57 protein-coding genes (2 of these 57 only partly in view) are annotated in these 55225 nt (G+C 71.1%); 30 read left to right on the top strand and 27 right to left on the bottom strand.

Annotated elements, in window-relative coordinates; all coding sequences use genetic code 11:
• Positions 1–242: the end of a glycoside hydrolase family 3 C-terminal domain-containing protein gene (locus ABGB10_RS06290; protein WP_347659895.1), read on the top strand. It extends 2743 nt beyond the left edge of the window; the window shows 242 of its 2985 coding nt (coding positions 2744–2985); the start codon falls outside the window, past its left edge; its stop codon occupies positions 240–242.
• A gap of 53 nt (positions 243–295) precedes the next feature.
• On the opposite strand, the gene ABGB10_RS06285 is transcribed toward ABGB10_RS06290, so the two are convergent.
• Genes ABGB10_RS06285 through ABGB10_RS06275 form a run of 3 tightly spaced genes read right to left on the bottom strand, consistent with a single transcriptional unit; the run spans position 296 to position 3809 of the window.
• Complete coding sequence (locus tag ABGB10_RS06285) at positions 296–2392, bottom strand: CotH kinase family protein (RefSeq protein ID WP_347660149.1); 2097 nt, start codon at positions 2390–2392, stop codon at positions 296–298.
• Positions 2389–3210 carry a polyphosphate polymerase domain-containing protein gene (locus ABGB10_RS06280; protein WP_347659894.1) on the bottom strand — a complete coding sequence of 274 codons (822 nt, stop codon included), beginning with the start codon at positions 3208–3210 and terminating at the stop codon, positions 2389–2391. The genes ABGB10_RS06285 and ABGB10_RS06280 overlap by 4 nt, the downstream gene beginning before the upstream one ends.
• Positions 3207–3809, bottom strand: coding sequence for a DUF4956 domain-containing protein (locus ABGB10_RS06275; RefSeq protein WP_347659893.1), 603 nt, complete (start codon positions 3807–3809; stop codon positions 3207–3209). Before ABGB10_RS06275 ends, ABGB10_RS06280 begins: the two co-directional genes overlap by 4 nt.
• 881 nt (positions 3810–4690) lie before the next feature.
• Here ABGB10_RS06275 and ABGB10_RS06270 point away from each other — a divergent pair.
• On the top strand, positions 4691–7390 hold the full coding sequence (locus ABGB10_RS06270) for an RICIN domain-containing protein (RefSeq protein ID WP_347659892.1): 2700 nt from the start codon (positions 4691–4693) through the stop codon (positions 7388–7390).
• Positions 7391–7434: 44 nt separating this feature from the next.
• Here ABGB10_RS06270 and ABGB10_RS06265 read toward each other — a convergent pair whose 3' ends face one another.
• The 4 genes from ABGB10_RS06265 to ABGB10_RS06250 all read right to left on the bottom strand — a co-directional run bounded on the left by ABGB10_RS06265 (position 7435) and on the right by ABGB10_RS06250 (position 10472).
• A complete protein-coding gene (locus ABGB10_RS06265) occupies positions 7435–8646 on the bottom strand; it encodes a DUF1996 domain-containing protein (protein ID WP_347659891.1) in 1212 nt (403 codons plus the stop codon).
• 191 nt (positions 8647–8837) lie between these two features.
• A complete protein-coding gene (locus ABGB10_RS06260; protein WP_145785213.1) occupies positions 8838–9059 on the bottom strand; it encodes a hypothetical protein in 222 nt (73 codons plus the stop codon).
• 66 nt (positions 9060–9125) lie between these two features.
• Complete coding sequence (locus ABGB10_RS06255) at positions 9126–10031, bottom strand: ion transporter (protein ID WP_347659890.1); 906 nt, start codon at positions 10029–10031, stop codon at positions 9126–9128.
• Positions 10032–10175: 144 nt separating this feature from the next.
• Positions 10176–10472 (bottom strand): amphi-Trp domain-containing protein, encoded by a 297-nt coding sequence (locus ABGB10_RS06250; protein ID WP_347659889.1) that lies wholly within the window; start codon positions 10470–10472, stop codon positions 10176–10178.
• A 146-nt stretch (positions 10473–10618) separates the two neighbouring features.
• On the opposite strand from ABGB10_RS06250, the gene ABGB10_RS06245 reads away from it, so the two are divergent.
• On the top strand, positions 10619–10915 hold the full coding sequence (locus ABGB10_RS06245; protein ID WP_347659888.1) for a DUF6582 domain-containing protein: 297 nt from the start codon (positions 10619–10621) through the stop codon (positions 10913–10915).
• Positions 10916–11145: 230 nt separating this feature from the next.
• Here ABGB10_RS06245 and ABGB10_RS06240 read toward each other — a convergent pair whose 3' ends face one another.
• On the bottom strand, positions 11146–11574 hold the full coding sequence (locus ABGB10_RS06240) for a VOC family protein (RefSeq protein WP_347659887.1): 429 nt from the start codon (positions 11572–11574) through the stop codon (positions 11146–11148).
• Between the two features lie 195 nt (positions 11575–11769).
• On the opposite strand from ABGB10_RS06240, the gene ABGB10_RS06235 reads away from it, so the two are divergent.
• Complete coding sequence (locus tag ABGB10_RS06235; RefSeq protein ID WP_347659886.1) at positions 11770–12096, top strand: hypothetical protein; 327 nt, start codon at positions 11770–11772, stop codon at positions 12094–12096.
• A gap of 110 nt (positions 12097–12206) precedes the next feature.
• Positions 12207–14039 (top strand): glycoside hydrolase family 15 protein, encoded by a 1833-nt coding sequence (locus ABGB10_RS06230; RefSeq protein WP_347659885.1) that lies wholly within the window; start codon positions 12207–12209, stop codon positions 14037–14039.
• Positions 14040–14048: 9 nt separating this feature from the next.
• On the opposite strand, the gene ABGB10_RS06225 is transcribed toward ABGB10_RS06230, so the two are convergent.
• Positions 14049–14864: a DUF72 domain-containing protein gene (locus tag ABGB10_RS06225; RefSeq protein ID WP_347660148.1), complete on the bottom strand. Its 816-nt coding sequence runs from the start codon at positions 14862–14864 to the stop codon at positions 14049–14051.
• A gap of 128 nt (positions 14865–14992) precedes the next feature.
• Between ABGB10_RS06225 and ABGB10_RS06220 the strand changes: the two genes are divergently transcribed.
• The 4 genes from ABGB10_RS06220 to ABGB10_RS06205 all read left to right on the top strand — a co-directional run bounded on the left by ABGB10_RS06220 (position 14993) and on the right by ABGB10_RS06205 (position 20095).
• Complete coding sequence (locus ABGB10_RS06220; RefSeq protein WP_347659884.1) at positions 14993–15172, top strand: hypothetical protein; 180 nt, start codon at positions 14993–14995, stop codon at positions 15170–15172.
• A gap of 59 nt (positions 15173–15231) precedes the next feature.
• On the top strand, positions 15232–15981 hold the full coding sequence (locus tag ABGB10_RS06215) for a Clp protease N-terminal domain-containing protein (RefSeq protein ID WP_347659883.1): 750 nt from the start codon (positions 15232–15234) through the stop codon (positions 15979–15981).
• A gap of 294 nt (positions 15982–16275) precedes the next feature.
• Positions 16276–19599 carry an ALF repeat-containing protein gene (locus tag ABGB10_RS06210; protein WP_347659882.1) on the top strand — a complete coding sequence of 1108 codons (3324 nt, stop codon included), beginning with the start codon at positions 16276–16278 and terminating at the stop codon, positions 19597–19599.
• A gap of 34 nt (positions 19600–19633) precedes the next feature.
• Positions 19634–20095 (top strand): hypothetical protein, encoded by a 462-nt coding sequence (locus ABGB10_RS06205; protein WP_347659881.1) that lies wholly within the window; start codon positions 19634–19636, stop codon positions 20093–20095.
• A gap of 9 nt (positions 20096–20104) precedes the next feature.
• Here ABGB10_RS06205 and ABGB10_RS06200 read toward each other — a convergent pair whose 3' ends face one another.
• From ABGB10_RS06200 to ABGB10_RS06185, 4 genes are all read right to left on the bottom strand, one after another.
• A complete protein-coding gene (locus tag ABGB10_RS06200) occupies positions 20105–20623 on the bottom strand; it encodes a hypothetical protein (protein WP_347659880.1) in 519 nt (172 codons plus the stop codon).
• Positions 20624–20733: 110 nt separating this feature from the next.
• Positions 20734–21153, bottom strand: a complete 420-nt coding sequence (locus ABGB10_RS06195) for a PIN domain nuclease (RefSeq protein WP_347659879.1) — start codon at positions 21151–21153, stop codon at positions 20734–20736.
• Positions 21153–21407 carry a type II toxin-antitoxin system VapB family antitoxin gene (locus ABGB10_RS06190; protein WP_347659878.1) on the bottom strand — a complete coding sequence of 85 codons (255 nt, stop codon included), beginning with the start codon at positions 21405–21407 and terminating at the stop codon, positions 21153–21155. Before ABGB10_RS06190 ends, ABGB10_RS06195 begins: the two co-directional genes overlap by 1 nt.
• Before the next feature lie 63 nt (positions 21408–21470).
• Complete coding sequence (locus ABGB10_RS06185) at positions 21471–21665, bottom strand: DNA repair protein (RefSeq protein ID WP_347659877.1); 195 nt, start codon at positions 21663–21665, stop codon at positions 21471–21473.
• A 171-nt stretch (positions 21666–21836) separates the two neighbouring features.
• On the opposite strand from ABGB10_RS06185, the gene ABGB10_RS06180 reads away from it, so the two are divergent.
• Positions 21837–22499 (top strand): GNAT family N-acetyltransferase, encoded by a 663-nt coding sequence (locus tag ABGB10_RS06180; RefSeq protein ID WP_347659876.1) that lies wholly within the window; start codon positions 21837–21839, stop codon positions 22497–22499.
• Between the two features lie 298 nt (positions 22500–22797).
• Here the strand turns inward: ABGB10_RS06180 and ABGB10_RS06175 are convergent, their stop codons facing one another.
• Positions 22798–24252, bottom strand: coding sequence for a glycoside hydrolase family 3 N-terminal domain-containing protein (locus ABGB10_RS06175; RefSeq protein ID WP_347659875.1), 1455 nt, complete (start codon positions 24250–24252; stop codon positions 22798–22800).
• 168 nt (positions 24253–24420) lie between these two features.
• On the opposite strand from ABGB10_RS06175, the gene ABGB10_RS06170 reads away from it, so the two are divergent.
• A complete protein-coding gene (locus ABGB10_RS06170; protein ID WP_347659874.1) occupies positions 24421–25596 on the top strand; it encodes an ROK family transcriptional regulator in 1176 nt (391 codons plus the stop codon).
• A gap of 108 nt (positions 25597–25704) precedes the next feature.
• On the opposite strand, the gene ABGB10_RS06165 is transcribed toward ABGB10_RS06170, so the two are convergent.
• Both ABGB10_RS06165 and ABGB10_RS06160 read right to left on the bottom strand, forming a co-directional pair.
• On the bottom strand, positions 25705–26715 hold the full coding sequence (locus ABGB10_RS06165; RefSeq protein WP_347659873.1) for an ABC transporter permease subunit: 1011 nt from the start codon (positions 26713–26715) through the stop codon (positions 25705–25707).
• A complete protein-coding gene (locus ABGB10_RS06160) occupies positions 26712–27719 on the bottom strand; it encodes an ATP-binding cassette domain-containing protein (RefSeq protein WP_347659872.1) in 1008 nt (335 codons plus the stop codon). The genes ABGB10_RS06165 and ABGB10_RS06160 overlap by 4 nt, the downstream gene beginning before the upstream one ends.
• Before the next feature lie 131 nt (positions 27720–27850).
• Between ABGB10_RS06160 and ABGB10_RS06155 the strand changes: the two genes are divergently transcribed.
• Together ABGB10_RS06155 and ABGB10_RS06150 are read left to right on the top strand one after the other, a co-directional pair.
• Complete coding sequence (locus ABGB10_RS06155; RefSeq protein WP_347659871.1) at positions 27851–28693, top strand: ABC transporter ATP-binding protein; 843 nt, start codon at positions 27851–27853, stop codon at positions 28691–28693.
• Between the two features lie 24 nt (positions 28694–28717).
• Positions 28718–29614, top strand: a complete 897-nt coding sequence (locus tag ABGB10_RS06150) for a ribokinase (RefSeq protein ID WP_347659870.1) — start codon at positions 28718–28720, stop codon at positions 29612–29614.
• 39 nt (positions 29615–29653) lie between these two features.
• Here the strand turns inward: ABGB10_RS06150 and ftrA are convergent, their stop codons facing one another.
• Complete coding sequence (gene ftrA, locus ABGB10_RS06145) at positions 29654–30682, bottom strand: transcriptional regulator FtrA (RefSeq protein ID WP_347659869.1); 1029 nt, start codon at positions 30680–30682, stop codon at positions 29654–29656.
• Between the two features lie 70 nt (positions 30683–30752).
• On the opposite strand from ftrA, the gene ABGB10_RS06140 reads away from it, so the two are divergent.
• The gene (locus ABGB10_RS06140) at positions 30753–31211 is read left to right on the top strand and encodes a rhodanese-like domain-containing protein (RefSeq protein WP_347659868.1); all 459 of its coding nucleotides are present in this window, start codon (positions 30753–30755) and stop codon (positions 31209–31211) included.
• A 24-nt stretch (positions 31212–31235) separates the two neighbouring features.
• Here the strand turns inward: ABGB10_RS06140 and ABGB10_RS06135 are convergent, their stop codons facing one another.
• From ABGB10_RS06135 to ABGB10_RS06120, 4 genes are all read right to left on the bottom strand, one after another.
• Positions 31236–31964 carry a hypothetical protein gene (locus ABGB10_RS06135; RefSeq protein ID WP_347659867.1) on the bottom strand — a complete coding sequence of 243 codons (729 nt, stop codon included), beginning with the start codon at positions 31962–31964 and terminating at the stop codon, positions 31236–31238.
• Positions 31965–32010: 46 nt separating this feature from the next.
• Positions 32011–32274: a hypothetical protein gene (locus ABGB10_RS06130; RefSeq protein WP_347659866.1), complete on the bottom strand. Its 264-nt coding sequence runs from the start codon at positions 32272–32274 to the stop codon at positions 32011–32013.
• Complete coding sequence (locus tag ABGB10_RS06125) at positions 32271–32753, bottom strand: DUF6232 family protein (RefSeq protein WP_347659865.1); 483 nt, start codon at positions 32751–32753, stop codon at positions 32271–32273. Before ABGB10_RS06125 ends, ABGB10_RS06130 begins: the two co-directional genes overlap by 4 nt.
• 408 nt (positions 32754–33161) lie before the next feature.
• The gene (locus ABGB10_RS06120; protein ID WP_347659864.1) at positions 33162–33641 is read right to left on the bottom strand and encodes a DUF6232 family protein; all 480 of its coding nucleotides are present in this window, start codon (positions 33639–33641) and stop codon (positions 33162–33164) included.
• Positions 33642–33739: 98 nt separating this feature from the next.
• On the opposite strand from ABGB10_RS06120, the gene ABGB10_RS06115 reads away from it, so the two are divergent.
• Positions 33740–34513 carry an enoyl-CoA hydratase-related protein gene (locus tag ABGB10_RS06115; protein ID WP_347659863.1) on the top strand — a complete coding sequence of 258 codons (774 nt, stop codon included), beginning with the start codon at positions 33740–33742 and terminating at the stop codon, positions 34511–34513.
• A gap of 89 nt (positions 34514–34602) precedes the next feature.
• Entirely contained in the window at positions 34603–36225 is a 1623-nt protein-coding gene (locus ABGB10_RS06110; protein ID WP_347659862.1) for an acetolactate synthase, read from the top strand.
• A 47-nt stretch (positions 36226–36272) separates the two neighbouring features.
• Here ABGB10_RS06110 and ABGB10_RS06105 read toward each other — a convergent pair whose 3' ends face one another.
• From ABGB10_RS06105 to ABGB10_RS06095, 3 genes are read right to left on the bottom strand one after another with little or no spacing between them, the layout of a single operon-like run.
• Complete coding sequence (locus ABGB10_RS06105; protein WP_347659861.1) at positions 36273–36689, bottom strand: PLD nuclease N-terminal domain-containing protein; 417 nt, start codon at positions 36687–36689, stop codon at positions 36273–36275.
• A gap of 36 nt (positions 36690–36725) precedes the next feature.
• Positions 36726–37022 (bottom strand): DUF202 domain-containing protein, encoded by a 297-nt coding sequence (locus ABGB10_RS06100; RefSeq protein ID WP_347659860.1) that lies wholly within the window; start codon positions 37020–37022, stop codon positions 36726–36728.
• Positions 37019–37411, bottom strand: a complete 393-nt coding sequence (locus ABGB10_RS06095; protein ID WP_347659859.1) for a DUF202 domain-containing protein — start codon at positions 37409–37411, stop codon at positions 37019–37021. The genes ABGB10_RS06100 and ABGB10_RS06095 overlap by 4 nt, the downstream gene beginning before the upstream one ends.
• Positions 37412–37453: 42 nt before the next feature.
• Here ABGB10_RS06095 and ABGB10_RS06090 point away from each other — a divergent pair, with 42 nt between their 5' ends.
• The 4 genes from ABGB10_RS06090 (at position 37454) to ABGB10_RS06075 (ending at position 40602) form a co-directional block, all read left to right on the top strand.
• Complete coding sequence (locus ABGB10_RS06090) at positions 37454–38251, top strand: GNAT family N-acetyltransferase (RefSeq protein WP_347659858.1); 798 nt, start codon at positions 37454–37456, stop codon at positions 38249–38251.
• The gene (locus tag ABGB10_RS06085; RefSeq protein ID WP_347659857.1) at positions 38248–38661 is read left to right on the top strand and encodes a hypothetical protein; all 414 of its coding nucleotides are present in this window, start codon (positions 38248–38250) and stop codon (positions 38659–38661) included. Before ABGB10_RS06090 ends, ABGB10_RS06085 begins: the two co-directional genes overlap by 4 nt.
• A 187-nt stretch (positions 38662–38848) precedes the next feature.
• Complete coding sequence (locus ABGB10_RS06080; protein WP_347659856.1) at positions 38849–39628, top strand: electron transfer flavoprotein subunit beta/FixA family protein; 780 nt, start codon at positions 38849–38851, stop codon at positions 39626–39628.
• A 14-nt stretch (positions 39629–39642) separates the two neighbouring features.
• Entirely contained in the window at positions 39643–40602 is a 960-nt protein-coding gene (locus ABGB10_RS06075) for an electron transfer flavoprotein subunit alpha/FixB family protein (protein ID WP_269680745.1), read from the top strand.
• A gap of 95 nt (positions 40603–40697) precedes the next feature.
• Here the strand turns inward: ABGB10_RS06075 and ABGB10_RS06070 are convergent, their stop codons facing one another.
• Together ABGB10_RS06070 and ABGB10_RS06065 are read right to left on the bottom strand one after the other, a co-directional pair.
• Entirely contained in the window at positions 40698–41588 is an 891-nt protein-coding gene (locus ABGB10_RS06070; protein WP_347659855.1) for an anti-sigma factor, read from the bottom strand.
• Positions 41542–42144 (bottom strand): sigma-70 family RNA polymerase sigma factor, encoded by a 603-nt coding sequence (locus tag ABGB10_RS06065; protein WP_347659854.1) that lies wholly within the window; start codon positions 42142–42144, stop codon positions 41542–41544. Before ABGB10_RS06065 ends, ABGB10_RS06070 begins: the two co-directional genes overlap by 47 nt.
• 230 nt (positions 42145–42374) lie before the next feature.
• On the opposite strand from ABGB10_RS06065, the gene ABGB10_RS06060 reads away from it, so the two are divergent.
• From ABGB10_RS06060 to ABGB10_RS06030, 7 genes are all read left to right on the top strand, one after another.
• On the top strand, positions 42375–43205 hold the full coding sequence (locus ABGB10_RS06060; protein ID WP_347659853.1) for a DUF4397 domain-containing protein: 831 nt from the start codon (positions 42375–42377) through the stop codon (positions 43203–43205).
• The gene (locus ABGB10_RS06055; RefSeq protein WP_347659852.1) at positions 43202–43855 is read left to right on the top strand and encodes a class F sortase; all 654 of its coding nucleotides are present in this window, start codon (positions 43202–43204) and stop codon (positions 43853–43855) included. Before ABGB10_RS06060 ends, ABGB10_RS06055 begins: the two co-directional genes overlap by 4 nt.
• A gap of 103 nt (positions 43856–43958) precedes the next feature.
• Positions 43959–45134, top strand: a complete 1176-nt coding sequence (locus tag ABGB10_RS06050) for a cysteine desulfurase family protein (protein WP_347659851.1) — start codon at positions 43959–43961, stop codon at positions 45132–45134.
• Positions 45135–45202: 68 nt separating this feature from the next.
• Positions 45203–46276 (top strand): tRNA 2-thiouridine(34) synthase MnmA, encoded by a 1074-nt coding sequence (mnmA, locus tag ABGB10_RS06045; protein ID WP_347659850.1) that lies wholly within the window; start codon positions 45203–45205, stop codon positions 46274–46276.
• A 37-nt stretch (positions 46277–46313) separates the two neighbouring features.
• Complete coding sequence (locus tag ABGB10_RS06040) at positions 46314–47318, top strand: methionine synthase (RefSeq protein ID WP_347659849.1); 1005 nt, start codon at positions 46314–46316, stop codon at positions 47316–47318.
• Between the two features lie 36 nt (positions 47319–47354).
• Positions 47355–47720: a VOC family protein gene (locus ABGB10_RS06035; RefSeq protein WP_347659848.1), complete on the top strand. Its 366-nt coding sequence runs from the start codon at positions 47355–47357 to the stop codon at positions 47718–47720.
• A 27-nt stretch (positions 47721–47747) separates the two neighbouring features.
• A complete protein-coding gene (locus tag ABGB10_RS06030) occupies positions 47748–48761 on the top strand; it encodes an ADP-ribosylglycohydrolase family protein (RefSeq protein WP_347659847.1) in 1014 nt (337 codons plus the stop codon).
• A gap of 175 nt (positions 48762–48936) precedes the next feature.
• On the opposite strand, the gene ABGB10_RS06025 is transcribed toward ABGB10_RS06030, so the two are convergent.
• The gene (locus ABGB10_RS06025) at positions 48937–49473 is read right to left on the bottom strand and encodes a type II toxin-antitoxin system PemK/MazF family toxin (RefSeq protein WP_347659846.1); all 537 of its coding nucleotides are present in this window, start codon (positions 49471–49473) and stop codon (positions 48937–48939) included.
• Between the two features lie 333 nt (positions 49474–49806).
• Here ABGB10_RS06025 and ligA point away from each other — a divergent pair, with 333 nt between their 5' ends.
• The 3 genes from ligA to gatC form a co-directional block, all read left to right on the top strand.
• On the top strand, positions 49807–51942 hold the full coding sequence (gene ligA, locus ABGB10_RS06020; RefSeq protein ID WP_347659845.1) for an NAD-dependent DNA ligase LigA: 2136 nt from the start codon (positions 49807–49809) through the stop codon (positions 51940–51942).
• Positions 51943–52110: 168 nt separating this feature from the next.
• On the top strand, positions 52111–54792 hold the full coding sequence (locus tag ABGB10_RS06015; protein ID WP_347659844.1) for an EAL domain-containing protein: 2682 nt from the start codon (positions 52111–52113) through the stop codon (positions 54790–54792).
• A gap of 156 nt (positions 54793–54948) precedes the next feature.
• Positions 54949–55225: the 5' portion of an Asp-tRNA(Asn)/Glu-tRNA(Gln) amidotransferase subunit GatC gene (gene gatC / locus ABGB10_RS06010; protein ID WP_347659843.1), read on the top strand. Its footprint extends 29 nt past the window's final position; the window shows 277 of its 306 coding nt (coding positions 1–277); it begins with the start codon at positions 54949–54951; its stop codon lies beyond the right edge, outside the window.

Here is a 55225-nt window from a genome sequence, read left to right as displayed (position 1 = left end):
TGCGTCCCGGCGCGCATACCTTCACCGCGAAGGTCGCCAGGGCCGGCGCGGGTGCCGGCACCATCCAGATCCGGTTGGGGTCGCCCACCGGCCGGCTGCTCGGCACGGCCACCGTGCCCAGCACCGGCGACGACTACCGGTACGTGAGCACCGGCACCGAGTTGGCCCGAGCTGTCGGCACCCATGACGTGTACCTGGTGTTCGACTCCCCGCTGCGGTTGGCGGAATTCACCATCAGGTGACCGGAGGTCCGGGGCCGGTTCGACAGTCGACTCGGCCCCGGGCCCCTGGTTGGTCAGCTCGCCGTGCAGCTCAGCGTCGGTGTGCTGGGCGCGCCCGAGGACGAACCGAGGAACCCGAACGTGGTGCTCGCGCCGGCCGCGAGTGCGCCGTTGTAGGCGACATTGCGGGCGGTGACCGCGGATCCCTGGCTCGTGACGGTCGCGTTCCATGCCTGGGTGACGTTCTGGCCGCCGGCGAAGGTCCACGTCACGGTCCAGTTACTGATCGCCGAGGTCCCCGCGGTGACCCGTACCTCGCCCTGGAAGCCGCCGGTCCACTGGCTGGTCACCGCGTACGTCGCGGTGCAGCCGGTGGTGGGCGGCGGCGTGGTGGGCGGGGGCGTGGTGGGTGGCGGCGTGGTGGGCGGAGGTGTGGTGACGGAACCACCCCAGCCGGCGGTGGAGTCCAGCCAGGCGGCGCGTCGCAGCATCCAGTCCCGCATGACCTGGACCTGCCCCTGCCAGGTGGGCGAGGTCGGGGTGCGGAAGAAGCTGACCGTCGGCGACGTCAGGTTGGGCCAGCGTTGGAAGTTGCGCTGGGCCGCGTTGGTCAGCGGTGTCGCGAGAGCGTTGATCCGGGTCTGGAGCGCGGCGTCGGAGAGCAGGCCGCGTCGCAGCGTCTGCCAGCGTGACCGGGCCTGGTTGACGAACGCGGGGTCGCGCAGCAACTGGGCGAACCAGTCGTTGGCCGACGGCTGCCGGGTCTGCTGGTGCTGCCAGCCCGACACCTGGTCGTTGGCGAAGAATCCACCGACGCCGAAGCTCAGGTCGAAGTCCCACAGCGGACCCGCGAAGATCTTGCTGTCCCGGTCCTTGTAGAAGTGCGAGCTGCGGACGTAGGCGTCCATCTCCCGGCTCAGCTCGTTGACGATCATGAGGTCGACGAAGGAGTCGACGTCGATGTACTTGCGGTATCCGGTGGTCGGGTCGGCGAAGTTCGACGAGTGCAGCACGTCGTTGAACTCCTGGAGGTGACCGCGCAACCAGTCGCGTTGCTGCGGTTGCAGGGGCGACGGATCGGCAACCTCAAGGTAGTTCCAGCAGGTCGCCGCCGGTCCGGTGCACGGCAACGTCGGCTCCTCGGCCGCCATCCACTCGAACTTCCAGATGTACCCGCCCTGGATCTTCGGCAGGGTCACGTCGTCGGAGTCCAACTGCTTGAGGTCGAGGCGGTCCTTGGAGTTCTTGATCGTTTCCATGAACATGTAGACGCCCATGTAGTCGCTGGCACCTACCGGTCCGGTGTCCGTGTTCAGGTAGAACTCGGCGAACGCGTAGCGCGGAGCCGGCAGCCCCATCTCGCGCCCGAGGTCGTAGACGAGCGCCTCGCGGATCAGCGCCTTGTCGGGGAACGGGCCGCGCAACACCCAGTCCGAGTCGGCGGGCATGCCCAGCACCGGGTGGTCGGCGTCGTCATCCTCGTTGTCCCAGAACTCGACCCGGAACGGCGTCTTCTCGAACGTCGCGGACGAGTTGCCGCGCAGCCGGAATCCCGCCCGGGTGCTGAGCGTCGGGGCGGCCGAAAGTGACGTGGTGCCGCCGCTCGTCGGTTCGAAGATCATGGTGGTGGCGTCGAGGTACTCGCGGTCGGGCCGGCCCGCACCGTACGAGTCGATCAGCACCACCGGCAGGTCGTGGGCGGTGGTGACGTTCTGCGCGGCGTACATGGCGGTGCCGGGTGCACCCGTTGGCGTCTGGCCGACGAACGCCTGTGCCCGCAACTGGGTGGTGCGGGTGAAGCGCAGCGCCGAGCCCGCGTAGAGCGACGACTGGGCGGTGGGCGGCTGCCCATCGGTGGTGTAGCGGATCTGGGCGCCGCTGACCGTGCTGCCCAGCGTCACCGCCAGCTCCCCCTGGAAGGTGCCGCTGGGCACGGAGAAGGTGATGTCGCCGACCAGATCGTCTGCCGCGGTCGGTGCGGCGCCGGGATCGGCGGCCTCGGTGCCGGCGAGGAGTTCGCGGACGGGTTCGGCGACCTGGGTTGCGGCGACGGGCTCGGCGCCGGCCTGTGGCGAATGCACCACGAGGAGGCCTGCGGCGAAAACGGTGGCGGCGACGATCCCGGCGGCACGAAGGGCCACCACCGGAAGACCGGTGTTGCGGGTGGTCATGCGCACGATGCCTCCTGTTCTGATCGGGTGGGAACGGTCAACTCCGGGAGCGCCGCAGGCGGGTTGGCGCGGAAGTGGCGGCGTAGCGTCCGTCGCCATGGCACGTCGGGAAGGTCCAGCCGGAGGGCCGCGAGCCCGGTCGCGTACTTCGAGATGCGTACGGGCCGGGACCCGCGCTGCCACAGGGTGCGGTCGACAAGCGAGGGAGCCGAGCTGGTCTTGGTCTCGACGACGGCGATGCCGGGCAGTCGCAGTGTGCGGTCACCGTCCTGCCAGGTGAGGCCGGTGTCGATGGTGACTCGGCTCGCGGTCGCCGGCAGCAGCAGAGTGGAGCGACGGTAGCTGGTGACCAGCACCGGCTCGAGCGGGCTGGCCGCGAGGTCGGACAGGATCGACTCGCGGTCGAGTACACCGTTCACGAACCCGCGTCCGGACCGGACGGTGCGGCGGTCCTCGACGAGATACGGCAGTCGGTGCTTGGTGACCCGTCCACGTGCTCCGCTGATCTTCACTTCCAGCCAGCACTGGGCCGAGTCGAGGTAGGTCCGGGTCCGTACCTTGAAGCGCCTGCGCCGCCGGTACGCGGCGCAGTGGTAGCTGGCCAGACAGGGCGTGTCGAAGTACACCGACTCGTAGCGGAAGGTGCGCTCACCATCGATGTCCAGCACCCGGGCGTACGGGACGAACTGGTCCAGCAGGTGCGGCAGCTCGTCCACCGCGATCACGTACTTGCGGTCCACCCTGCTCTGCAGCGCCGCTCGGTCGATCACCTCGGCGAGTGCGATCGGTGCCAGCCCCGCCAGCGGTGGCGCGGTCACCGGACCGCTCCGATTCGTACCCGCTTGCTGGTGCCGGCCGCCGTGCTGCGCCGGGCGACCGAGTACCGAACGTCGACCACGGTGGTCTCGTTGACCATGTCGAGCCGCTGGACGATGGCGTTGTGCACCCGGGCGTTGAGCAGTTGCTCCAACTGGGCGACGAGAGCGACCTGATCGGTGACCGCGGAGTCGAGCACCATGATCTGGTGCCGGTAGTGCCGGAGCAGCCGCCGGTGGTCACCGACGAACATGACCGCGACGATGAGCGCCATCAGGCCCGCGCTGAGCCAGACCGAGGTGGTGCTGAGCGCGCCGAGAATGCCCAGTGCGAGAGCGGAGAAGTAGTACGCGACCTCGTGCTGGTCGAGCTCCGTCGATCGGAGTCGGATGATGGAGAGCACCCCGAACAGCGCCAGCCCCAGCCCGAGCCCGGCGCCGACGTCGCTGGCGCTCAGCGCGCTCGCCACCGCGAGGACGCCGACGTTGACCCCCAGATAGGCGACGACCAGGTCGCGCCGGCGGTGCCGCGGGAAGTAGAGCCCGAACACGAGCAGCGCCACCGCGCAGATGTCGATCGCGAACAGGACGAGCTGCGACATCGCTGGGGTTCCTCCTGGTCAGCCGCCGGAACGGACCGACGTTGGGCCGCCGTCGCTGCGTGGCGACCTGCGGAAGGTGGCCGGACCTCCGGGTTACTTTTCGGTAAACTTTCGGTATTTCGCTGGTGACTGTAAGCAGAACATCAACGTAAGTCAATGTGTGATCCATGCGGCGCTCCCGGCCCCCGGGCTGCCTGGCGAGGGTTCGGTGCGGCTGACGTGGGCGGTGCCGAGGGCGGTGCCTTGACTTGTTGGGTCGCCGAAACTTTCGGAACCTTTCGGCGTCGCGGCGTCTCGATTGATCGGGGCCCGGGGCGGGTTGACCGTCGGCGAGGTCCGGGGTGGCCGCTGACTCTCTCGTGCCGGCCGGCGTTGGCGGGGCTCAGCAACCGCGGTGCCTGTGGAGCTGATGCCGCAGACGAATCAGGCGAGAGGGCCCATGGCAGTGGTGTCGCGACGCACCGCGCGCGGTGACGCACCGCGCGCGAGGACGCACCGTGCGCCGGGACGCCTGTCGGTGATGCCGTAAGCGATTCAGCTCCAAAGGAGGGTCGCGCCACCCGCGCTCCCGGTGCCGACGGCGCCGGCTGGCGAGCCCCGCCTCGTCGCTACGGATTCGTCGGACGACGTGAGCAGGGGTACGCGGTCGGTGTGGCCGATCTGCCCGGTAGGAGGTCATTTCTGCATAGACGCCTTCCAATTGACGGTTGCATTCGTCAGACGTGTGACCTACGCTCCCAGTAAGAATTTCGGGGCGGTTAACAAAGAGTGCGGTCGGGGCGACGGAAGTCCCCACCGGCCCTTAGTGGCGTCGCTGTTCCGTACTCGTCGCTCGATACGCGCTTTGGGCACCACATCGACGACCAGTGGGAGGAACAGACGTGAAGTCAGCCGTATCCACCGCTCGAGTGTCATTGTTGGCGGTGGCGGCGCTTGTCGCCGCCACGTTGCCGGCCGTGATGACAAACTCGCTGCCGGCCTCGGCCGCAGCCCAGGCCACGTACTACGTCGCCCCGGACGGTAACGACGCCAACCCCGGAACCCTGCAATCGCCGTTCCGGACCCTGGAGCGTGCGCGGGATGTCGTTCGTACGGTAAATGCGAACATGACCGGCGACATCAACGTGTATCTGCGCGGTGGGAGTTATCCGATCGGCGGCACTGTCGAATTCGGTCAGAGTGACTCCGGCACCAACGGATTCCGGGTCGTCTACGGTGCGTACGCCAATGAGAAGCCGATTCTCGACGGTGGCGTCCAGGTGACCGGTTGGACCCAGCACAGCGGCAACATCTGGAAGGCGCCGTTGGACCGCGCCAACAAGCTGCGTGCGCTCTACGTCAACGACAAGCGTGCCTACATGGCGTCGAAGACGATCAGCTCGGGCGGGTGCTACGGGACGTACAACATCACGGCCGGTCAGGCCGCATGGGCCTGGGAGTCGGGGTCGCAGTGTGACGGCGCCAGGTACAACCTGAACGATTTCCCCGCCGTTCCGCGCAACCAGGACGACATCGAGATCGAGACGGGAACGACCTGGACCACGGCCATCGTGGGCGCCCGCCAGGTGACCACGAGTTCCGACGGCGCGAGCCGGGTCGCCCTGTTCCAGCAACCGGGTGCGGCCATCGCCCAGGGTGCCTTCAACGGCAACGCCCAGGTCGGCGGCACCCACAAACTCATGAACGCGTACGAGTTCCTGGACGCGCCCGGCGAGTTCTACTACGACAAGGGCGCCAAGACGGTCTACTACTACAAGGCCAGCGCCGAGAACATGCAGACCGCGACGGTCTATGCGCCGAACAACGTGACCACCGTGCTGCGGGTCGCTGGCACCTCGACGAGCAACCACGCCCGCAACATCACGTTCTCCGGCCTGACGGTGCGGCACTCGGACTGGAACCTGTTCAACGTCGCCGGTTCGTCCTACAAGCAGGCGCAGCAGGGCAACCTCGGAGCCCAGGCGTACGCGAAGGGCAACTTCCACGTCTACTACTACCGCAACGTGGACGTCACTCCCGGCATCATCCAGATCCAGAACGCCGACGGCCTGCTGCTGCAACGCAACCGGATCGAGCACACCGGCGCTGACGGAATCAACATGGTCAACGACGTGCAGGGCACCCAGTTGATCGGGAACGCCACCAACGACATCGCCGGGTCCGCCATCACCGTGGGCCATCCCCAGCACGTCTACATCGGAGACGGCACGTCGACCAACCGGGAGAAGTACTCCGCTCAGGTCGAGGGGCTGCCGAAGAACATCGACATCAAGAACAACTACCTCTACGACAGCGCTGTCCTGTTCAACGGGCACAGCCCCATCTCGGCGTACTTCGCCGACACCCTGACCATCCAACGCAACCGGATCGAGAAGACCCCGTGGTCAGGCATCACCCTGGGTTGGGGCTGGTGGAACTTCGACGGATCGTCGGGCTCGATCGTGCCCAACCGACCCACCACGACGGCGCGAAACAACACCATCAGCCACAACCACATCATCGACACGGTGCAGCGCCTGAGTGACACGGCGCCCATCTACACGTTGGGCAGCCAGCCGGGGACCACGATCACCAACAACTATCTCCAGGGCGTCCCCTCCGGCCACAAATACGGACTGCACCCGGACGAGGGGTCGGCGTTCATCACGTTCCGGGACAACGTCCTGAGCATCGACAAGAACGTCACCTGGATGATCAATTCCGACGACTTCGGGCGGAAGCACGACCTGAGCATCACGCAGATCTACGGCCCGATCAACAAGGTCTCGAACAAGAACCTGCCGAACAGCACGGTCGCCGACATCCTCGTCTCCTCCGACTATGTCTGGCCGGCGGCGGCCTACAGCATCGCGGCGAACTCCGGCCTCGAGGACGCGTACCGGGACATCATCCCGGCGAGCACCTTCTCCGCGCCGAACTACGTGCTGCCGGCCAGCACGTTCGTCACCAGTGCCACGGCGTCGATCCCGATCCGCAGCACCGGCGACGCCACCAGGTCGGTCTGGCTGGCTCCGTACGGCACCACCACCTTCACCGCCGGGGCGACGATGACCAGGGCGGGCGGCACCGCCACCTCCATCGCCGTGCCGGCGACCCAGGGTGAGTACCGGCTCTACGTCGTCGACGCCCAGGGCAACCGGTCGGCCGAGTCGACCTCGATCGTCCGCCAGCAGGGCGGTGGCAGCGGTACGGGGAACGGACAGCTCGTGGGTGGCCAGTCCGGCCGCTGCGTCGAGGTCCCCAACTCGTCGACCACCAACGGCACCCAGGTGCAGCTCTACGACTGCGCCAGCGGCACGAACCAGCGGTGGACCTCCACCAGCAGCAAGCAACTGACCGTGTACGGCAACAATTGCCTGGACGCCTCCGGGGCGGGCACGGCCAACGGCACCCAGGTCATCATCTGGGACTGCCACGGCGGCACGAACCAGCAGTGGAACGTCAACACCAACGGCACCGTGACGAACGTCCAGTCGGGGCTCTGCCTCGATGCCAACGGCGCCGCCACCGCCAACGGCACCAAGATCATCCTTTGGTCCTGCAACGGTGGCACGAACCAGCAGTGGACGCTGCGTAGCTGACCCACGCAGACCCCGGGGCCAGGCCGACACGGGCCTGGCCCCGGCTATTTCTGGTAGCCGTAGTTGTCGCAGGTCCGGCGCTGCAACACGCAGTTCTTGGTGCGCTTGTTCATGGTGTTGAGGTCCCACATCACGAACGCGTCGCCGTGCATCGACGAAGCGCTCTTGCCCTCCTTGTCGGAGGAGAGGTAGTAGCCCGCCGGGGTGCCCTTCGCCGGGTACTGGATGTCGAAGGTGATCGCCGGGATCCGCACCGGGTGGCTGGTCGGGCAGGCGTTGCCGCTGCCGTACGCCACATGGTCCTTGTGGTTGGGGCTGTCCAGGTGCTTGCCGTCCCAGCAGTCCGGGAACTGCATCATGAAGTGCAGGGTCGCGTCCCCGCCACAGATGGGCCAGTTGCCGTTGGTGCTGCGGGCGATGCCGTCGAGGTCGCCGGGGCCGTAGAAGGCGCAGTAGAACTGGCCGGTCGCGCCGCGCGGCGTCGGCTTCTTCTTCTTGGCGTCACCGGAGATCATGCGCAGGCCGTTGGGCATCGGCATCTGGCCGGTGGAGTTCTTCGCGAGCGAGCGGTAGTAGACCCGGAAACCCGTGGTCTCGACCGGCTTGCCGGTCGCGTTGTCGTAGAGCGTGGGCACCCAGTAGGCGGAGTGGTCCTGGACCGGCTTGCAGGAGGTGGCGGTGAACTTCGTCAGGTCCCCGGCGACGGTGTTGGCGTCGACGGCCTTGTTGCCGACGAACGAGTGCATGTGGGACGCGCCCGGTAGGCCGGGGGCCACGATCGGGTCGTCCGGTAGCCGGTGGCTGTACTGGCAGTCCGCCCGGAACTCCGGGAGGTTGCCTACGCCGGCCGGGACCGGATCGACCTGCAGAGCCTTGTACGCGTCCGACTGCGCCTTCCAGGCGGCCCGGTCGACGGGCACCCAACCGGTCACGGGGACCTTCGGCGTGGCCGCGTTCGACGGCGTCGCGGATGCCGGCGGGGTCGCGGAGACAGCCGGTGTCGCGGAGGCCGACGCCGCCACCCCGGGTGACTCGGCCTGCCCGGCCGACGGCGACGGGTATTCGAGGGCGTTGGCCGCGTTCGACGGCTCGGGCGTCACGTCGCCATTGCCCAGGTACACGCCGGCGGCCGCGATGACGAGCGCGACCGCGGCCCCCGCGGCCATGCCCCACCTGTTGCGGGCGAGCCAACTCGGCGGGCGGTGACGGGACGGCGGTTGGCTCGCGTCCTCATCGGGCAAGGAGGCGTACGACACGGGTCACTCCCAACGAGCGGACGACGGCGCTGACCCGGACGGCCACGGCCGCCGTATGGTAGGCGCTTCCCGATCACACCCGACAGCTTCTTAAAGCTTCTTTAAAGGATGTTGGTCGTTTCGCTTTCGCAGGTGAGGCACCGACCGTCAGGCTCGACGATCGGTGCCTCGACCCGGCGCTGCCGACGTCGTTACTTGGCGGCGCTCAGGGCGACCAGTGCCTGGGCGGTGCGGAAGTACGGGCTGCGACCGAGGTCGCCCACGGTGGTGATGTTGAACGCCTCCTTGAGCAGCTTCGCGTCTCCGGCGCTGACGCCGGTGAGGGCGCTCACCGGGGAGTCGACCAGCTCGGCGAGGGTCTTGTCCTGGTAGGCCTTGACGACGAGCTTGCTGAAATCGGCGGTGACGCTCATGCGATCTCCTACGGCAGCAGGTGGGACATCCCACCCGGAAGCGGAACTAGCGGATGAATTAGATCATCACCCGGGAACGCGGTCCACAGAGGACGGTTGCGATTCGGGTGCCGTGTCCGGGGCCTTCGGCAGCCGGTGCTCCAGGTCGGTGATGATCCTGCGTAGCTGTGCCAACTGCTCGTGCACGGACGGCTCGCCGGGCCCGTCGCTGGTCTCCGGCCGGACGACGCGCGACGCCGCGGCCCGCTCCTCCTGATGGGCCTCGTCCAGGGCGTTCAAGACCACCCCCACCAGGAGGTTCGTCAGCAGGTAGCAGGCGGCGATCATGTACGAGACGTAGTACAGCACCGCCCACCCCGTGACCTCCCGGCCGGCCTCGAGGGTGTCGGTGATGCCGTCCAACGACAACAGCAGGAACAGCGTGAGCATGGCCTGCCCCACCGTGCCGTACCGCTCGGGCATCGCCACTCCGAACAACATCCAGCCGAGCATCGCGTACCCGTACAGCACGAGGACCGTGACCAGGAGGAAGCTGCCGAGCCCGGGAAGGCTGCGTCGGATCCCGACGAGGATCACGCGCAGGCTGGGGAAGAGGCGGAACGCGCGGACGATGCGGGCCAGGCGCAGCAGCCTCAGCATCGTGACGTTCTCGCGTACGCCGGGCATCAGCGGCGCTACGACGATGAGTAGGTCGAAGACGTTCCACGGATCCCGGAAGAAGTCGCCGGGCCGGCGCAGGTGCGCCCCGAACCGCGCCAACAGTTCGACCGCGAAGTACGCCAGGCACGCGTACTCGATGGTCTGCAGCGGGGCCCCGGCCACCGCGATGGTCCGGCCGTACGTCTCCAGACCCAACGCCAACGCGTTGAGGGCGATCACGACGAAACTGGCCAGACTGAACCAGGGTGCGGTCACCAACTCCTGGCACGCATCGGCCAGGCGGTACGTCCGACCAGGTGCTGCGCTCGTCATCGTTCCTCTCGACCCGTCCGGGACCACCATGCAGACCAGATCACCCCGGCCGGGCGCCGCATCGGGCCGACTGTCTGGCCGGGGTGACGGCGGTGGCGGCCACCGGCGTCGATGGCCGCCGTGCGACAGGTTGCCGCCGCGAGGTCACGCGTCCGGCGTGGCCTCGGCCTGCGCGTCTTCGTTCGACGGCTCCTCGACCTGGTCCACTGCCTGCGCCGACGTCGGCGCAGGCACGGTCCAGGAGAACTCGATCTCGACGGACAGCTCCGTCTCGCTCTCCCGTTCGATCTCCAGCTCGCACCGCACGGTGTCCGCCACGGACACGGCGCCCGCCGCGCCGTAGAAGATCCGGCCATCGGACTCCAGCTGGTTTGCCAGCTGACGCAACCAGGCGGCCAGGTCCGAGCGTGGCACCGTTCGGGCGTCCTCGTAGATATCCATGCCGGCCATGCTCGCATTCCACAAAGGACGAACCAGGGAAGGGCTTCGGCCGCACGCGGCTGGGCCGCATGGTATGGATCTTGTCGTGGCGGGGGAAATGTCGTCGCGGGAGGTGCTGCCGCGCAGCTTGCGGGTACTGGTGAGAGATGACGTCGACCTGGAAGCCCCACGAGAAGCACGGCGGCCTGTCGGACAAGGACAAGCGCGAGCTGCCGGAGAGCGTTTTCGCGTTCCCCGGCAAGCGTAAGGAACCGATGACCGACGCGGGCCACGTCCGAAACGCCATCGCCCGGTTCGACCAGGTGCAGGGCGTCACCGACAAGGAGCGTGACCAGGCCTTCCAGAACATCCTCGCCGCCGCCAAGCACTACGGTGTCGACGTCGCCGAGACGAACTGGCGCCAACTCGGCAAACTTCCGCACACCCCGAACCCCGCCCACTGAGTGGTCGACACGGTCTCGTTGGCCGGATAGGTTCGCCGCCGGCGGGTAGACGGCGGCCATGCCCGCGAAGCAGGAGGCGGCAGCCGACGCCGACCCGGCCCCGTCCGAGGTGTCGCCGACCGGTCGAGCGTCGGCCCGTCTACGTGAGCGGCTGGGGCACGGGCTGCGCGTCCGCGCCTGGCGGACGGCGGATCCGGACGGGTGGGACCGAACCTCTCGCCGGAAGCGTCTCAGGTCGCCTTGAGTGCGGCGAGGATGTCGAGGTAGTGCGGGTTTCGCATGACGCCCAGCACGTTGCCGAACGGATCGACGACCGACGCGGTGACGAACCCCCCGTCGCCGTGCGGGGTGATCGGCTGGTACTCCGTGGCTCCCAGCGCCAACAGGCGGTCGACGGTGGCGTCGAGGTCGTCGACGTGCCAGTGCATGACCACGCCGCCGGGCCCGGCCGCGGTTGCCCCGGGTGGCCCGTACCTGCGGTCGATGATGCCCAGTTCAGCCTGGTAGTCCCCGACGCGGAACTCGGTGTACGCAGGGCGTCCGTCGGGTCCGGGGCGCGTGAAGTACGCCTCGACGCCGAGGAAGTCCGCGTACCACGCGGTTGCCGCCGCCACGTCGTCCGCCCAGATGTTGAGTGTGGCAAATCCTCGCAGGCTCATCTGTCGTCCTCTCGTCGATGTCGTCGGTGGTGACGCTATCGGCCATTGCGGAAGGTTCCCTTCCGCAATGGCCGTCGGGTTCGAACGTGTCGGTCCGTCCACGGATTAGCTGAACACCTCAACCAAATGCTTGCGTCAGCAACCAAACGGCGTAAGGATGATTTCAACATCGTCGATACATGGGAGAGTGCGCGCATGCGAGCAAGATCAGCCCGAGTCGGAGCAGTGCTCTCCATGTCGGCGGTCATGACCGCCGGGCTCGCCCTCCTGGCCTCGCCCGCCTCGGCGCAGGAATCCGGCCTGACCTTCTACAGTGGCACCTTCACCACCGTGGTGGCGCACTTCCCCGCCCCGACCGGCGCATGCACGCCGCTGCCCCAGACCGCCGACAGTCACGTGGGTTGGAGTGGCTTCGAGGACGTCACCTTCTACCAGACCTCGGACTGCACCGGTCAGGCGACGGGTGTGGGCACGCTCCGCACCTACCCCGCCGGGAACTGGAAGACCTTCCTCGCCCGCTGACCCAGGTTCCGGGACGGGGCCGAAGCCCCGTCCCGGCCCCGGGACCGTGTGTGTCGCGGCCCTTTTGCGGGTAGTCGCCGTCGTTGCCACGACGAGCGGCAGGGGACAGCGTGAAGGCGACCTACCCGGCGATCGAGGAACACGGTCTGATCGGTGACCTGCAGACAGCGGCCCTGATCAGCAAGGACGGCACGGTCGACTGGTTCTGTGCGCCTCGCTTCGACTCACCGAGTGTCTTCGGCTCCCTGCTGGACCGCCGAAACGGTGGCCACTTCCGGCTCTCGCCCGAGGGTGTCGACTACTCCAGCAAGCAGCTCTACCTGCCCGGCACGCCGGTCCTGATCACCCGCTTCCACAGCGCCGACGGGGTGGGGGAGCTGTTGGACTTCATGCCCGTCACCGGCGAGCGCGCCACCGACCAGCACCGGTTGATCAGGCTGGTGCGAATGGTCCGCGGGACCATGCGGTTCCGCTTCGACTGCCACCCACGGTTCAACTACGGGCGCGATCCGTACCAGCTTGAGGTGCACCCCGAGGGCGACGTCTTCCGGAGCCCGACGCTGACCTTCACCCTCACCGCCTTCAAGGACGTGGAGCGGGCGTTCGAGGTGAGGGACGTCCGACGCGACGCGGAGGGCGTGTCCGCGTCGTTCACCCTCGACGAGGGCGACATCGGCGGGGTGGTGCTGGAGACGGCCTGCCCGCACGCGCCCCGAGCGCTCAGCACCGAGGAGGCGTGCGAACTGCTCGCCGAGACCCGCGACTACTGGCGGCGGTGGCTGAGTGGTTCCCGCTACACCGGTCGCTGGCGGGAGATGGTCGAGCGGTCGGCGATGACGCTCAAGTTGATGACGTACGCGCCGACCGGCGCCCTGGTCGCCGCACCCACCGCGGGGCTTCCGGAGCAGGTCGGCGGGCAGCGGAACTGGGACTACCGCTACACCTGGATCCGCGACGCGTCCTTCTCCGTGCACGCGCTGCTCCGACTCGGTTTCACCGACGAAGCCCGGAAGTACCTGCACTGGTTGGACGCGCGCATCCGTGAGTCCAACGACAGCGGCCAGCCCTTGCAGATCATGTACCGGATCGACGGCTCACCCGACCTCGACGAGGAGGTGCTGGGCCACCTGGAGGGGTACCGCGGCTCGGCGCCGGTGCGGATCGGCAACGGCGCCGCGGACCAACTGCAACTCGACATCTACGGTGAGGCGCTCGTCGCGCTGGACCTCGCGGACCGGCACGGGCTGATCGCGCCGTACGAGGGGTGGCGGAAGACAGCCGGGCTGATGGACTGGCTCTGCGAGCACTGGGACCAACCCGAGGACGGCATCTGGGAGACCCGGTCAGGGCGGCAGGATTTCACCTACGGGCGGGTGCTGTCCTGGGTCGCGCTGGACCGGGCCGTCCGCATCGCCCAGCGCCGGGGGCGTCCCGGCGACATCGCCCGGTGGACCGCCGAACGGGACGCCATCTACCAGCAGGTGATGACCCGTGGGTTCCACCAGGAGCGACGCGCGTTCGTGCAGCACTACCGTTCCGACATCCTGGACGCCTCGCTCCTGGCGATGCCCGGGCTGAACTTCATCTCGCCGACCGACCCGATGTGGGAGTCGACGCTGCGGGCGATGGACGTCGATCTGGTCTCCGACAGCCTGGTCTACCGCTACGACCCGAAAGCCTCGCCGGACGGTCTCGCCGGCACCGAGGGCACCTTCAACATGTGCACCTTCTGGTACGTGCAGGCGCTGGCCCTGGCCGGCCGGATCGACGACGCCCGGCTGACCTTCGAGAAGATGCTCACCTACAGCACCCCACTCGGCCTCTATTCCGAGGAGATCGCGCCGACCGGTGAGCAGATCGGCAACTTCCCGCAGGCGTTCAGCCACCTCTCACTGATCAGCACGGCGTCCCACCTGGACGAACTGCTCGACAATCAGGGCTGACCGGGGTGGTCAGAACAGCGTCAGCGGCTCGACCGGGATCGGCTCGGGCAGCGCGTCCAGCGCGGGCACCTGTGCGCGTACCTCGTCGTGGAACCGGCGGGCGAGCACGGGTGCTTCGGCGTTGTCCGGGGTGTGGACGAACATCGTCGGCGAACGCCCCTCCCGTAGCCAGATGGCGACCAGGTCGACCCACCGCTGCCACCCCTCGACCGTGCGCGCCGAGTCGTCGCGGCCGAGGTAGCGGACGATCGGCTGGTCCGTCAACGCCAGCGACCGGAGCGGCACACGTGGTTTCTTGGTCCAGGCATCCCGCTCCGCGTCGCTGGTCGGCGGGCTCGCGAAGAAGGCGGTCGTGTCGAAGGGGATCCACTCGGCCGCCGCGGCGGTGAGGGTCGCCGCCAGCAGCCTGATCGCGCGTTCGTCGGTGAAGAACGCCGGATGGCGGACCTCCACCGCGTACCGGTGCGATCGGGGGAGTCGAGCCAGGAAGCGGTTCAGGGCCGGCACGTCGGCGGGTGCGAACGAGCCGGGCAACTGGATCCAGAGAGCATGAGCGCGCGGGCCGAGCGGCTCGATCGCGTCCAGGAAGGCGCGCAGTGGTTCGTCGACGTCGGTGAGTCGGCGTTCATGCGTGACGACCTTCGGAAGCTTGGGTACGAACCGGAATGCGGGTTCGGTCTGCGCGGCCCACGACGTCACGGTGTCCCGGGTCGGGGTCGCGTAGAACGTCGTGTTGCCCTCTACGGCGTCGCACCAACTCGCGTAGTGCGCCAGGCGCTCCGCGGGCGGCAGCCGGTGACCCGGCCACGACCGGTGACTCCACATCGCGCACCCCACGTGGAGACGCATGACCGCCCCCTTCCACCGGTGACCGTGCTCGACGCCGCCCCACCGTATACGGGCCGACGAGCCCGGCCGGCGACGGTGCCGCGGGTAGGGTCCGCGTCCTACGTGTGCTGTTCGCCAGTCTGGCGTCCGTCGGTCACACCTACCCGCTGATCCCGCTGGCCATCGCCGCCCGGGACGCGCGGCACGGTGAGCAACGCGACGCGGCCCGGGAGATCGCCGAGGAGATCGCCCGCATGCCGCCGCCGGCGGCTGTCGCCCAGAGACTGCCGGAGTTCGTCAAGTGAGCACGCCTCAGCGTCAACTTGGGGTTGACGACAAGACTGCGTCAACCTATGGTTGACGCATGACTGAACCTATCCGGATGAGCAACACGGTCAAGCTCGACGACCTGATCCAGGCGATCAAGACGGCGCACACCGACGCTCTGGATCAGCTCACCGACGCGGTCATCGCCGCCGACCACCTCGGTGAGGTGGCCGACCACCTGATCGGTCACTTCGTCGACCAGGCCCGCCGCTCGGGTGCCTCCTGGACCGACATCGGCCGCAGCATGGGCGTCAGCAAGCAGGCAGCCCAGAAGCGCTTCGTGCCCAAGGCGACCGACGCCGCCGCGCTCGACCCGAACGCCGGCTTCGGCCGGTTCACCCCCCGGGCCCGCAACGTGGTGATGGCCTCCCAGGAGGAGGCCCGGGCCAGCGGAAACGCCGAGATCGGGCCGGAGCATCTGGCGCTGGGTCTGCTGGCGGAGCCGGAGGCGCTGGCCGCCCGGGTCATGGCTGGCCTGGGCGTCACGCCCGAGGCGGTGCGAGAGGCGGTCGGCGCAGCCCTTCCGCCACGGGTCGAACAGGTGCCGGACCTCATCCCGTACGACGCGCGCGCCAAGAAGGCGTTGGAGTTGACCTTCCGGGAGGCGCTGCGCCTCGGGCACAACTACATCGGCACCGAGCACATCCTGCTGGCCCTGCTGGAGCAGGAGGATGGCGCCGGCGTGCTCACCAGCCTCGGCCTGGAGAAGGCGGCGGTGGAGGCCGACCTCGCCACCGCCCTCGCCGCCGTGGTCAGCGCCGCCTCGAAGGGTGGCGACGCCGGTTAGGCTCCCGGAACCGTTTCGAGCCGCCCCGCGAGTGGTGATGCCGCTCCGGGGCGGCGCGGTTTCTCCACCCCCTCGTACGGCTTGCGTCGGCGCGAAACGGCTCACCGAAAGCATCGATCCGGGCCCAAAGTCCGGAAAGTTGTAAATGCCTTCGGGGTCCTCGTGCTGGATCGCTCTCACCTAGCCTCGGGTCATCGCGCGTCGCGCATCGACGTATGGGCATTCGTTGAACGGGGGAGCGAATTGAGGAATTCATTCAGACGGTTGGCTCGGCGTGCCATGGGAGCTGCCGTCGTGTTGACCGTGGCCGGCGGAATGTTCGCCGCGCCAGCACATGCCGACCCACCGACCCCTGCCGACCGGCAGCAGTGCGTCGACCTCCTGCTGACCGGTGGCCCGGAGGTCGTCCGCGCCGCCGAGTTGGCGTTGACCGGTTCGGACGCCGACCTGCGGGCCTTCCTGGACACCGGTTTGGCCGCTGCTCGCGCGCACGACGACCGGGTGCAGGTAGCGCAGTATCAGGCTGCGGGCGGTAGCACCCTGCGCGCGGCGGCCGATGTCGCTCTGGCCGGCTCCCCCGAGGACGTCCGGGCCTTCCTCGACGGTGGCTACGAGCAGCCGTTGAACACCGATCTGCGCATCAAGCTGGGTCAGGTCATCTCCGCTGGTGGACCGCAGGTCAAGGCCGCCGGTCAGGCCGCGCTGAACGGAACCCACCAGGACATCCTCAATTTCTTCTACCTCGGCCTGGACCAGGCCCGGACACTCGACGACCGGATTCGCATCGCGCAGATCATCTCCGCTGGTGGTCCGGTCGTGCGGGAGTCCGCCCAGCAGGCCCTCGACGGGGGCACAGGTCAGGACCTGCGCGAATTCCTGATCTCCGGCCAGCACGTGGCGCGGGCACGCGACCAGGAGGTCAGCACGCTGTCCCTGCTGGTGAGCCGGGCCAAGGAGGCGGGTGAGCTGGCGGCCGAGGAGACCGAGGCTGCCAAGATTGCCTCGGCCCAGGCGGTGGAAGCGTCCCGGCTGGCCAAGGAGGCCGCCGAGCGCGCCAAGGCCGAGACCCAGGCCGCGCAGAACTCCGCCGAGCGGGCCTCCCGGGCTGCGGCCCGGGCTGCGGACGCGGCGGCACGCGCGGCGGACGCGGCACGGACCGCGGTCAGCGCGGCGAAGGCAGCGAACAACGCCGCCCGCCTCGCCTCGAACGCCGCAGCCCGGGCCGCCTCGGCCGCGACCCTCGCCGGCCAGGCGGCGTCCAAGGCGTTCGGTGCGGCCGCCGCGGCGGCGACCGATGCCAACAAGGCCGAGGCGGCCCGCCAGGCCGCCGCGACGGCGCGCAAGGTGGCGGCGGACGCGCGTAAGGCGGCCGACGCCTCGAAGGCGGCGGGCAACGCGGCGCTGGCTGCCAGTGGGGCAGCGGTCTCGGCCGCCAACGCCGGGGCGAACGCGGCAGCGGCGGCAGCCGCTGCGGCCGCCGCCGGCGGGCAGTCCAACGTGGCGGCGGCGGAGGCAGCGCGGGCCCGCGCGGCAGCCGCTGCCGCCCAGCGCAACGCCGCCGCCGCGACCCGTGCGGCAAACGAGGCCGAACGGTTCGCCCGGCAGTCGGCGCAGGCAGCCAATCAGGCGTACCAGGCCGCGATGGACGCCGCTGCGCACGCGACCGCGGCTGCTGCCGCGGCCGACGACGCGGCGGCGCACGCGGGTGACGCCGCTACCGCAGCGGCCAAGTCGACCCAGCACGCGGCCGGTGCGCTGGCCGCCGCCAACACCGCCACCGAGGCGGCGAACCAGGCCGCAGCGGTCGAGGAAGCCGCGCGGGTCGCGGACGTGGAGCGGTTGGCGGCCCAGACGGAGTACGGCGTGCAGGACGCCAAGGAGGCCCGCCTCGCCGAGCAGGCGGAGCTGGCCGAGGCTGCCGACGACGCGGCCGAGGAGGCCCGACTGGACGCGCAGACGCAGCAGTGGTTGGCCGAGGCGAGCGCGCCGGGGGCACCCTCGGCAACGGTCCTGTCCAGTGGCCGGCTCGCGGCCGCGCGACTCGTCCGCACCGGTGGTCAGTGGACCCAGAAGGCAGCCGCCGAGGCCCTCGCGGGTTCCGAGTCCGACCTGCGAACCTTCCTGGCCACCGGCCGGGCCGTCGCGGCGGAGGAGGACGACCGCACAAGGGTCCGCCACATCGGCGCGCTGGGCAAGCCCGCCCTGCTCGACGCGGCCAAGGCGGCTCTCGCCGGTGACCACGACGACGTCGAGGAGTTCCTGCGCACCAGGGACTACACGGGCAAGGAGCAGGACGACCGCATCCAGATCGCTCAGTTGATCACCGCAGGTGGGCCGACCATGCAGGCCAGGGGACAGGCGGCACTCAACGGCACGGACGCCGACCGGCACGAGTTCCTGATGACCGGGCAGTACGCCGCAGCCGAGACCGACGACCGGATCAAGGTCGGCCAGATCTTGTCCGCCGGTGGCCCCGAGGTGAAGTCCGCCGCCCAGGTGGCACTGGAGGGTTCCCGGGCGTTCCTGAAGGACTTCCTCACCGACGGGCAGTTCCGGGCGCAGCGACGGGACCTGGAAGCGGTCACCCATGTGGCGCGGGTGCGTGGCCTGGTCGCCGAGGCGGCCGGTTACGCCGCCAACGCGCGTAAGGACGCGGCCGAGGCCGCACGGGTCGCGGCGGTGGCCCGGGCGGCGGCCGAGGAAGCGGCGCGCCACGCACAGGAAGCCCAGCAGGCGGCCAGCCAGGCTGCCGGCTACGCCACTCAGGCCATGCAGTCCGCGCAGGCAGCAGCGGCATCGGCGATCCAGGCGGCCCAGTCGGCCCAGATCGCGAAGGCCGCGGCGGCTTCGGCAAGGCAGAGCGCGGCGAACGCCGCCGCTTCGGCTGCGCAGGCCACTGACGCCGCAGCACGGGCGAGCGCCTATGCCAGCGCGGCGTACGACGCCGCCGACCGGGCCCGCGCCTCGGCACTGGCCGCCGGCCGGAGTGCCGACCAGGCCGCTGCGGAGGCCTCGGCGGCGTTGGCCGCTGCGGTCGCCCTTCAGCAACAGGAGGCGGCCCAGAGCCCGGGTGGGCCGCCCGACGGGCCGCGCCTGGATCAGCCTACCGACGAGGACCCGAGGCGGTTGGGCAACCGGTTGTCGGGCAACAACGCCCTCGCCCTGGCGGCGGTGGCCTTGTGGGGAGGTAGCTGCTACACAGCCGCCAAACAGATCATCTGCACCGATGTGGACACCCCTAACGATCGGCCCATGACGGTCGGCGACTATCTCCTCTACCCGGGTTCGCGGAGAGAGCTCACGGAAGAGCTCGACGCCGAAGCCGAGGCTCGGGCACGACTGCGGGCAATGGGCGTGGACGCGAGTACCTACGGCCCTGACCTACTCGAACACGAGGCGCGACACTCGGATCAGTGGCAGTACTTCCCGCCAGCCGCATTTCTGAGCCTGTACTTTGCCGGCACGGGACTCTCGTACCTCATCACGGCTACCGACGGCAAGGGCAACCCGTGGGAGATCGGGGCCAATCCGTACAAGGGTGGATACTGGCACCCGGGCGTTCCGATTTTCATCGTCCCGAAGATGTGGCCGAAATGCATAGTAACGCTGTGTTGGTGATGGGAAATTGATGGGCCGAGCAGGTGTCCGGGCGGTGGGTGTCCTGGCGACGCTCACCGCCCTGGCGGGACTGTCTGCCTGCACTCCGGCAGACAAACCGTTGACCGCGTTACGAGTCGTCGACGGCGAACCGGTTCTGGTGGTGGCAGAGTGCGCCGTCTTCACGGCGACCAGGATCGCCGTCTTCACCGAAGATCCCGCGCCGCTCGCAAAGTGGGCGATCGAACGTGAGGGCACCGAGGAGTTGGCCGCGGTGACGCTGTTGCAGCCACCGCCGGGCTGGAGGGTTGCTGAGCAGTCACTCGTCGCGTTCGAGCCCGACGTCGAGTACGCGGTAACCGCCCACGGCGATCAGAACGACGCCGATTCCATCGACTTCACCATGAAGGACCTGACCGAGCTCGGGCCGGGTCAGGTTCTGGTCAGCGACGGCGGCACGAAGCGGAAGGCGGTCACCGAGACCGCCTTCCGCGATCGCGCGAAGAAGGCCTGCTGACGTGGTTGGTCAGGAGACGTCGGGGAAGCCGTAGCGCAGGGCGTGCTCCGGGTCGGCCGGGTCGATCTGGCGCACGCCCGCGTCGGCGAGGCGCTTGTTGACCTCGTCGAGCTGCTCGCGTACCAGTCGGGCCTCCTCCTCGGTGACCCGTCCACGGTGCGGTTTGCCGGCGTGCTCAAGCGTGCCGTAGTCGATTTTCTCGGTGCTCTTGCGGGCCTTGGGCGGGCGGACCCGCTCGGCCGTCTTCAACAGTTGGGCCATCGGCACGTCGGTGGCCATCGCGTCGAACTCGCTGGCGGTCAACACCACCCGGCGGGGCTCGCCGCCGCCGTGCCGGTCGTGGATCTCGACCACCGCCACGTCCAGGGCGGCGTCGTCGATGTTTTCGACCTCGGTCGGCGTGGCGTCCAACTGCACGGGCCCGGCGACCAGGTCCGGGTGCTCCAGCACCACGACGCGGACCACCTCGTCGTCCTGCTGCAGAACCGTGCCGGTGAAGTCGGAGACGTGGATCGTCTTCTTGCCCATGCGCGGAGCTTCTCCTGTCGTTGGCCGGGATGCCGGACCACAAGAAATTACCCGACAGGTGTGCGAAAGCCGCCGCTGGACCTCCCCGGTGTGTCGCCCGCGCGGGAGCCTCAGAGGCTGCCCTTCGGTGCGACCCACTCGGTGGGCTGGCCGGTGACGGCGCTGATCCGGTCGTAGTCGGTGTCGTAGTGCAGCACGGTTGCGCCGTGCTGCTCCGCGGTCGCTGCGATGATCAGATCGGGCAGCCGGAAGTGGCGGTGCTGAGTGTCAGCCGCGAGGATGCGATGAACCGCCAGGGCGCGGTCCATCGCTGCCGTCGACACATCCATCCAGCGGTGCCCGCGCAGCGCCTGCCAGAGGATCTCGTAACCCTTCGGGTGGGGTGCGTTGTTGAGATATTCGAGGCTGGTCATCTGGCAGGCGGCCAGCCGCCCCTCGGCCAAGAGTGTCTCGAAGCGTCGTCGGACCGACGCGTGGCGACCTTGTAGGACGTAGACCGAGGTGTCCGCGAGGTAGATCTGCCCTGCCATCAGGCTGCCTCGGTGTCGCGCGCCTGTTCGGCGAGTGAGTCCAGGTCGCGGCCACCGCCGTGGCGCCAGGCGTCAACGGATCCGGTGAAGTCCATCTCCACCTGGTCGAACGCGGCGACGATCTCGCGAGCCTGCCGACGGACGGCGAACGCGTGCAGGGCGGCATTGATGGTGGCCACCTTGGTGTCGGTGCCAAGGACCTCCCTGGCGGCGTCCAACCACTCGTCGTTCACGTCCACGGTGATGCGAGTCATGGAACGAAACATACACCAAATAATGCTCCCCCGACACACCAAGAGAGGTGTCGGGTTGGTGCGTCAATGGCGGTTCAGGCGGTGCCGACTGGAACTGCCGGCGGACAACTTGTTCAGTCCGGACCACGACAGGTCGTCACCGCCGACCGCTCGGGGGTGGCGGTAGCGCGGCTGGGGCGGGATGCCGCCGACGGTCTCCGCCGCCCGCCAGAGTCGCTCGGTGTCCTGCTGGTAGTGGTCGTTCGGCTGCGTCGGCATGCCTTCACCGTCCCAAACAAAGGTGTCCAGGTATGGAAATACATATGACGGTCGATTGGTTTGCCTGGTTCCTCACACCCAGGGCCCGGTCCGGCCCGGACGGTTCGTCCGCCCGACCGCGCCCTCCGGCGTACGGTGATCCACGATGGGCCGGGTGACGGGGAGGTCTGCATGCTCGACCGGCGGCTCCAACTGCACCTGGCCACCTGGCTCGGCCAGTGGCCAGCCGGGCCGGGGCTGCACGTGGTCGCCTCGCGCCGACGGGCCCAACCCGCCTGGGACGGTCGACTGCGCCCCGCGCTCGCCGTGGACACCGGGCAGAGTGGTGTCCTCTCCGTGGCTCCGGAGCGGGTGGCGGCGATCCGCTCGCTGGTCCGGCGTACGCCCGACCGGCTGCTCGCCGCGCTGCCGGAGGCCGTCGGGCTGCCGGACTGGTGCGTGCACGACGGCCCCTTCCGGTGGAGCGTGGCTCCCGCGCCGCTTCCCGACGCGGGGGAGTGGACCGACCCGACGGCTCCCGGGTTGCCGCCCTGGTTGCGGCTCTTCGACCAGCCGGTGCTGGTGGTCCGTGATCCGGACGGCAGCTATCTGGCGGGTGCCGCGATCAAACGGCACGACGCGTACGGGCACGAGTTGGCGGTCGGCACGGTGCCGGCCGCCCAGGGGCGTGGCCTCGCGCGTCGACTCGTGGCGCAGGCGGCGCGGCGGGTCCTCGACGAGGGAGCGGTGCCGACCTATCTGCACGAGCGGGACAATCACGCCTCCGCCCGGGTCGCTGACGCGGCCGGGTTTCCGGATCGGGGCTGGCGGGCGTACGGGGTCTATCCGCGCTGACCGGTCACCCAGGCCGGTAATGGGCGCGGGCCGGCCAGTAGGACGGTAATGGGCGCGGACCGTGGATCCCGGGCCGGATCCACGGTCCGCAACCTCCCCCCAGGCCCCGGTTCCGGTGCGCCGGTCACGCTCTGCGCGAGCCGGAACATGTCGATCACGCTACGTATCGAACAGGCGTTGGGCAAGGTTTGAGCTGTCGGTTCGGAGTGTCGAAAAGTGGACTTGACCTGCGGTTGGGCCGGTAAAGGGGTTTCGACTAACGGTGACGTAGCGTGCAGTGCCCGGGGTGGGCGCTCCGCTATCGGGTCAGACCGAGTGCCTCGGCCGCGGCGCGCCCGTTGGCGTGGCTGGCGCCGTAGGTGGTGACGAAGGCGCGTACGCCGGCTGGCCGCCACTGCGCCGGCCAGCCCATCTCCACCACGGTCACCGCATGCTGGGCGGCCAGGACGGTGATCAGCTCCGGGCCGCCGGGTAGCCGGTGCAGATGCCGCCCGACCAGCACGATGGGTCGGTCACCGGCCAGCCCGCGCAGGTTCGCCGGGTCGGTCTCGGTGGCGATCACCCGAAGCTCCTGCACCCCGTCGAGGTGTGGACCGAGGCCCCACGGCACCCGCCCCTCCGCGATCGTCGACTCGGTGTGCAGGTGCACCACAAGTGGTTGGTCCAGGCCGGTGAGCACGCCGTCCACCCGGACGGCGCGGCGCGCGGCCGCGTACCCGAGATCGGTGTTGTCGGTGATCGGCGACCGGACTGCGGCCCGGGTCCAGGCGGCGAGCTCGGCGGCGCGACCGGCCGCGTCCTCGACCCGCGCGGTCGCCAACCGGCCGTCGGCGAGCGCATCGACGATCTCGGCGGCGACCAGCTCGACCAGCTCGGCGTCGACCTTGGCCCCGATGCAGAGCAGATCGGCGCCGGCGGCCAGGGCCCGGACGGCGGCCGGACCCACCCCGCCGGCGGCCACCGCGGCGCCCTTCATCTCCAGGGCGTCGGTGATGACGGCGCCGGTGAAGCCGTACTCGGCGCGGAGCAGGTCGACCAGGACGGCTCGGCTGAAGGTGGCCGGGTCGCTTCCGGTCAGCGCCGGAACCCGGATGTGCGCGGTCATCACGGCCCGTGCCCCGGCGGCGACGACCGCCGCGAACGGCGGCAGGTCCCGCTGGCGCAGGAGGGTCAGTGGGGCGTCCACGGTGGGCAACTCGTGGTGGGAGTCGGTGACGGTGGCACCGTGCCCGGGGAAGTGTTTGGCGCAGGCGGCCACACCGGCCGCCTGCAGTCCGGTCACGGCGGCCGCCGAGTGGGCGGCGACCCGCACCGGATCCGCGCCGAAGGACCGGGTGCCGATCACCGGGTTGTCGTCGGCGGTGTTGACGTCCACCGTCGGGGCGAGGTTGACGGTGATGCCGAGCGCGGACAGTTCGGCACCGATCGACTGGTAGACCCGTCGGGTGAGCGCCACGTCGCCGATCGCGCCGAGGGCGGCGTTGCCCGGGTACGGGCTGCCGGTGGCGTGTGCCAGCCGGGTCACGTCGCCACCCTCCTCGTCGATGGCGATCAGCACGTCCGGCCGGCCGGCGCGCAGCGCGGCGGTGCTCGCCGCCACCTGTGCGGGGTCGTGCACGTTGGTGCCGAACAGGGTGTGCCCGGCCAGCCCGTCGGCCAACAGGTCGACCGCCCAGTCCGGCGGGACCGGCCCCGGGTACGCGGCCAGCAACGTGCCCAGCGCCAGCCGGCGCAGTCCTGGATCCAGCCCCACGTGATCTCCCCCTTCGGTGCCCAGCGGGTACGAAACCTCGTACCGGTGGTGGTCTTGGCCCTGCCGAGTCGGCCGAGCGTCCCACCGTCGGGTGGCCGTTACGCTACGGCTACCCGTTCGCAGGTCGGTTTACAGTTAGCAAAGTTTACTAAAACTAGAGGACGTGTCATGAGTGCGACCCGGCTACCCGGCACCCCCCGCCTGTTGCGGGCGCTCAACGACCGTGCCGCACTGGAACTGCTTCTCGAACGCGGCCCGCTGACCAGGGCCCGGCTCGGCGAGCTGACCGGGCTGTCCAAGGTCACCGCCTCGCAGTTGGTCGAGCGGCTGGAGGAGCGCGGCCTCGTCACGCGGGTCGGCGAGCAGGCCGGCGGGCGGGGGCCGAACGCCCAGCTCTACGCGGTTCGCCCGAGCAGCGCGCACGTGGTGGGTGTCGACGTCGGGCCGGACCGGGTGGTGGCGGCCTGTGCCGACATCACCGGTGCGGTCATCGGTCGGGTGGAGCAGTCGACCCGGGACACCGACGATCCGGTGGGCGTGGTGCACAACGCCGTGGTGCAGGCCGCGAGCAGCGCCCAGGCGCAGCTGAGCAGCGTACGGCGGATCGTGCTCGGCACGCCGGGTCTGGTCGACCCGGGCACCGGCGACATCACGTTCGCCTTCAACCTGCCGCGCTGGCACAGTGGCCTGCTCGCCGCGTTGCGCGAGGACCTGCACACCCCGGTCGTCTTCGAGAACGACGTCAACCTGGCCGCGGTGGCCGAGGCGCAGTCCGGCGCCGCGCAGGGGCTGGCGGACTTCGTGCTCGTGTGGGTGGGTGCCGGCGTCGGCCTGGCGATCATGCTGGGTGGGCGGCTGCACCACGGCAGCAGTGGCGCGGCTGGCGAGATCGGCTACCTGCCGGTGCCCGGCGCGCCCATCCCGCGTGATGTCTCCCGTCGCGCCAAGCCGGCCTTCCAGCAGCTGATCGGCGCGGACTCGGTGCGGGCGGTGGCCGGCGAGCACGGTTACCCGGACACCGACGCCGCCGAGGCGGTCCGCGCGGCCGTCGCGGCCGGCGTCGACGGTGGCCCGATGCTCGACGAGTTGGCCCGCCGGCTCGCGCTCGGCGTGGCCAGCACCTGCGTGGTGCTCGACCCGCCGCTCGTGGTGCTCGCCGGCGAGGTGGGTCAGGCCGGCGGTGCCGCGCTCGCCGACCGGGTGCAGCAGGAGGTGGCGGCGATCACCCTGGTCCAACCTCGGGTGGTGCCGACCGGGCTGACCGAGGAGCCGATCCTGCACGGCGCGCTGCGCACCGCCCTGGACGCCGTGCGCGACGAGGTGTTCGGCTCCACCGTCGGCTGAGCCCGCTGCGGCGGTCATGTGAAGGAATATTTCACCGCAGGTCCGCGGGTTGCAAGCCCTTGCCGACCCGGCGGGCCGACCCTGTGGGCCGGCCCGCCGGGCTGCGACTCAGATCAGGTCACGACGACGGAACACGGCGAACGCCGCCGCGGTCAGCCCGCCGGTGAGCACGAGCAGCACCACCAGGGCCGGCCCCCAGGTCAGGACGTAGGAGCCGTCGCAGTAGGCCCTGCCCGAGCTAACCGGGCAGGTATCCCAGAAATCCGCCCTAGCGGTGAGCCATGCCTGGATGTGGCTGGAGAGCATGAACCGGTCCGGCCGCCGGGCGTCGATGATCTCCAGGACCAGGCGGCCGCCCAACTCCCACACCACCAGGTACGCGGCTGCCGCCCCCAGGGCCGCCGACGTGTGCCGGCCCAGGGTCGCGATGGCGAAGCCCAACGCGGAGGCCAGCAGCACCAACACCACGCCACGGAGGTGCACCGCGCCGAGCGAACGCCAGAACTCACCGCTCAGCCGGCCGGGTAGCCCGGCGGTCTGCCCGATCACCCAGAACGTGGCGAGGTAGGCCACCGACGCGATCAGGGCCAGGACCAGCACCGTGCCGAGCAGGGTGCCCAACTTGGTCGCGAGCACCGTCAACCGGCGTGGTCGCCAGAGCAGCAGGTTCACCACGCCACCGGAGTTCAGGTCGGCGCCGATGTAGGAGGCGCCGACCAGGAACCCGAACAGCACCAGGAACGCGATGAGGAAGTAGAGCAGCGGCAGCGCCTGGTTGGCGAAGCTGAACACCCCCGGCAGGAAGTCCGCGGCGATCGGCAGCCGATCCTGCCGGATCGGGTCGATCTCCGAGCAGTCCTGGGGGAAGTACTGGTCCATGTCGCTCTGCGGAAGCGTGCCGTTCTGTCGCGCCAGGCACTGCTGGTGAGCCACCTCCATTCCCTGCCGCGCCTCGACGGCCTGAGCCCGCGCCGAGTTCATCTCGTCCGCGCTCGGCTTGTGGGAACCCGCCAGGGTGGTCGCCGCCGTGACGGCGAAGGCAAACGCCAGCAGGACGACCATGAGCTGCACGAAGCGACGGGCCGACAGCCGCTCCACCTCGGCACGGACCAGGTTCACGCGTCCACTCCCCGATCGAGATTGATCACAGCATCGCCCTGGACGTCGTGCGGCAGCGCCGAGTCGTCGACCTGCCGGGGCACCGACGGATGCTCGTACGCGCCCGTCAACTCCAGGAAGACGCTCTCCAGATCCGGCCGGAGCGGGGTCAGCTCGCCCACCCACAGGCCCTGCTCGCCGAGCGTCCGGCTGACCACCGTCGGGTCACCCACCCCGCTCACCACCAGCGCCTCGCCGTCGACGGCCGCCGTCAGCCCGGCCGCGTTAAGCAGCTCGACAGCGCGCTCGGCCTCGGCCACCCGCACCAGGAACTCGTGCCGGTCGTAACCCGCCAGCACCTCGTCCACCCGGCCGGCCGCCACCCGACGCCCATGCGAAATGATGGTGACGTGGTCGCAGATCAGCTGGATCTCACCCAGGATGTGACTGGACACCAGCACGGTCACCCCGGCTGCCGCCAGCGACCGCATCAGGTCCCGCATCTCCCGGATGCCCGCCGGGTCCAGCCCGTTCGCCGGCTCGTCCAGGATGAGCAACCGGGGGTCCTTCAGCAGCGCGGACGCCACCGCGAGGCGCTGCTTCATGCCCAGCGAGTAGCCCTTCACCCGCTCGTCGCCCCGGTCGCGTAGGCCCACCAGGTCCAGCGCCTCGTCCACCCGCGAGACCGGCACCCCACCGGCACGCGCCAACAACCGCAGGGTGCGGTAGCCGGTGAAGTTGCCGAAGAACTGCGGACTCTCCACGATGGCGCCGACCTGCCCCGCCACCCGGGGCAGCGACTCCGGCGACGGCGCACCCAGCACCGTCATCCGTCCGCTGTCGGCGCGTACCAGCCCGAGCAGGGCACGCAGGGTGGTGGTCTTGCCGGAGCCGTTGGGGCCCAGGAAGCCGTGGATCTGGCCCTCCTCGACCAGCAGGTCGAACCCGTCCACCGCCACCCGTCGGCCGTTGCGGATGCTGTGGAAGGTCTTGCGCAGACCCTCGATCTCGATGACCGCGCTCATCCGCGCGGATCCGTACCTCGACGGAGCATGGACGGTCCTTCGGGCTTGGTGATCAATGACACGGCGCTTCACCCTATGGCTGGGGCGCCGCCCGTGGGGGGCGCCCCGTCGCTGCGTGGTTGGATGGAGCGGTGACTGGTGACCTGATCCCCGGCGCTGCCGGCGCCGCGCCTGCCGCCGCTCCCGTCGACCCGGATCTGGTGGTCAGCCTCGACGGCGTCGCCGTACGCCGCTCCGGCACCGCCCTCCTGCAGGACCTGACCTGGCGCGTCGAGCTGGACGAGCGGTGGGTGGTGCTCGGCTCCAACGGTGCCGGCAAGACGACACTGCTCAACCTCGCCGCCGGCCGACTGCACCCCACCACGGGTGTCGCGCACGTGCTCGGCGAGCGGATCGGCCGCACCGACGTCAACGAGCTGCGTACCCGCATCGGGCTCACCACCGCCGCGGTCGCCGAGCGACTGCCCGCCGACGAACAGGTCAGTGATGTGGTGGTGACCGCCGCCTGGTCGGTGGTCGGCCGCTGGCGGGAGAACTACGACCGTGGCGACGAGGTGCGGGCGCGGGCGCTGCTGAGTCAGCTCGGCGTCGGTGGGCTCGCCGAACGCCGCTACGGCACCCTCTCCGAGGGGGAGCGCAAGCGGGTGCAGATCGCCCGTGCCCTGATGACCGACCCGGAGCTGCTGCTGCTCGACGAGCCCGCCGCCGGGCTCGACCTGGGTGGTCGGGAGGACCTGGTCGCCCGACTGGCCGAGCTGGCGTACGACCCGGACGCCCCGGCGATGGTGCTGGTCACCCACCACGTCGAGGAGATCCCGCCGGGGTTCACCCACGCGTTGCTGCTGCGGGAGGGTGGCGTGGTCGCCCAGGGGCTGCTCGCCGAGACCCTGACCGGGGACAACCTCTCCAAGACCTTCGGCCTGCCGCTGGTGGTCGAGCGCTCCGGCGACCGCTACACCGCTCGGGCCGCCTGAGCGACGATCAGAGCGGAGACGACCGTGCCGCAGACCCGGGTTGCCGTGGTGGGAAGCGCCAACATGGACCTGGTCGCGATGGCACCCGCGTTGCCGCGACTGGGCGAGACCATGCTCGGCTCCGACTTCATGATGGTGCCCGGCGGTAAGGGCGCCAACCAGGCCGTCGCCGCGGCCCGGGCCGGCGCGTCCTGCGCCTTCCTCGGCGCGATCGGCTCGGACGCCTTCGGCGTCACCCTCAAGGCCCGCATCACCGCGGCCGGCGTGGACACCAGTCAGCTACGGGTGGTCTACGGCACCTCCGGGGTGGCCCTGGTGATGGTCAACGCCCAGGGGGAGAACGCCATCATGGTGACCCCCGGCGCCAACGACGCACTGATCGGCCTCACCGAGGAAGAGTTGGCCACGGTGAGCGCGGCGGACGTCCTGGTCGCCCAACTGGAGATCCCGGTCTCGACCGTGACGGCCGCCGCGGTTGCCGCCCGCGCCGCCGGCACCAGGGTCATCCTCAACGCCGCCCCGGCCCGGGACCTCCCACCCGAACTGCTCGCCGCCGTGGACCTGCTGGTCGTCAACGAGGGCGAGGCGCGCACGCTCGCCGGTCGAGGCCGGGAGGAACCCCGGGCGCTGCTCGACCTGACCCCCCGGGCCGTACTCACCCTCGGTGGCGAGGGCGCCTGGTACGTCGACCGGGACGGCACCGAGGTGCACGTGCCGGCGGTCCGCGTCGACGTGGTCGACTCCACCGCCGCAGGTGACGCGTTCACCGCCGCGCTGGCCGTCGGCTGGGGCGAGGGACGCGACCTGGTCGACGCGGTGCGCTGGGCGTCGGCGGCCGGCGCTGCCTGCGTACGCAAGTTCGGCGCCTCGGTGGCGCTCCCACAACGCGCCGAGATCGACGAGCTGTACGTACCAGCCTGAGCGCGTCCCGCGCTGAACCGGCCTGAGCGCGTCGGCGGGTTACGCCCGCTGGCCCGCGCCGGTGCGGAAAGCCCGGCGGTACGCCGACGGTGAGGTCAGCATGACCCGGCCGAAGTGGTGCCGATAGGTCACCGGCGTGTCGAAGCCCACCGCGCGCGCGACCTGCTCGACCGGGGCGTCGGTCTCCTCCAGCAGGGCCAGGCTGGCACGGATCCGCTGGTCGATCAGCCAACGGATCGGGCTGGTCCCGGTGGCCCGGGCGAAGTGCCGCAGGTAGGTGCGGGACGACATGTGCGCCCGCCCGGCGAGCTGGGCCACGCTCAGCGGCTCGGCGAGATGGGCGAGGGCCCAGTCGATGCTGCCCGCGATCCGGTCGTCGTCCGGGTCGGCGGGTACCGGTGCCTCGACGAACTGGGCCTGCCCGCCGTCGCGGTGCGGGGGGATCACCAGCCGTCGGGCGACCGCGTTGGCGATCGCCGCGCCATGGTCGCGCCGGATCACGTGCACGCAGAGGTCCAGCCCGGCCGCGCTGCCAGCACTGGTGAGCAGGTCACCGTCATCGAGGTAGAGCACGTCCGCGTCCACAGCGACCCGCGGGTACCGCCGCGCCAGCAGCTCCGCGTACCGCCAGTGGGTGGTGGCCCGTCGACCGTCCAGTAGTCCCGCCCCGGCCAGCGCGAACGCGCCCGAGCAGATCGACATGAGCCGGGCGCCGCGCCGGTGCGCCTGGCGGAGCGCGGTGATCAGCTCGGGCGACGGGTCAACGGTCACGTCCGATACGCCGGGCACGATCACCGTCCGCGCCGCCGCCAGCTCGGCCAGGCCGTACGGGGTGTGCAGGCTGGCTCCGCCGACCACCGGCACCGGCCCCGGCTGCTCGGCGCAGAGCACCAGGTCGTACCAGTCGACGTCGAACTCGGGTCGGGCCAGCCCGAAGACCTCGGTGACGATGCCGGTCTCGAACACCGACATCCCCGGGTACGCGAGCACGGCGACCCGGTGCGCGGCCGCCGGTCGTCGGGGTGCTGGTAGCGGGCGCGGGCCGGTTGTCGTGGCCGGGATCGGCATGGCGGGATGTTAGCGCAGGACGTCGTTCGCGCCACTCGTCCCGGGGTGGCGTGCCGGCGAGGATCGGTGCATGACATTCGCCTTCGCCGTTCCGCCCGTCGATCCGGCCACCGCCGCCGCCCACTTCCACAACCGGCTCAGCGTCGAGACCGACGTCAGTGATGTGCACGCCGACCTGTCGGCCCGTACCCCAGGCCTGGTGGTCGTCGACTCCCGGGGCGCGGCCGCCTGGGCGCAGGGGCACCTCCCCGGCGCTGTGCACCTGCCCACCGCCGAGATCGCGAGCCGGGCGGCGGACCTGATCCCGCCGGGCTCGGCGGTGGTGACCTACTGCTGGGGTCCGGGCTGCAACGGCGCGACCCGGGCGGCGCTGGAGTTCGCCCGGCTCGGCCATCCGGTGAAGGAGATGCTCGGCGGGTTCGAGTACTGGGCGCGGGAGGGGCTGCCGGTGGTGACGGAGGCCGGGCTGACCCGGCGACCGGTCGACGACCTCACCGCGCCAACCACGACGATCACCTGCGACTGCTGAGCCACGGCGCGGGCGAGCGAGGGCTCAGCCGACGGGCTCGTCGGCGAGCTTCTCGCCGCGTCGGCGCAGCATGCCCAGCCCGGGGATGCCGGCCACGGCGAGCTTGAGGTCGCGGGTCACGTCCAGCAGGTCGTGCAGGTCGGGGCCGACCCGGTCCAGCGTGGCCAGGATCGGCAGGATGTCCGCCGTCAGGTGTTCCTTGAGCTTGGGCAACTCGTCGATCAGGTGGATCGCCGCGCTGATCTCCTCGTGACTCAACTCCTCGACGAACCGCCCGGCCATCGGCGCGGCCCGGCGCAGTGCCGGCTCGTACGCGGCCAGCAGCTCGGCCGCCGTGGCGGCGGCCTCCGTCGCGGTGCCCACGGTTGCGGCGGCGCGGCCCGCCACCCGTTCGGCCTCGGCGACCACAGTGCCCGCCGCCCGGGAGACCCGTTCGGCCTCGGCGACCACCACTGCGGCGGCGGTGGCCACCTCGGTGGCCGTGTCGATGGCGGTGGTCGCGGCGGCGCTGATGACGGCCACCTCGCGAACCGCAGTCTCGGCGTCGGTGAGCACCTGGTCGGTTCGCTCCAGGGTCGTCTCGATCCGGTCGACCACGCCGTTGATCCGGGCCAGCAGCGCCTCCACCCCGTCCAGCACCGCGAACGCGCGGGCGGGCACGGCGGCCATCGAGGTGGCCGAGCCGAGCGCCTGGTCGAGAGCGGAGCGGGTCAGGCCGACCACGGCGGCCGGGGTGGGGAGGGGAATCGCCATGGGTCAAGTGTGCGTCGGTCGCACCAGAACCGCCCGACGGAGCCGGTCAGCGGGACTGTCGACCGGCGGTGTCGGCGCGGGCGACGCGCAGGCCCCACCAGATTAGCGGCACCTGCATCGGCACGCGGCCGTAGGCGATGGCCCGCTTCGTCGGGCGGCGGTGCCGCCAGTCCACCGCCATCTTTACGTTGGCCGGCAGCACGGCGACGAAGAGGGCGGCTGCGGCCCGACCGCCGGCCCGTCGGGTGGCCGGGTGTGCCACCGCCGCCGCGACCGCCAGCTCGGCGACCCCGCCACGGCGGGTGGTCATCGATGGTCCCCCTGCTGTTCGACGGCGCGCTGCACGGCCCGGTAGATCTGCCCGAACCGTAGCGCGTCCGGGGTGCGCAGCAGCAGATCCTCCCGACCGTGGTGCTGCACCCACAACTCGTGCACATGGCTGCCGCGCTCGTAGGAGCGGTCCAGCCAGCCCAACGGGATCTCCAGGAACGGCGTCAACGCCAGCGCCCCCACCGCGCAGGCGGCGAGGATGATCAGCGCCAGCTGCCAGTTGCCCCGGTCCTGTGCGGACCAGGCCAGTGACAGCACGCAGACCACGGCGACCAGCGGCGGCAGCGAGAGCAGCAGGACGAGGACACCGCGACCCAGCACACGGCCGCGTACGGCGAGGGTCTTCTGCCCGCGCGCGTGCCACACGAACGTCACGTCGGACAGGGCGATCACGTGACCGCCCGCCCGGATCGACTCGGAGGTCACCTGCACCGCGTCGTCCCGGTAATAGAGGGTCATCACTAAGCCTAACCACCGACAGGCAACCCTCGCCTCGCTCGAACCTCGGCACCGGCCGTCTTCGCAGCGGAACGGGCCCTCGTCGCGGAGGATTCGACGGCGGCCGTCCAGCGGGTAGGGGCGGCGGCCGTCCGGCGGGTAGAGATGGTGGTGCTGCGGTCCTTTGGAGCTGAATCGTTTGCGTCATCACGCGCCGCGCCGCCGCGCCGCCGACGTCGTGGTACCGGTCCGATTCGTTTGCGTTATCAGCTCCATAGGCGCTGCAGGAACGCAGCGCCCGGCGTGCCCGCAGCGCCCGGCGTGCCCGCAGCGCCCGGCGTGCCCGCAGCGCCCGGCGTGCCCGCAGCGCCCGGCGTGCCCGCAGCGCCCACCCTGGTCAGGTCGAAATGTGAAGCGGAACCAGGCCGGCTATCGACGGCTGGCGGGGCGGGCCGGTTGGCTGTGCTCGACCGCGCGCTGCACGGCCCGGTAGATCTGCCCGAAGCGCAGCGCGTCGCCGGTGCGCAGCAACCGCACCGGCTGACCGCGCCAGCGGGCCCAGATCTCCAGTTGGCGGCTGCCCCGGGCGTACGAGCGGTCCAGGTGTTCGAAGAGGAAGTCAGCGACCGGCCCGACGGCCAGGCCGACCAGCACCGACGCGCCGACGATCGCGATCGTCACGGTGGGGGAGCGGTGCAGCCACACGGCCACGCCGATGCCGAGCACCGCCGCGACCAGCGGACCGGCGAGCGCGGCGCCGATCGCGCCTCGCCCGACGAGCACCCGCCAGGAACGGGTGCCCCGGCGGTGCCAGATCATGCTGATGTCGGACAGCGCGTAGGCGCGGCCATCGACCCGGAGGGTGGTGGAGGTGACCTGCACCGACCTGTCGTCGTAGTACGTCGTCATGGCTGGACTCCCGCCCACGGGGCTGACACCACACTACTTACCCAAACGAGCCGGGTCGTAAGGTTGGCACGCGACTTCGACGAGGAAGTGAGGGCAGCGTGGGCGAGTTCGTTCGGCTGGAGACCAAGGACGGCATCGGCACGATCCGGCTGGAGCGGCCGCCGATGAACGCGCTCAACACCCAGGTGCAGGAGGAGTTGCGCGCCGCCGCGTCGGCGGCCACCGCCGACCCCGAGGTCCGCGCCGTCATCGTGTACGGCGGTGAGAAGGTCTTCGCCGCCGGTGCGGACATCAAGCAGATGGCCGACATGTCCTATGTCGACATGGCCGACCGGGCCGCGAACCTGTCCAGCGCTCTCGGTGCGATCGCCCGGATCCCCAAGCCGGTGGTCGCCGCGATCACCGGGTACGCCCTCGGTGGCGGCTGCGAGTTGGCGCTGGCCTGTGACTGGCGGATCGTGGCCGACGACGCCAAGCTCGGTCAGCCGGAGATCAAGCTCGGCATCATCCCGGGCGCCGGCGGCACCCAGCGGCTGGCCCGCCTGGTCGGCCCGGCCCGCGCCAAGGATCTGATCATGACGGGCCGGATGGTCGACGCCGAGGAGGCGCTGCGGATCGGCCTGGCCGATCAGGTGGTCCCGGCCGCCGAGGTCTACGAGGCCGCGGTCGCGTACGTGAAGCCGTACCTGACCGGGCCGGTGCAGGCGCTGCGCGCGGCGAAGCTGGCGGTCGACGGCGGCCTGGACATGGACCTGAACTCCGGCCTGGCCTGGGAGAGTCAGCTCTTCGCGGCGCTGTTCGCCACCGACGACCGGCGGGAGGGCATGTCGGCCTTCGTGGAGAAGCGCAAGCCGGACTTCACCGGCCGCTGACCCCTGGCGTCCGCTGGCCGGGACCACCGTCGGACGGTCAAGTGACTGGCCGGTAACCTGTGATCCCGGCCACGGACGATGGGAGCGACATGACGGAGCGGATCGAGGGGCACGGCGGCGAGTTGGCGCTCGCGGCCCTACGCGCGCACGGCGTACGGGAGATGTTCACCCTCTCCGGAGGGCACGTCTTCCCGCTCTACGACGCCGCGTACAAGACCGACTTCCCGATCTACGACGTCCGGCACGAACAGTCCGCGGTCTTCGCCGCCGAGGCGGTGGCCAAGCTGCAGCGTCGCCCCGGCCTCGCCGTGCTCACCGCCGGGCCCGGTGTCACCAACGGCATCTCCGGCATGACCAGCGCGTTCTTCAACGCCTCGCCGGTGCTGGTGCTCGGAGGTCGCGCGCCCGCGTTCCGCTGGGGTTCCGGCAGCCTCCAGGAGATGGACCACCTGCCGCTGGTCGCCCCGGTCACCAAGCACGCCGAGACGGTGTTCAGCACCGACGACATCCCGCGCGCGGTGGGTGCGGCGCTCAATGCCGCGCTCACCCCGCACCGCGGCCCGGCCTTCCTCGACTTCCCGCTCGAGACGGTCTTCTCGGTCGCCGAGGCAGACCTGCCCACCGCGACCGGCGTCGACCCCGTCGTGCCGGACCCGGAGGAGGTCGGCCGCGCCGCGATGCTCATCGCCGGGGCGCAGCGACCGGTCATCATCGCCGGCTCCGACGTGTACGCGGGCGACGCGGTCGCCGCACTGCGCGAGGCGGCGGAGGCGTTGCAGGTTCCGGTCTTCACCAACGGCATGGGCCGTGGCTCGCTCCCACCGGAGCACCCGCTCGCGTTCGCCAAGGCCCGCCGGGCCGCGCTCTCCGGCGCCGACGTGGTCGTGGTGGTGGGCACCCCGCTGGACTTCCGGCTCAGCTTCGGTGACTTCGGCGACGCCAAGGTGGTGCACATCGTCGACGCGCCCAGCCAGCGGGCGACGCACGTGCAGCCGGCCGCCGCCCCCGCCGGCGACCTGCGCCTGATCCTCTCCGCGCTGGCCGACCACGCCGGCGACCGGGCCGACCACGCCGACTGGATCGCCGACCTGCGCGTCGCCGAGGACGCGGCGAAGGCGCGCGACGCCGCCGAGATGGCCGCCGAGACCGACCCGATCCGCCCGGCGCGGATCTACGGCGAGTTGCGTCGGGTGCTGGCCCCGGACGCGATCACCATCGGCGACGGCGGCGACTTCGTGTCGTACGCCGGGCGGTACCTGGAGCCGTCCCAGCCCGGCACCTGGCTGGACCCCGGCCCGTACGGCTGCCTGGGCACCGGCATGGGCTACGCGATGGGCGCCCGGGTCAGTCACCCGGACCGGCAGATCTGCGTGCTGATGGGCGACGGCGCGGCCGGCTTCTCGCTGATGGACGTCGAGTCGCTGGTCCGCCAGAAGCTGCCGGTGGTGATCGTCGTCGGCAACAACGGCATCTGGGGGTTGGAGAAGCACCCGATGCGCGCGATGTACGGCTACGACGTGGCCGCCGACCTGCAGCCGGAGCTGCGCTACGACACGGTGGTCAGCGCGCTCGGCGGTGCCGGGGAGACGGTCGCCAAGGCGGCGGACCTCGGTCCGGCCCTGCAGCGGGCGTTCGACGCCGGAGTGCCGTACCTGGTCAACGTGCTCACCGACCCGACCGACGCGTACCCCCGGTCGTCGAACCTGGCCTGAGTCGCACCCGTCGCCGCCGTCGCTCCTCAGGGGCGACGGCGGCGCGGTCACACCTCCGGCCGGTCGCCCTCGCGGGGCGGGTCACCGTCGCGTCGGCGCAGGTCGTCCTCGCGTCGGCGCAGGTCCTCCTCCCACCGGCGGAAGAGCTCCTGGTCCTGCTGCTTGGCGCGGTCCTGCACCGAGCGCAGGAACTCCGGGTCGTCGTCCGGCGCGACCGGCCGGGGGCGCTGCCGCTCGGGCGACGAGGTGCCGCCGGGCCAGCCCTTGCGGGCGCCGGAGCTGGGCTCCCGGCCGACGATGAACCAGGCGATCGAGCCGACCAGCGGGAAGAACAGGATGATCAGCACCCAGGCGATCCGGGGAAGGGCACGGATCTGGCCCTCCTCGGCGGAGAGACAGCTGATCAGCGCGCAGATCGCGAGGACGATCTGCACCAGGAAGAGGAGTACGCCAAGCCGGGCCATGTACCCATCATGGCGCACCGTTTCCCGTCACCACAGTCAGCGGAGCACCAGCAGCACTCCCAGTAGTGCGAGCGCCACGGTGCCGAACGCGACCAGGGGAAGTGTCCGACCGCCGGTGCGGGCTGGGCCGGTGCCGGTGGCGCGTGGCCAGCAGAGCACCAGCAGGGTGCCCCACACGACCACTGTGACGCCGGCGATCAGCGCCCCGGTCGGGTCTCCGGTCGACGCCAGTCGGACGGCGAGCGCGGTCACCACCGTCGCCGTGAGCAGGGTGCGCCGCCAGGCCAGCCGGGTCCGCTCCGGTTGCAGCCCGGGGTCGCGTCCGGTGCTCACCGTCCGCCGACGGCCCGGATCAGGACGGCGACGACAAGCAGCACCGCCCCGCCGCCGACGGCGAGGGCGAGGATGGCGGGAAACCGCGACGCGGGCAGCTCCTCACCGAGCCGGATGGCCCGCTCGGTACGCGCCCAGTGGTCCACGGCGCGGATCGCGACCACCCCGCCGAGCAGCAGCAGCGTCACCGCGATCACCTCCCGCAGGTGGCTCACCCGCAGGGGTGGCAGGAACTGTGCGGCGGCCAGCCCGCCGCCGACCAGCGCCAGCCCGGTGCGCAGCCAGGCGAGGAAGGTTCGTTCGTTGGCGAGGGAGAACCGGTAGTCCGGCGTTTCACCGACCGAGCGCAGCTCTGTCGGGTCGAACCATCGCCTGATCGTCTCCCACACAGTGGGAGATTATCCGTTTCCCCTGCCGCTTAGCCTGGTCCGGTGACTGATCTCGACGTGCTGACGCTTCGCGACGCCTACGACAACCAACTCCGTCCGGAGATCCCCGACCCGGTTCCGGCCGGGGTGACGGTGGAGCGGGACGGGCCGCTGGTCCGGATCATCGGGCTCGACGCCGGCGGGTTCCTCACGTACCGCAACCTGGGCGGGTTGACCGGTGACGCGCTGGACGAGCTGATCGCCCGGCAGGTGCAGTTGTTCCGTGAGCGTGGCCAGTCGGTCGAGTGGAAGCTCAACGGACACGACGAGCCGGCCGACCTGGCGGAGCGTCTGCGCGCCGCCGGCTTCGTCGCGGAGGACCGGGAGACCGTCGTGGTGGGGCCGGTCGCGCCGTTGGCCGCCGCGCTGCCGGTCATCCCCGAGGGGGTACGCCTGCGTGAGGTGACCTCCCGGGAGGACCTGGAGCGGATCGCCGCCATGGAGGAGGAGGTCTGGCAGGCGGACCGTTCGCACCTCGTCTGGGGGTTGGCCAAGGAGATCGACGCCGACCCGCACTCGATCACCGTGGTGGTGGCCGAGGCGGGCGAGACGGTGGTGAGCGCCGGCTGGGTGCGGTTCCCGGCGAACACCGGCTTCGCCACTCTGTGGGGTGGCTCGACCCTGTCGCAGTGGCGGCGCAAGGGCATCTACCGGGCGTTGGTCAACTACCGGGCGCGGCTGGCCGAGCAGCGGGGTCGGACGCTCATGCAGGTCGACTGTTCCGAGGACAGCCGCCCGATCCTCCAGCGGCTCGGCCTCGTCGCGGTCACCACCACCACCCCGTACGTCTACACTCCGTGATCATGGAGCAGCGGTTGACGGACGAGGATCGGCTGATCATCAAGACCGGTGCCTTCGGTGCTGTCTTCCTGGTCTCCAACGCAGATCCGGGGGTGCTGGGGGTGATCCGGGAGAGCCTCGCCGCGTCCGGCGCGCTCGCCGACGCCAGCGGTGCGATCAAGGAGGCGCTGACGACCGGCCCGTTGCCGCGGCTTCCCCGGGACTCGCAGTTGGAGATCGAGTCGGTGGTGCTGCCGGCGTTGCGTCAGGCGGTGCTGATCCTGCGTGAGAAGTCACCGCCGGACGTGGAGGCGTACCGGTCGGTGGTGTTGGCCGCGGCGGACCGGGTGGCCCGGGCGCACGACGGGGTCGCACCCGCCGAGGCGGCAGCCATCGACCAGATCCGGGTTGCGCTGGCCGAGCCGGCCTGACCGGCCGCACGCCGGTGAGCTGTGTCACTCTGTGTGCCTCGGGAGCGCAACCTACTGGCAGGTAACATTGCTTCGTGGGCAACCGCACAGCAGCTCGCGGTTGACCTGGCGTCGACCGACGCGCGACGCTGCGCCCCATACCGGGCGAGCGAATCGCAACACCACACAGGAGGGTCGTCGAAGCGCGATGAATATCGTCGTACTCGTCAAGCAGGTGCCTGATTCGGGCGCGGACCGCAACCTGCGCAGTGACGACAACACCGTCGACCGCGGTTCGGCGAACAACGTGATCAACGAGATGGACGAGTACGCCATCGAGGAGGCGCTGAAGATCAAGGAAGCGCACGGCGGCGAGGTCACCATCCTGACCATGGGTCCGGACCGGGCGACCGAGTCGATCCGCAAGGCGCTCTCCATGGGCCCGGACAAGGCCGTGCACGTGTTGGACGACGCCCTGCACGGCTCGTGTGCCGTCGCCACCTCCAAGGTGCTCGCCGCCGCGCTCGGTCAGCTCGGCGCTGACCTGGTCATCTGCGGTGCCGAGTCCACCGACGGTCGCGTCCAGGTCATGCCGCACATGATCGCCGAGCGGCTGGGCGTCGCGGCGCTCACCGGCGCCCGCAAGCTCACCGTCGACGGCGCGACGCTGACCGTCGAGCGGCAGACCGAGGAGGGGTACGAGGTCGTCACCGCCTCCACCCCGGCCGTGGTCTCCGTCTGGGACACGATCAACGAGCCGCGCTACCCCTCCTTCAAGGGCATCATGGCCGCGAAGAAGAAGCCGGTGCAGACGCTCGCGCTGGCCGACCTCGGTGTCGCGCCCGCCGAGGTGGGCTTCGACGGTGCCACCAGCGCCGTCGTCGAGCACACCAAGCGCCCGCCGCGTTCCGGCGGAGCCAAGATCACCGACGAGGGCGAGGGCGGCGTCAAGCTGGTCGAGTTCCTCGCTACCGAGAAGTTCGTGTGAGAGCGGGTCTGGACATGTCTGAGGTTCTCGTCGTCGTCGAAGCCACCAAGGAATTCGGCGTCAAGAAGGTCACCCTGGAGATGCTCACCCTCGCCCGCGAGCTGGGCACCCCGAGCGCGGTGGTGCTCGGCGGCGCCGGCGCCGCCGAGGCGCTGAGCGGCAAGCTGGGCGAGTACGGCGCGGAGAAGATCTACGCCGCCGAGGGTGACGAGATCGACGGCTACCTGGTGGCCCCCAAGGCCACCGTGCTGGCCGAGCTGGTCCAGCGGGTGCAGCCGGCCGCCGTGCTGCTGGCCTCGGCCCAGGAGGGCAAGGAGATCGCTGCCCGGCTCGCCGTCAAGCTGGACAACGGCATCCTGACCGACGTGGTCGGCCTGGACGCCGACGGCACCGCGACGCAGGTCGCCTTCGCCGGCTCCACCATCGTCAAGGCCAAGGTCACCAAGGGCCTGCCGCTGGTCACCGTGCGGCCCAACTCGGTCACCCCCGCCCCGGCGGCGGCCACCCCCACGATCGAGCAGCTCACCGTGTCGGTGACCGACACCGACAAGCTGGCCAAGGTCGTCGAGCGGGTCGCCGAGCAGAAGGGTTCCCGCCCTGAGCTGACCGAGGCCGGCGTGGTCGTCTCCGGCGGTCGCGGTGTCGGCAACGCCGACAACTTCAAGCTGGTCGAGGAGCTGGCCGATCTGCTCGGCGGTGCCGTCGGCGCGTCCCGCGCGGCCGTCGACTCCGGCTTCTACCCGCACCAGTTCCAGGTGGGCCAGACCGGCAAGACGGTCTCCCCGCAGCTCTACGTCGCGCTCGGCATCTCCGGTGCCATCCAGCACCGGGCCGGCATGCAGACCTCGAAGACCATCGTCGCGGTCAACAAGGACGGCGAGGCGCCGATCTTCGAGTTGGCCGACTTCGGCGTGGTGGGCGACCTGTTCAAGATCGTCCCGCAGGCCGCCGAGGAGATCCGCAAGCGCAAGTGACCCGGCGCTGAGACAGTGGCCGCCCCCGATGGGGGCGGCCACTGCTTTTCGATGGGAGCTGATCGGCGGGCCGGGGAGCTGAACCGGCCCACCGATCAGCCCGTCAGGGTGCCCCTCAGCAGGCTGTCGCCGGAGTGGTCGGTGTTGTTGTCGTACTGCTCGGCGGAGACGTCGACCACCGAATAACTGGTGAGGTCGACATTCGGGGGCAGCGGCAGCAGCGCATCCGAACCGCCTCCCAGGGTGCCCACCGAGAACATCTCCATCGTCGTCGGATTGATGAGCCAGACCTCGTAGTACCCAGGGACGCGCGGGAGATTCGCCACATGCAGATGCAGTTGGCCGTCCTGGAGAACCCGGGCGTCACCCTTGGCCGTCGGTGGCGTCGATCCGTACGCCGCCAGCGGCGCACTCGCCACCACCACCTGCGGCGGAGTGGGCGCCGGGTCGTCCGGCCGTAGCACCGAGACCGTGCCGACCACACCGACCGCCGCGGCGGCTGCCGCCGTCACCGCGGTGGCCGCCCAGCGGGACCAGCCGGAGCCCCGGCGGGACCGGCGCGTCGGATCCAACCGGGTGACCGTCGACTCGGGCGTCGTGCCGGTGGCCTGCCCGGCCGTCGTGCCGGCGGACTCTGCGCCCGTCGTGCCGGCGGACTCTGCGGACTCTGCGGGCGTCGTGCCGGTGGTCTGCTCGGTCGCGGTGCCAAGGGCTTGCCCGGGGACCTGCTGCGGACGGGCCTCGGCCCGTGACGGCTGGGCCTCGGCCGCTCTGACCTGGGCGGCGATGCTCTGCCAGACGTGCTCCGGCGGGTCGGGCAGGTCAGCCAGGCCCTGCGTCTCGACGCCGAGCCCCGCCACCTGCTGAAGGGTCGCCAGCTCCGCCCGGCACAGCGCGCAGGTGCCGAGGTGGGTGCTGTCCCCGTTGTCCGCCTCGCTCTCACCGAGCGCCAGAAAGACCAGCCGGTCGTGGTCCAGGTGCTGCACCGTCCACCTCCCATCTGCGTTTCAAGCTGGCCATGCCGCGCCGGATGTGGCTCTTCACGGTGCCCAACGGCACTCCGGTCACCGTGGCTATCTGCTGGTGTGTCAGGTCGTCGTAGAAGGCCAACTCCAACATGCGCCGCTGGTCGTCCGGGAGACGGGCCAGCTCGTCGGCGATCACCAACCGGTCCACCACCCGGTCCGGGTCCGGCTCGGTGGGCGTCGGCTCGGGTAGTTGCCGGACCGTCTCCACCACCCGGGTCTCCCGGGCCGAGGCGCGCATCCGGTCGATCACCTTGCGTCGGCCGATGCCCAGCAGCCACCCGACCAGCGATCCCTTGGCCGGATCGAACGTGTCGCGCCCCAGCCAGGCGGCGACGAACGTCGCCTGGGTGACGTCCTCGGCGTCGCTGCGATTGGCCAGCATGGAGGTGGCCAGGTGGTGCACGGCGCGACCGTACCGGTCGTAGGCCTCGCGGAGGGCCACCTCGTCGCCTCGTCGAAAACGGAGGTCGAGGTCGTCCACCGGGGGGTCCGGTTCCTGTCGTAGGGCCGTCATCGGGCGGCTCGCCTTCGATGGGGCATGCCCGACTGTAGCCGCCACAGTCTCCGCCCCACTCTCCCGGTCGATGTCATCTCACCAGCTCTTCGTCTCCCGACCCCGGTCCGGATGCAGCCGGGGCCGGAAAAGAAAAGTGCCACTCCGGCGCATCCACCCGTCGACGAGCCGGCGTAACCCGTTCTGCAGGACAGGCCTGACGAATCAGCAGCAATCAGCAGGAGGCAGACATGCAGCTCTCGTACTTCCGTCGGGTCGCCGCGGGCGGCGCGGTCGCCGCGTTGGCCTTCGCCGGTGTCGGCGCGTTCACCGCCACCCCCGCGTACGCCGCCACGTCCAAGGTCTCCGTCGTGCACGGCATCCCGGACACCCCGGTCGACGTCTACGTCAACGGCACGAAGACGCTGGAGAACTTCAAGCCCGGTGACGTCGCCGGCCCGCTGAACCTGGAGGAGGGCGAGTACGACATCGCGCTCACCAAGCCCGGCGAGCCGATCGGCAGCGCGATCCTCAAGGCCGACGACGCGGCGGTGCCCGGAGGGGCGAACATCAGCATCGCGGCACACCTCGACGCAGCCGGCCAGCCGAAGATCACTCCGTTCGTGAACGACGTCTCGAAGGTCGGTGCCGGCAAGGCCCGGCTCATCGTCCGGCACACCGCCGCCGCCCCGGCGGTCGACGTACGCGCCGGTGGCACCCCGGTCTTCGAGGACCTCACCAACCCGAACGAGGCCAAGGGCGACGTCGACGCGGGCAGCGTGAAGGCGGACGTGGTGCTCGCCGGCACCGACACCGTGGCGATCGGCCCGGCGGACCTCAACCTCAAGGAGGGCACCGCGACGATCGTCTACGCGATCGGCTCCGCCGAGGGCAAGACGCTCGGCGTGGTGGCACAGACCATCACCGGCCTGCACTCCGCTCCCGGCGGCGTGCCGAGCGGTGACGGTGGGCAGGCCGGCACGGGCGTGAACACCTGGTGGTACGTGCTCACCGGTGCCGGCGTACTCCTGCTGTTCGGTGGTGGGGTGCGGATGGCGACCGCGCGGACCGGTCGCAGGTGACGGTGCGCAACCGCGGCGCGCTGGCGGCCCTGGTCGCCGGCGTTGCCGCGCTCACCGTCGCCGCCCTGGTGGCGTGCGGCTCGCAGCCGGCCGGGAACGTGGGCGCCGACGCGGCCACCGCCCTCGCCAGCATCCCACCGACCGTCGCCAGCGGCCCGTCGGTCCCGGTGACCGCCGGTGAGCTGCCCGTCGACGCGGAGATCGTCCCGCCGGTACGGCTGGTGATCCCCGAGATCGGCGTCACCGCCACCGTCAACGCGGTCGGCATCAACGAGCGGACCGACGAGTTCGAGGTGCCGCCGAGCGTCGACCAGATCGGGTGGTACCGCTACGGCCCCGGCCTGGAGGCGGAGGCGGGATCGGTGGTCATCGCCGGTCACGTGGACAGTGCCCAGCAGGGCAAGGGTGCGTTCTTCCGGCTGCGGGAGCTGGACCAGGGCGACACGGTGACCGCGACCGGCAGCGACGGAAAGGCCCGGCCGTACCGGGTCGTGGCCCGGGAGGAGTACGCCAAGACCAGGATCCCGCTGGACCGGTACTTCGCCCGGGACGGGAAGCCGCGGCTGACGTTGATCACCTGCGGGGGGCCGTTCGACGCGAAGGCCCGCAAGTACCGGGACAACATCGTCGTCACCGCGGTGCCCGCCTGACGAGGTCCCGCCACGTGCCGGGGTGGGGGAGTCCCACCCCGGCCGTTGCGTGGAGCCCCTCCGGCATCCGGTCCCCGAGGTGTCGGCCGTACGCTGAACGGTGATGGCTTACCTGGATCACGCGGCGACGACTCCGATGCTCGACGAGGCACTGGAGGCGTACGTCGCTACCGCCCGCGAGGTCGGCAACGCGTCCTCCCTGCACGCGGCGGGTCGCCGTGCCCGTCGCCGGGTCGAAGAGTCGCGCGAACGGGTGGCCGCGGTGCTGGGTGCGCGGCCCTCCGAGGTGATCTTCACCGGTGGTGGCACGGAAAGTGACAACCTCGCGGTCAAGGGCATCTTCTGGGCCCGCCGGGATGCCGGCACCGGCCGCCGACGGGTGGTCTCCAGCGCCGTCGAGCACCACGCGGTGCTGGACGCGGTCGACTGGTTGGTCCAGCACGAGGGCGCGGAGGTCGGCCTGCTGCCGGTGGACGCAGTCGGTCGGCTCGACCCGCAGGACCTGCGCGCCGAGTTGGCCGCGCACGCCGACCAGGTGGCCGTGGTCACCGCGATGTGGGCGAACAACGAGGTGGGCACCGTCCAGCCGGTCGCCGAGCTGGCCGCCGTCGCCGCCGAACACGGCGTGCCGTTCCACACCGACGCCATCCAGGCGGTCGGTCAGGTGCCCGTCGACTTCGCCGCGAGCGGAGTCGCCGCGCTGACCGTCACCGGGCACAAGCTGGGCGGCCCGGCCGGGGTGGGCGCGCTGGTGCTCGCCCGGGACGTGGCGGCCACGCCGCTGCTGCACGGTGGTGGCCAGGAACGCGACATCCGCTCCGGCACGCTGGACACCGCCGGCATCGTCGCGTTCGCGGTCGCTGTCGAGTCGGCGGTGAAGGGCCAGCAGGAGTACGCGGCCCGGGTGGCAGCCCTCCGCGACGACCTGATCGAGCGGGTCCGTCGGGCGGTGCCCGAGGTGATCTACAACGGCGATCCGGTCGACCGGCTCCCCGGCAACGCGCACTTCTCCTTCCCCGGCTCGGAGGGCGACGCACTGCTCCTCCTGCTCGACGCGCAGGGGATCGCCTGCTCGACCGGGTCGGCCTGCTCCGCGGGGGTGGCCCAGCCCTCGCACGTACTGCTGGCGATGGGCGCCGACGACGACCGTGCCCGCTCCTCGCTGCGCTTCACCCTGGGCCACACGAGCACCCAGGTCGACGTCGACGCCGTCGTGGCGGCCCTTCCGGCAGCAGTCGAGCGGGCCCGCCGGGCCGCAGCTCTCCGTACCCCGCGCTGACCCGGTCCCCGGGGCTTTCCCGGGCTGGTGGATAGGCTTGTCCTGGGAATGGGGAAGGGAGTGGGCCGATGAGGGTTCTGGCGGCGATGTCGGGCGGGGTCGACTCGGCCGTGGCGGCGGCGCGGGCGGTGGCGGCCGGGCACGACGTGACAGGCGTGCACCTGGCGCTGGCCCGCAACCCACAGACCTATCGGACCGGGGCGCGCGGTTGCTGCACCCTGGAGGATTCCCACGACGCACGTCGGGCCGCCGACGTGATCGGCATCCCCTTCTACGTGTGGGACATGGCCGACCGCTTCCACGAGGACGTGGTGGACGACTTCGTCGCCGAGTACGCGGCCGGCCGTACGCCGAATCCCTGCCTGCGGTGCAACGAGAAGATCAAGTTTGCGGCGGTGCTGGATCGGGCGGTGGCGCTGGGCTTCGACGCGGTGGTGACCGGGCACCACGCCCGACTCGGCCCGGACGGGCTGCTGCGGCGCAGTGTCGACGTGGCCAAGGACCAGTCGTACGTGCTGGCTGTGCTCACCCGCGAGCAGCTCGACCGGTCGATCTTCCCGCTGGGCGACTCGACCAAGGCGCAGGTCCGTGCCGAGGCCGCCGAGCGTGGCCTGGCGGTCGCCGACAAGCCGGACTCGCACGACATCTGCTTCATCGCCGACGGTGACACCCGTGGCTTCCTGGCCGGCCGGCTCGGCGAGGCGCCCGGCGACGTGGTGGACGCGAGCACCGGCGCGGTGGTCGGCAGTCACAGCGGCGCGTACGCGTACACGGTGGGGCAGCGTCGTGGGCTGCACCTCGACCGGCCCGCCCCGGACGGCCGGCCACGCTACGTCCTCTCCATCACCCCGAAGACCAACACGGTGACCGTCGGCCCGGCCGAGGCGCTGGAAGTGTCCGACGTGCACGCCGTACGTCCGGTCTGGACCGGCGGCACGCTTCCGGACTCCCCGGTGGAGTGCGAGGTGCAGTTGCGCGCGCACGGCAACGTGGTGCCGGCGACCGTCGCCCTCGACGGCGACCGGCTGCACGCCGAGCTGCGCCGGCCGGTACGCGGCGTCGCCGCCGGTCAGGCAGTGGTCGCGTACCGGCCGGACCCGGCCGGTGACGTGGTCCTCGGCTCCGCGACCATCACCGGCTGACCGCACGGCCCGGGTGTCCGCGGGATAGCCTTCGGCCGTGACAGATCAGGCGTGGCCCTGGCCGGCGGGCGCGGCAACCGGAATCGGTTCGCTGCCCGGCACCGACATCGACGAGGCCCAGCGGGTGGTCCTCGGTGAGCTCCCCGAGCTGCCCCACCTGCCCGAGTTGCCGGCCCGTGGTCCCGGCGCGGACATGATCGGCCGGTCCGCCGGGCTGCTCGTCGACCTGCCCGTCGAGGTCTACGCCGGTCGGTGGCGGGTCGCCCCGCGCCCGGGCCGCGACCTGCGTCGGGCCCGGGACCTGATGGAACGCGACCTGGACCAGCTCGCCGAGCAGGCCGAGGGGTACGCCGGGCCGATCAAGGTGCAGGCCGCCGGCCCACTCACGCTGGCCGCCTCCCTGGAGCTGCCGATCGGTGGTCGAATGCTTCGCGACCCCGGCGCGGTCCGCGATCTGACCGGCTCGCTCGCCGAAGGGCTGCGCGCGCACGTCGCGGCGGTGACCCGGCGGCTGCCCCGGGCATCGGTGCTGCTCCAGTTGGACGAACCGTCGCTGCCGACCGTGCTGGCCGGGCGGGTGCCGACCGAGAGCGGGTTGGGCGCCTACCGGGCGGTCGAGTCGGTGGACGCCGCCGCCCTGCTGCGCCAGGTCGTCGAGGCGGTCGGCGCGCCGACGCTGGTGCACTGCTGCGCCCCGGACGTACCGCTGGAGCTGATCCGTTCCACCGGTGCCGTCGCGGTCGCCCTCGACCTGGACCTCGTCACCAAGCTCGACCCGCTGGGCGAGGCGATCGACGCCGGCCTCGGGTTGCTGGCCGGGGCCGCGTCGACCCGGCCGCCGTCGGCCGGTCGCGCACCGACCTCCGCGCAGGTCGCCGATCGGGTACGCCAGCTCTGGGACCGCCTCGGCTTTCCCCGCCGGCAGCTCGCCCAGCAGGTGGTGGTCACTCCCGCCTGCGGTCTCGCCGGTGCCGACGAGCAGTACGCGCGGGCGGTGCTCGCGGCCTGTCGGGACGCCGGCCGGCGGCTCGCCGAGGACTGAGGTTTCCTGTCGTACCCGGTGGGCAGGATGACGGTCATGATTGGACAGCTGCGTTCAGTGGTGATCGACTGCCCGGATCCGCGGGCGTTGGCGGCGTTCTACGCCGAGCTGCTCGGCATCCCCTTCGCCGAGGGTGACTCCGACGACGACTGGGTGGTGCTGGGCGGTCCGCCCGGTCACCAGCCACGTCTCGCCTTCCAGCAGGCGCTCAACCTGCGGTCACCGGCCTGGCCGGACCCGGAGCGCCCGCAGCAGTTCCACCTGGACGTGACGGTGGACGACATCGAGAGCGCGGAGAAGGGCGCGCTCGCGCTCGGTGCTCGACGGCTGCCCGGTGAGGGCGAGGGTTTCCGGGTCTACGCCGATCCGGCCGGCCACCCGTTCTGTCTCTGCTGGGACTGAGCCTGACGGGGGTTGCGGCGGCCGGGCATGATGGCCGCCGTGATCCACACCTCCGCGCTGCGCGCCTCCGGTTCACTCTTCGGCCTCGCCTACGGTGACGCGCTCGGCAAGCCGACCGAGTTCCTGACCGTCGCCGAGATCGAACACCGCTACGGCCCGGCAGGCCCTCGTGAGCTGTCCGGCGAGCCGGCGCTGGTCACCGACGACACCCAGATGGCGCTCGCCGTGGGCTGGGCGTTGCACGAGGCTCCGTCGCTGACGCCGGAGGCGGTGGAGCCGCTGCTGCGGCGACGCTTCGTGGCCTGGTCGGTCAGCCCGGACAACAACCGCGCCCCGGGGATGACCTGCCTGCGCGCCTGCGCCGAACTGAGCCGTGGGCTGCCCTGGCAGGCGGCGACCGTGGCCGGGTCGAAGGGGTGCGGGGCCAACATGCGGGTCACCCCGGTCGGCCTGCTCGACGTGGACCTGGACACGCTGGCCGGGCTGGCCCAGTTGCAGGCCGGGTTGACCCACGGTCACCCGACCGGGCTGGCCGCCAGCGAGTTGACCGCGTACGCGGTCTTCGCGCTGCGCGCGGGCGCCACGTTGCCTGAGCTTCCCGCGCTCCTCACCGAGCGGGCGCGGTCCCAGCGCCTGGTCTACCGGGAGCAGTGGCTGGGTGATCTTTGGCAGCGCCCGGGGGTCGGCACGCCGGAGGAGTTCATCGCCCGGGGCTGGGACGAGTGCCTGGCGGTGCTGGGCCGACTCACCGACGTCCTGGGGCAGCCGGACGACGGCGGTGACCCGTGTCAGGCCACCGGAGAGGGTTGGGTAGCCGAGGAGGCGCTGGCCACCGCGCTGCTCTGCGCCGTACGGCATGCCGACGACCCGATCGCCGCCCTGGCCCGTGGCGCGACCACCGCCGGCGACTCCGACTCGATCGCCGCCCTGGCCGGCGCGTTCGTCGGCGCGGCCGTGGGGATGGCCGCCTGGCCGAGCGGGTGGGCCGACCGCATCGAGTACGCGGACCAACTCGCCGCCCTCGGCACGACCTGGGACTGACCTGCCGCCCGTGCGGAATCCGTCTGCCCGGTCGGCGGCTGTGATCGACTCGGGTTCCTGGAAGTCGGGGTGTCGCAGTGCCGTTGATGCCGCGCTTTTCAGGAAGCCGAGTGGATCACGCCCCCTGGTCAGGGCCGTGGCGGCGGGGTGGTCAGTGCGACGGGGTGGCGGGTGATCAGGCGGTGGGCAGGTGCCGCAGGCTGCGGACCTTCTGCCACAGGTCGGCGTCGCAGCGGCCGGCGTGGTCCGCGAACGCGGTCGAGCTGAGTCGGATCGGCTCGGTCAGGCTGAGGTAGCTGTCGTGCTCCGCGCCGGGGTCCCAGTCCCGGGTGGGGATCCGTACGTGGTCGTCCCGGTCGCTCTTGTCCTGGCTGGTGATCTTCAGGACGTCGGCGCCCCGGGAGTCGGCGCGTAGCACCAGGCAGGGACGCACCTTCGACCCGCTGCCGTCGGCGTACGGCACGTCGGCCCACCAGATCTCTCCCGCTGCCGGAGCACCGGCCGCACGTTCGGTGTCGCGTGAGCGGGGCCTGGTGGCCGGTCGATCGGTGCCGCGTGGCCGCGGCGCCGTGGAGCGACGGCCAGGACGGGTGCCCCGACCCGGCCGGGTGCCCGGACGGCGGTCGGCCACCCGGTGCCGCCAACTGTTCCAGGCCCAGCCGGCGGCCACCGCCAGCAGGATCGCCACCGCCCAGAGCAGCGCGTCGGGCATCCGTACCTCCGCCTCTCGGCGACCCCCGGGGTCGCACCGTCCGGCGATCCTCGCACGTCGCAGGCCGTGCCGCCCGCCAACAACACCGCAGCGTCCCACCGTCCGGGGCACCCGGCGACCTGTCCGGGCCTGGTGGTTCACACCAGGTGGCGAGGTGGGGGGTGTCGGGGCGGCATCACGTCGCCGATGTGGAGTCGATCACCGTGCTGCCACGGAACGGGCTGAGGGCGGCGTCGCTCCCGGCGCGGGTGGGCGGTGGATTGTCCCACCGGCCCGATACCGTGCCGGAGTAGCGTGATCAGGGAGGTCGCAGGCGTGTCCGAAGGTGGCGGTGTGTCCGAGGAGCAGATCGGTCAGCAGGTCAGCCCGGCTCAGGAGGCGGCGGCCGGGGCGGAGCCGACGCCGCAGGCCCGGGAGCGGCACGCCACGCTCAGTCGGGAGCTGACCGAGCACCAATACCGCTACTACGTGTTGGACTCGCCGACCATCACCGACGCCGAGTTCGATCGGCAGTTGCGCGAGCTCGAGGCGCTGGAGGCGGAGTTCCCGGCGCTGCGGACTCCCGACTCGCCGACCCAACGGGTGGGCGGCACGTTCTCCACCGACTTCACCCCGGTCACCCACGCCGAGCGGATGCTGTCGCTCGACAACGCGTTCGCCGACGAGGAGTTGGCGGCGTGGGCCGAGCGGGTCGAGCGGGACGCCGGTGGCACGGTGCCCTACCTGTGCGAGTTGAAGGTCGACGGGTTGGCGATCAACCTCACCTACGAGAAGGGCCGGCTCGTTCGTGCGGCCACCCGGGGTGACGGTCGCACCGGCGAGGACGTCACCGCCAACGTGCGCAGCATCCGCGACGTGCCCAGCCAGCTCACCCCGTCCGCCGACTTCCCGACCATTCCCGAGCTGCTGGAGGTCCGGGGCGAGATCTACTTCCCGATCGCCGGTTTCGCGGACCTCAACGCGGCTCTGGTGGAGCAGGGCAAGGCCCCGTTCGCCAATCCCCGTAACGCCGCGGCGGGCAGCCTGCGGCAGAAGGACCCGCGGATCACCGCCTCCCGACCGCTGCGCCTGGTGGTGCACGGCATCGGTGCCCGCCGTGGGTTCCAGCCCACGGCCCAGTCCGAGTCGTACGCGGCGCTCAGGTCGTGGGGGTTGCCGACCAGCGACCGGTGGCGGGTCGTGCCGGATCTCGCCGGCGTCGCGGAATACATCGCCTACTACGCCGAGCACCGACACGACGTCGAGCACGAGATCGACGGCGTGGTGGTCAAGGTCGACCCGGTCTCCATCCAGGGCCGACTCGGCTCGACCAGCCGCGCTCCGCGCTGGGCGATCGCCTTCAAGTACCCGCCGGAGGAGGTCACCACCAAGCTGCTCGACATCGAGGTCGGTGTCGGGCGCACCGGCCGGGTCACCCCGTTCGCGGTGTTGGAGCCGGTGCACGTGGCCGGCTCGACGGTCGCGCAGGCAACCCTGCACAACGCCCGCGAGGTGGAGCGTAAGGGCGTCCTGATCGGTGACACGGTGGTGCTGCGCAAGGCCGGCGACGTGATCCCCGAGGTGCTCGGCCCGGTGGTCGACCTGCGCCCCGCCGACGCCCGTCCGTTCGTGATGCCCACCACCTGCCCGTCCTGCGGCACCCCGCTCGCCCCCGCCAAGGAGAGCGACGTCGACATCCGCTGCCCCAACACCCACAGCTGCCCGGCGCAGCTACGGGAGCGGGTGTTCCACCTCGCCGGTCGGGGCGCGTTCGACATCGAGGTGCTCGGCTACAAGGGCGCGGGGGCACTGCTCGACGCGCAGATCATCACCGACGAGGGTGATCTCTTCCAGCTCGACGCCGAGCAGCTGTCCCGGTCCCCGTTCTTCGTCAACAAGGACGGCAGCCTGGGCAGCAACGCGGTCAAGTTGTTGGACAATCTGGCGGTCGCCCGGGAGCGCGAGTTGTGGCGGGTGCTGGTGGCGCTCTCCATCCGGCACGTCGGCCCCACCGCGGCGCGGGCGCTCGCCCGGCACTTCCGCTCGATGGACGCCATCGACGCGGCCACTGAGGAGGAGCTGTCCTCTGTCGACGGGGTCGGGCCGACCATCGCGGCCAGTCTCCGGGAGTGGTTCGCGGTCGACTGGCACCGGGAGGTCGTCCGCAAGTGGGCCGATGCCGGCGTACGGATGGCCGAGGAGGCGGTCGACGAGGGGCCGCGCCCGCTGGAGGGGTTGACCGTGGTGGTGACCGGCACACTCGCCGGCTTCTCCCGGGACCAGGCCGCCGAGGCCGTGCAGAGCCGGGGCGGCAAGCTCAGCGGGTCGGTCTCCAAGAAGACGAGCTTCGTGGTCGTGGGGGACAACCCGGGGTCCAAGGCCGACAAGGCGGCCAGCCTCAAGGTGCCGGTGCTGGACGAGGACGGGTTCCGGCTGCTGCTGGACGCGGGGCCGGACGCCGCACGGGAGATCGCCCAGTTCGGCGGGTGATCCCGGCCGGACGGTCCCGCCGACGACTGGCGACGACTGGCGGCGTATACCAACTTAATTACGACTACGACCGATTCGTGACTGTCATACCGGGAAACTGGGGGCTGAGGGCGTTTCATTGGGTCACGGCGTACCGCACCGGCACGCCGACGGTCGTCGGGAGGTGTGGTGGAGGCCGCCGATCCACGCAACTCGCTCCCCCCGGGGAGAGCGACGCCGTTCGCCACGTTCGTCGTCGGCATCCTGGTGGTCGCCGCGCTGACCGCCGCCGTTCCGTTGGCGAAACTTCCCGCCGAGGTCTCCGGGCTGCCGGTGGCGTTCTGGACGATGGCCGTGCTCGCGGTGGTCTGCGACGCCCGGCCGTTCGTCCCACCCGGCCGTCGGCAGACGTCCGCGGTGTTCCCGTCCACCTGCTTCACCTTCGCGATCCTGCTCGGCTGGGGCCTCGGCCCCGCGGTGGCGGTGCAGGCGGTCGGGGTGATCGTCTCCGGCTGGCGGATGCGGCACGCGGCCTGGCGGACGGCGTTCAACGTCGGCCAGTACGCGTGCGCTCTCGCCGCCGCGTACGGGGTGATCCGGCTCGGCTCGGGCACCATCTTCTCCGGCGGGCGTCTGCACTGGACCGACGTGGCTGCTGTCGGCGGTGCCACGCTGGCGTGGTTCGTCGTCAACTACGGGCTGGTCAGCTGGGCGGTGCGGCTGCGGTTCGGCGACCGGTGGTGGCCCACCCTCCGCCAGGGTCTCGGCTTCGAGTTGCTCTCCACCGGCTCGCTGTTGCTGCTCGCCCCGGTGCTGGTCGCCGCCGCACGGGTCAGCGCGGCGTTGATCCCGCTGGTCCTGGTGCCGCTCTTCGCGGTCTACCGGATGGCCCGGCTGACCGTCGAGCAGCAGCACCTCGCCGCCGCCGACCCGCTGACCGGGCTGCCGAACCGCAAGGCGCTGCTGGCCGAGGTGGCCGAGCAGGTGCACCTGCACGCCGAGCGGACGGCCCGGGGCGAACCCGGCGGGCAACTGGCGCTGCTCCTGATCGACCTGGACCGTTTCAAGAACGTCAACGACGCTCTCGGTCACGCCGTGGGCGACCGGCTTCTGGTCGAGGTCAGCGCCCGGCTCACCGATGTGCAGCCCCGACCACAGATGATCGCCCGGCTCGGCGGCGACGAGTTCGCCATCGTGATGACCGGCCTGACCGAGGTCGGTCAGGCGCGGGAGTTGGCCGACCGGGTGGTGCAGGCGCTGGCCGAGCCGGTGCCGCTCGACGGGCTGCCGTTGGACGTCGGCGGTTCGATCGGGATCGCCCTCTTCCCCGAACATGGCGAGGACTTCGCCACCCTGATGCGCCACGCCGACGTGGCGATGTACGACGCGAAGCACCGCAACGACACGGTGGCCGTCTACGCCCCCGAGTCCGACCACAACTCCGCCGAGCGACTCGGCCTCCTCGCCGACCTGCGCCGGGTGCTGGAATCCAGCCCGTCGACGGACGGGCCGTTCGACGCCGAGCAGGCCGATCAGACGGAGGGGCTGTTCGACGCCGATCCGGCGGGGCACGGTTACGGCGAGGGTGTGGCCGAGCAGGCCGACGGGAACGGCCGGGACGTGGTGCCGAGTGGCGTCGAGCGGGTGGACGTACCCCTGGCTGCGAAGGCCGAGGTGCGCGGCGGTGACGGGGCGGCGCTGCCCATCGGTTCCCCGGCCGAGCCCGCACCACACGCGGAGCCGGCATCGGCGGTCGCCCCGGCGCCGCCCGCCGGCCCCCGGTGGTGGGGGCGCCGTCGGCGCAACGCCGACGAACTGGTGCACGCCGACGAGCTGATCAACCGGATCGCCACCGGGGCCGACCCGATCCGGGGCCGCAGCTCCCGTGCCTCGGTCGCCGGCACCCGCTCGGGTTCGGCCCGGGAACGACGGGCCGGAGCGGGGAACGGCCGCCGGGCACCGAACGGAGGCGCGCTGCCCGCCAGGGGCAACGGTGGTCCCCGGCCACGGCGTGACACCGGGGCGGGCACGTCGGGGCAACCGGTCGGATCGAGCGGGTGGGCACACGCGGACGGTGACGCGGCGGACGACGCCGGGGAAATCACCATGTACTACCAGCCGCAGATCGCCATCGCGACCGGCGAGGTGGTCGGGGTCGAGGCCCTGCTGCGGTGGCGGCACCCCCGGCGGGGCATGGTCGACCCGGAGGAGCTCATCCGGGTCGCCGAGCAGAGCGCGGTGATGCGGCTCCTCACCCGTCGGGTTGTCGACGACGTGGTGGAGCAACTCGCCAAGTGGTCGGCCGCCGGCATCGGCCTGCGGGCGGCGCTGAACGTGAGCGTGCGGGACCTGCACACCGGCGAGATCGCCGACCAGATCGCCGACCGGCTGGCCCGCTACCAGGTGCCGGCTGAGCGGTTGCAGGTGGAGATCACCGAAGGTGCCCTGATGGCCGACCCGCGCCGGGTGCTGGCCACCATCTCCCACCTGCACCGGATCGGCGTGGCCATCGCGCTGGACGACTTCGGCACCGGCTACTCCTCGCTGCAACACCTGCGCCGGTTGCCGCTGTCCGAGGTGAAGGTGGACCGGTCGTTCGTGCTCGGCATGGCCGAGGACGCCGACGACGCGGCGATCGTCCGGTCGATGATCGAGCTGGCCGGTGCGTTGGGGCTGCGGGTGGTCGCCGAGGGCGTCGAGGACGAGCGGACCTGGCGGATGTTGCACGCCGCCGGCTGCGACGCCGCGCAGGGCTGGTTCTACGCCCGGCCCATGCCCGCCGAGGAACTGGTCACCTGGCTGGCCCGGTATCGGCCGGTACGCCCGAGCGGGCCCCCGCAGTCGGACACCGGTCGCCGCCCCACCCGCTGACCCGCCCGCCGACACGGCGGCCCGACTGCCGGAGGGGGAGTCGGGGACGCGGCACCGGAGCGGAACAATAGACTCGCTCCGGTCACCGCGCGTCACGCTCCACCCGCCGCGCGGCAGGCACACCGCCGACCAGCAGGACATCAGAAGGGGGCACGGATGGCCGCCATCTCCCGCGAGGAGGTCGCGCACCTGGCGCGCCTGTCGCGGCTCGCCGTCACCGAGGAGGAGCTGGACACGTTCGCCGGCCAGCTCGACGTGATCCTCCAGGCAGTCGCCCAGGTCGGCGAGGTCGCCGCCGCGGACATCCCGCCGACCTCGCACTCGGTGCCACTGACCAACGTCTTCCGCGAGGACGTCGTCACGCCGTGCCTGACCCCGCAGGAGGCGCTCTCGGGCGCACCCGACGTCGAGGACCAGCGGTTCCGCGTACCGC

This window comes from Micromonospora sp. B9E7, from assembly GCF_039871815.1.
Lineage (GTDB): Bacteria > Actinomycetota > Actinomycetes > Mycobacteriales > Micromonosporaceae > Micromonospora.
The sequence above is the reverse complement of the archived record's forward strand: the minus strand, read 5'-3'. Positions and strand labels throughout refer to the sequence as shown.

Excerpts from the sequence above, each read along its gene's own strand:
- ABGB10_RS06285 (WP_347660149.1), bottom strand. The coding sequence starts at position 2,392 with ATGACCACCCGCAACACCGGTCTTCCGGTGGTGGCCCTTCGTGCCGCC.
- ABGB10_RS06275 (WP_347659893.1), bottom strand. The coding sequence starts at position 3,809 with ATGTCGCAGCTCGTCCTGTTCGCGATCGACATCTGCGCGGTGGCGCTG.
- ABGB10_RS06260 (WP_145785213.1), bottom strand. The coding sequence starts at position 9,059 with ATGAGCGTCACCGCCGATTTCAGCAAGCTCGTCGTCAAGGCCTACCAG.
- ABGB10_RS06255 (WP_347659890.1), bottom strand. The coding sequence starts at position 10,031 with ATGACGAGCGCAGCACCTGGTCGGACGTACCGCCTGGCCGATGCGTGC.
- ABGB10_RS06250 (WP_347659889.1), bottom strand. The coding sequence starts at position 10,472 with ATGGATATCTACGAGGACGCCCGAACGGTGCCACGCTCGGACCTGGCC.
- ABGB10_RS06245 (WP_347659888.1), top strand. The coding sequence starts at position 10,619 with ATGACGTCGACCTGGAAGCCCCACGAGAAGCACGGCGGCCTGTCGGAC.
- ABGB10_RS06240 (WP_347659887.1), bottom strand. The coding sequence starts at position 11,574 with ATGAGCCTGCGAGGATTTGCCACACTCAACATCTGGGCGGACGACGTG.
- ABGB10_RS06235 (WP_347659886.1), top strand. The coding sequence starts at position 11,770 with ATGCGAGCAAGATCAGCCCGAGTCGGAGCAGTGCTCTCCATGTCGGCG.
- ABGB10_RS06225 (WP_347660148.1), bottom strand. The coding sequence starts at position 14,864 with ATGTGGAGTCACCGGTCGTGGCCGGGTCACCGGCTGCCGCCCGCGGAG.
- ABGB10_RS06215 (WP_347659883.1), top strand. The coding sequence starts at position 15,232 with ATGACTGAACCTATCCGGATGAGCAACACGGTCAAGCTCGACGACCTG.
- ABGB10_RS06200 (WP_347659880.1), bottom strand. The coding sequence starts at position 20,623 with ATGGGCAAGAAGACGATCCACGTCTCCGACTTCACCGGCACGGTTCTG.
- ABGB10_RS06195 (WP_347659879.1), bottom strand. The coding sequence starts at position 21,153 with ATGGCAGGGCAGATCTACCTCGCGGACACCTCGGTCTACGTCCTACAA.
- ABGB10_RS06190 (WP_347659878.1), bottom strand. The coding sequence starts at position 21,407 with ATGACTCGCATCACCGTGGACGTGAACGACGAGTGGTTGGACGCCGCC.
- ABGB10_RS06185 (WP_347659877.1), bottom strand. The coding sequence starts at position 21,665 with ATGCCGACGCAGCCGAACGACCACTACCAGCAGGACACCGAGCGACTC.
- ABGB10_RS06180 (WP_347659876.1), top strand. The coding sequence starts at position 21,837 with ATGCTCGACCGGCGGCTCCAACTGCACCTGGCCACCTGGCTCGGCCAG.
- ABGB10_RS06170 (WP_347659874.1), top strand. The coding sequence starts at position 24,421 with ATGAGTGCGACCCGGCTACCCGGCACCCCCCGCCTGTTGCGGGCGCTC.
- ABGB10_RS06160 (WP_347659872.1), bottom strand. The coding sequence starts at position 27,719 with ATGAGCGCGGTCATCGAGATCGAGGGTCTGCGCAAGACCTTCCACAGC.
- ftrA (WP_347659869.1), bottom strand. The coding sequence starts at position 30,682 with ATGCCGATCCCGGCCACGACAACCGGCCCGCGCCCGCTACCAGCACCC.
- ABGB10_RS06140 (WP_347659868.1), top strand. The coding sequence starts at position 30,753 with ATGACATTCGCCTTCGCCGTTCCGCCCGTCGATCCGGCCACCGCCGCC.
- ABGB10_RS06135 (WP_347659867.1), bottom strand. The coding sequence starts at position 31,964 with ATGGCGATTCCCCTCCCCACCCCGGCCGCCGTGGTCGGCCTGACCCGC.
- ABGB10_RS06130 (WP_347659866.1), bottom strand. The coding sequence starts at position 32,274 with ATGACCACCCGCCGTGGCGGGGTCGCCGAGCTGGCGGTCGCGGCGGCG.
- ABGB10_RS06125 (WP_347659865.1), bottom strand. The coding sequence starts at position 32,753 with ATGACCCTCTATTACCGGGACGACGCGGTGCAGGTGACCTCCGAGTCG.
- ABGB10_RS06120 (WP_347659864.1), bottom strand. The coding sequence starts at position 33,641 with ATGACGACGTACTACGACGACAGGTCGGTGCAGGTCACCTCCACCACC.
- ABGB10_RS06110 (WP_347659862.1), top strand. The coding sequence starts at position 34,603 with ATGACGGAGCGGATCGAGGGGCACGGCGGCGAGTTGGCGCTCGCGGCC.
- ABGB10_RS06105 (WP_347659861.1), bottom strand. The coding sequence starts at position 36,689 with ATGGCCCGGCTTGGCGTACTCCTCTTCCTGGTGCAGATCGTCCTCGCG.
- ABGB10_RS06080 (WP_347659856.1), top strand. The coding sequence starts at position 38,849 with ATGAATATCGTCGTACTCGTCAAGCAGGTGCCTGATTCGGGCGCGGAC.
- ABGB10_RS06075 (WP_269680745.1), top strand. The coding sequence starts at position 39,643 with ATGTCTGAGGTTCTCGTCGTCGTCGAAGCCACCAAGGAATTCGGCGTC.
- ABGB10_RS06065 (WP_347659854.1), bottom strand. The coding sequence starts at position 42,144 with ATGACGGCCCTACGACAGGAACCGGACCCCCCGGTGGACGACCTCGAC.
- ABGB10_RS06060 (WP_347659853.1), top strand. The coding sequence starts at position 42,375 with ATGCAGCTCTCGTACTTCCGTCGGGTCGCCGCGGGCGGCGCGGTCGCC.
- ABGB10_RS06050 (WP_347659851.1), top strand. The coding sequence starts at position 43,959 with ATGGCTTACCTGGATCACGCGGCGACGACTCCGATGCTCGACGAGGCA.
- mnmA (WP_347659850.1), top strand. The coding sequence starts at position 45,203 with ATGAGGGTTCTGGCGGCGATGTCGGGCGGGGTCGACTCGGCCGTGGCG.
- ABGB10_RS06035 (WP_347659848.1), top strand. The coding sequence starts at position 47,355 with ATGATTGGACAGCTGCGTTCAGTGGTGATCGACTGCCCGGATCCGCGG.
- ABGB10_RS06030 (WP_347659847.1), top strand. The coding sequence starts at position 47,748 with ATGATGGCCGCCGTGATCCACACCTCCGCGCTGCGCGCCTCCGGTTCA.
- ABGB10_RS06025 (WP_347659846.1), bottom strand. The coding sequence starts at position 49,473 with ATGCCCGACGCGCTGCTCTGGGCGGTGGCGATCCTGCTGGCGGTGGCC.